Raw genomic sequence first — 51460 nt, forward strand, 5'->3', positions numbered from 1 at the left:
TCCGTCATGGCCTCCGCCGCCGTGGCCGTCGTGGCCTCCGCCGCCGTGACCGTCGTGGCCTCCGCCACCGTGGCCGTCATGGCCTCCGCCGCCGTGGCCGTCATGGCCTCCGCCGCCGTGTCCGTCGTGGCCTCCACCGCCGTGGTGCCCACCGCCGTGGTGTCCGCCACCGTGGTGCCCACCGCCGTGGTGTCCGCCACCGTGGTGCCCGCCGCCGTGGTGTCCGCCACAACCGTCGTCATCATCATCGTCGTCATCATCGTCATCATCATCATCATCGTCGTCGTCATCATCATCATCGTCGTCATCGTCGTCGCCTGGGAAAACTTCTTCTTCATCGTCGTCGTCATCGTCGCCTTCAAGTACAGCTAAACCACAAACTCCTAGCCTCATTAAAAAGTCGAGATTTTTTTCTGCTTCTTCTGGCGTCACTAAATCCCAGTCGCATTGTATTAACTGCCCCTGTTCATCATAGATCTGCGGCACTTCAAGAACTTCTGAAGCTGTGGTAGGAGCATTCACCGGCTTCACTTCCCTAAATGCATATGCCAAATAGCTAGGCGTCACAAGCCTGGTGACAGCTACGTAAAACAACACAGCAAATATCGCTATCCTCTTTAACTTACCTCCGGATATACTAACTCGCCTTGGTCTCATCTCTCTCGCCTCTCTCTCACTGCAATCGCGATAAGGAAGGTATACGGCAAATAGGTACCTTTTTACCACTTTTGCTTAGCCTCTATCTGTCGCACCCTTGCGACAAATATGACCTTCTTCTGTTACCTATTTACTATAACACAAAGGTCCTTTGTTAGCAACTAAAAACCTAGAACGTGATTACCTCAATATTTCTTGCAGAGCCAAAAGAGCAGAAAGGCTGTGTTGGACATAATCTATCCTAACGTCAAAATCAGTAAGGCTTTTTCTCACCCCTCCAATCGCTATATAAGGTTTCTTTAAATGCATTGCCCATGAAGGTCCTATCTGAATCCGCAGCAAAAAACCTCCCCCCAGTTTCAACGTGTTCAATATATTTTCAGCTTCCGTTTCCATTCCTGCCCTTTTAGCCATCCTATAGGCTGCCCCAAGCCCCTCCATGCGAGTAGCTGCCGGAGCAGACCTGGGATTCTCTCCGAATCCCCCTATCCAATCGGGGAAATATGAATTCTTATGTTGGACATAATCTATCGCCTTTGCTAGCCTAATGGAATGCTTTAACAAGAGGCCATCTTTGTCATAGCCTCCGCTCCTGCAGATTTCATCTAATCCGTACAGTAGCCAATGATCATGAGGAAGCTCGAAATCCGTTTTCTTACCGTCCCTTACTTTAATAATGTATCTTGCCGCTCTATAAGCAGCTTCAAACCATTTCTCTGGTTCTTGTTTATCCAACTGCCCTATAGCAGCCAACGCAAAAATTGCCTCCCCAGGATAATAAACAGAGCGAAAATCAGTTACTTCTCCATCTGGAAAGATCTGTTTGTGCACAACAAAACGCCCGGATTTATCCTGTACGGAAAATATCCACTCTCCCATTTTATAAAGTAGGGGAAGATATTCTTTTTCTCCAGTAATTTCCACATATTTTGCCAGGCTTAAAATAGCCAAACCATTTCCCCCAAGTTTTACGTAATCACCCTCCACTAAGCAGGCCATATCTTTGCCGTCTCTTTTGAAAGTTTTTACTTTACTTAGCATGTATTTGATCGCCCTTTTAGCTGCATCAAGCACATCCTTGTCTTTTGTATTTTCGTAATATTGAAGCATGGCAAATACAGTACCTGCATGTCTTAGCATGTTATACCCACCAAGGGATCTATTCTTTATTGGATCATAAATATATATAAACTTTCCATCTGGCCTTGTAACTCTAACAAGATAATGTGCTGCAAGCCTAGCGGCGTTTTCTATCTCTATCTTGCCATAATTTACGTACAAAGGGCTTCCCCTATACAATTCTTGAACTTTCGAGCCGTCCCAGAAAGCCGTTCTTGTCTGAAAGGCAACGTAATCTGCCATTCTAGTGGTCAACATTGTTTTGACCATGTCTTCTGCAGAAACATCACCCCACAACACTAAAGAGGGCGGCTGCAAGAAGCCTCTGTCATTTATAATTTTCTTGGCAAGTACGTCTTCAGGCGCAAAAATACAATTATCACTCCCTGGAAAAGCTAATCCATCCAGCCCTTTCTCTATAGGCAAAGGCTTTTTTATACTAGCCATTCTCCTTAGTTCTATATTTTTTGCTATATTCACCTTGAGCCAACGCACATTCGGCAATTTATGACCCTTTTCTTTCAACCTCTTGGCTGCATCTTTTAAGGCCCCTAATACTCCCGCCCCACTCCCGTAAGATGTAATACAACTTTTGCCATCGCTTACACTCAAAAGAACCAACCTTTCGACATCATCTTTTGGGAAGTTAACCTGGCTTAAAGGTTTTTTACGACCTTCCAAAAACGAAAAAGCCTTTTCAATTACAATCTTCTCATCAAAAGATAAAGGCACCATATCAGAGGACAGTAATCTATTCCACGAAATTGCCTCATCAGCAAGAACGGGATTTTTCATGCACCCCATAAGGGCCCCAACCAAGGCAAAAATCAACACTACAAGTAATAATAGAATTTTTAATCTTATACTTTTCACCACAACCACCCCAATACTCGCCTAAGCACTCAAACTGCCTTTCATGCAATAAGTATAGCCTTATTTTTTCTCTGTGTCACATTAAAGCTTCTGCCAAACAGAACGCATCTCCTTGACAAAACGCGAATAAGTGCTATAACAAAACTAGGGTTAGTGTTTGTAGTAAATAATGCTGAATCCGAAAGGGCAAAACCGCCGAAAGGCGGTGGCGCAAAACCAAGGGTCTAAAGCCTAAAAGGCCAAGACAGCCGGTTGCCGAAGATTCGGGAAACGAAGATGGGCGCCTTTCGGATTCAAGCCGAAAGGCGCTTTTTTCTGGGCTTATTGTAAAAGCAGCCCCAAAAAAGCAAAGTTTCAAGGAAACCCGAAAGGGCAAAACCGCCGAAAGACGGTGGCGCAAAGCCAAGGGTCTAAAGCCTAAAAGGCCAAGACAGCCAGGCTGCCGAAGGTTGCAGTAAGCAAATAGGTAAAGTGCATGAAATATGCTTGTCCCTTCAGGCTGCCTGGTGAAAAAGTCAAAAGGCCTTTTCATCAAGGAGGCGATGAAGGGATGAAATATCTCTTCTGGAACAAATGGGGCAAAATATCAAAAATCTACATCTCTACAGTTTTAATTCTCCTGCTTGTCATCGCTGGGGCAGCCGAAGCATGCACCCTCTGGGGGGCAACAGGCTCAGCAACTGCAGGAAACATGACAATAATCGCAAAGAACAGAGACTGGAAACCAGTTCAGAAACATTACTTAAGAAAAGTCATACCGGAAAGTGGTTACTCATACGTGGGGCTTTTTGCGGTGGGGAAAAGTGGCTCTGGCTTAAAGGCCGGGGTCAACGAAAAAGGTCTTGCTGTGGTAACAGCCACAGTATCCGTTATACCTAAAAGCAAGAGAGCCACAAAAGATAAAAGCGCTCTTTCCTCTCATAAAATTCTTACGTCCTTTGCATCAGTAGATGAGGTTTTGGCACATGTAAGCCAATTCAAGAAAGTTTCTTTCTACATGATTGCGGATAGCGAAAAGATAGCTGTCGTAGAGGTTGCTCCAGGAGGACGGAACACTGTTAGAGTAATAGACGATGGTATTATTGCGCAAACAAATCACTACATATCCCCAGAAATGCAAAAGTACAATCGTAAAATTCCAACAAGCAGCAAGAATCGTTACAAACGAATAACCCAACTTCTACAGGCCAAAGCTGGAAGTTTAACTATGAAAGACTTCGAGGCTTTCAGCAACGATCATAATGCTGGCCCTGACAACAGCATCTTCCGCACTGGAAGCACACCCAAGAAATCCCAAACTGTAGCAAAATGGATCATCGCCATCCCCAAAAACGACAACCCTAGGCTCTATGTAACAATGAAAAATCCTGGAAAACCATTCAGAGCCTTTTCTGGCACTTTAGGTCCATCTTTTTGGAGAACCGATGTAGCTAAAGCCGCAAAAGTAGATGGATAACGGTACACAAACACAAATTCACGATTAAAGCCAGCTTACTTTCAAGGGAGATAGGAAGATGATTCTATCTCCCTTATTTTGTCCTCAAAGCCGTAAATTGTTCCATCCAACTCTTCTACAGTCCTGTCTAAATACTCCATTCCCACAAACTCATACCCTTTTGGCAAGTGATTGGCAAACCTTTTGACTTTGAGCAAAGCTTTCAAATAATTTTTCTCGAAAAGGTTTATCACCTCTGCCGCAGTCAAAGCGTCAGCCCTGCCGTCCCACATGAAAAGCTGTGCCATTTCCAGGTTTTCACCTATCTCCATTTCGCTATACCAGATATCGGCAAGCACCTTTCTGAATCTCTCCCTTTCCTCAGGAGACACCAACTCCTTGATGGACCTCTCAATGGTCTTTAGGTCTCTTCTGAGCTCATCCATTACATAACGCTCGTCAACTACCGGCAACGAGTATCTCGCAATGAAGTTAGCCTCGTCCTCTAATGTTCGCTGCTTTCTCAAAAGCTTTCCATAATCTGGCATCAGGACAACCGATGCTTTTTCTAAAGGAGCCTTCATTAGGGCCCTGAATATATTTTTGGTGTTGGCGCTGCGCTGTTCAAAAGGTGAATCCTTAAGCCAAGTGACGAATCCTTTGTCAAAAAGCCCCTTCCTCCCAGCACGGCCAGCCATTTGAAGAAACTCGTTTTTGCTGATAGGCTCCCTATCATGATACCGAACAAGCTGAGCAAATATGGCGTACTTTGCAGGTAGATTAACCCCTAAAGAGAGGGCGTTGGTCCCCACCACTACATCAAGAAGCCTCTCCCTGAAAGCGGCCTCCACCAAAAGCTTCTCTTTTGGCAGCATCCCGCCATGGTACATACCCACCCCTCTCAAAAGAGGCATGTGGACTTTTTCCACGCCCAAAATCTCTGCTATTTCATATATTCGCCTCTTTTCTGCTTTGCTCTTGTGTTTCCTGCGCTTTGCTATCCTGTAAGCCAATTCCACCGTCCCTTTTTGAGAAAAAACAAAGACAAGGGCATCCTTTACTTTATCTATGGTCATAGGCTTCTTAGACAAAAAAATAAGTTCTGTTACCCTCTTTTTGCCTTCGTAAAGCTCAAAAGAGCGCCCCGTTACCCTATTTAAATACTTCTTCACTTCAGCGCTTCCCCCAAATGTGGCGGACATCACCAAGATCCTTGAATCTGGGTGGCTGTTGCTGACTCCATCTATATAGGCCCTTGCTCTTTCCGGGTCCCCGAAAATGTAGTGAAACTCATCTATTACAATCCTAAGGTTTGGTTTGCCAGCGTACTTGAGCGTGTATATTTCCTGGGTACAGCAAAGGACAGGCGCCCCCTCGTTTTTTTTGAAGTCTCCTGTCTCTATCCCCACATCAAAGCCCATTTTGCGTAAGTCAAGATATCGCTCATTGCTCAACGCCTTTATAGGTGCAGTAAAAATAACTTTCTCTACTTCTGGAGTAGTCGTTTGCCCTTGCAGGTTCAGCAATCCAGCCCACAAATAGGCCACCCATGTTTTCCCTGAACCTGTTGGCGCAGCAACTATGGCATCCTTTTCTTTAATTTTTTCAAATGCTTCCCTTTGCCATGGATAAAAATCAAACTTTTCCATTGTTCCTCCTCATATAAGCGTAATCCTTAAGCCACTTTATTTTACACATCTTTCAGCCAATAGTCTTTTATCTTGCACCAACCCGTCATTAGGTTTAACATTAAAAAATCAAAATATCTATAATCCGTATGAAAATTGATTATAAGGCAAAGAAGAGGAAGCATTCCAACACATAATCGTTTTAGGAGGGGAAAAAATGAAAAGAATACTAGTTTCAGGTGGGGCGGGACAAATAGGCTCCGAGCTGATACCTGCCCTGAGAGAAAGGTATGGGGCCGATAACGTAGTGTGCGCTGACATCAAAATACCTAAAGGGCCGCTAGCAAATGAAGGGCCATTTGTCCAGTTGAACTGCCTTGATGAAACAGGCGTGAGAGAGACCATAAAAAAATTCAACATAGGGACCATATATCACCTACCTGCCCTTCTTTCCGCAACAGCAGAAAAATCTCCCCAAAAAGCCTGGGATATAAACATGAACGGCCTCATAATAGCGCTGGAAGCTGCCCGAGAGTCCAAATGCTCCATCTTCGTCCCCAGCTCCATAGCTGCCTTTGGCCCAACCACACCCAGGGTTAAAACGCCTCAAGACACCATCCAAAGGCCCCAGACCATATACGGTATAACTAAGGTTGCTGGAGAGCTATTATGCGATTACTACTTCATGAAATGGGGGGTTGATGCCAGGGGAGTTAGGTATCCGGGAATAATTTCATATAAAACCCTACCTGGAGGAGGCACAACAGATTACGCAGTGGATATTTTCTACGGAGCCATAAAGGAAAAACGCTATGAATGCTTCCTGAGAGAAGATACGAGACTCGACATGATGTACATGCCTGATGCTGTAAAGGCCGCTATCTCCTTGATGGAGGCAGACCCAAGCAAGCTCATCCACAGAAACGCCTTCAATATAACGGCCATGTCCTTTACTCCTAAGGAACTGGCAAATGAAATAAGAAAACACATACCGGACTTCGTAATAACCTACTCTGTGGACCCTCTAAGGCAAAGCATAGCAGATACCTGGCCCGAATCCTTAGATGACACCTGCGCGAGGGAAGAATGGGGCTGGTGTCCTGATTACGATATATCCCAAATGACCCAAGATATGATAAAAAACCTAAGGGAGAAACTACTATAAAAATATAAGAGAAAGCTGGAGGATTTTCCTCCAGCTTTCTAAATTATTTTATATAGTTTATATAGGTTTAAAGCTTTGATCTAAACCTTCTTTTTCTCGTAAGGCCAGCCTATGACTCCTCCTTCAAGGACCGCAAGCTTTTCAAAGCCCAATCTTTTTAGGATAGCGTAAGCATCCCAACCTCTCACAGATATCTTACAGAAAGAAACTATCTCCTTATCTTTAGGAAGTTCTGAAGCTCTTTCCCAAAGAGCTCCCAGAGGAATATTTATTACAGTATCATACGGAAGTGTCCCTTGTTCCTCAACCTCCTGAGGTGCCCTGACATCCAACAGGACTGGCCTTTCGCCTTTTTCAAATTTTGCTTTTAGCTCACTTGGGCTATAGGAACGCATCAGTTTATCTATCTTGTTCTTCAGGGTATTTGCAGCGTGGGTCACAGGATCAAGGGCTGTAGAATATGGTGGAGCATAAGCCACATCGAGGTTGCCTAGCATATCAATGGTAAGTCCACCTGTCACCGCTGCAGCTAATATATCCAGTCTCTTATCCGCCCTTCCTTTTCCAAATACTTGAGCTCCCAGCACCTTTCTGGTCTTTTTATCAGCCACTATTCTAATTACAATAGGCGCAGAACCGGGCATGAAGTGGGGGGTGTCCGCATCAACTATAGTAACGGCTTCCGCATCAAAACCCTCTTCAATGGCCTGTTCCCTCGTAAGGCCTGTTTTCCCTATAGTATACTCAAAGGCCTTCATAATAGCGGTCCCCGCTACACCATGGAAAATTGAATTCAAGCCCGCTATGTTATCTGCTATTACTCTTCCCTGTCGGTTCGCTACCGATCCCATGGGCTGCCATACCTTCTTGCCTGTAAGTATATGGCTCACCTCTACACAGTCGCCACCAGCATATATGTCTGGATCGGAAGTCCTCATGTGTTCATCCACGATGATTCCGCCCCTGCTACCCACGTCAAGGCCTGCTTCCTTGGCCAATAGCGTATTGGGACGAACCCCTATAGCCATAAGTACCATATCCGCTGGGATCTCTCTCTTGTCAGTCCTTACAGCGGTAAGCTCTGAATTACATCCGACCAGTTCCACGACTTTCTCTCCGCCGTAGAATTTGACTCCCTTTTCCTCCAGGACTTTCTGAAGTAACAACCCAAATTCAGACTGCATCATAGCGGGAAGAGGTGTTTCAAGAAGGTCTACCACTGAAACATCTATGCCCTGATTCACCAAAGCCTCGACAACTTCCATGCCTATGAGGCCCCCGCCTATGATGACAGCTTTTTTCACGTTACCGCTATCTATAGCGGAGCGCATAGCCAAAGCATCAGGCATGTTCCAGAGGGTAAAAACCCTTGGCAAGTCTGAACCAGGAATAGGTGGTTTTATAGGAGAAGCACCAGTAGCAATTACAAGCTTGTCATAGTCAAAGGTCTTCTGTTCACCAGAAGCCAGATCCAAAGCTACTACTTGCTTGTTTGCTCTGTCTATCTTCATCGCTTGATGTTTAGTGTGAACTGCTACATGTTTTACCTTTCTGAAGAAGTTGGCATCCCTTACTACGCCAATTGGTGTTGACATAAGGTCTTTATACTCTTTAACGACTCCTCCCACATAGTAAGGCAAGCCGCAACCTGCATAACTTAAGTATTCTCCCCTCTCCAATACTGTGACCTCAGCGTCAGGAGCCACTCTCATCAAGCGTGCTGCAGTTTTGCCTCCACAAGCTACCCCACCTATTATCAAAATCTTCATCTTGTTCCCCTCCTTAAGTCTAATATCTTCCACGCTTTATTAAGTTTACACAAATATACGAAATGTACCCTACCCTGCAGTATATATCACTTTTAAAAGTATTACCTTAATAGGTATTTTAAGATTATATTGAGTCATTTTTTTGTTTTTGTCCATACCAGTAGGGGTATTTATATTAATTTTTAAGGTGTTTATAAACCAAAAGCAAACTTACGGCAGGTAAGTCTGGCGTAACTATTGTCGCTTTTTATTTTTTGATATATAAAAAGTTGTTCAAAATAGCATTTACAGTAGTAAAATGAGAGATATGCACCAAAACTTGACTCGACTATAAAAAAGAATCACTATGACAGGAGGACATAGATATGCATTTAGACTATATTAAAGGGCATATGGGCGGCAACCTTATAATACTGTTAGATGGAAGACAGCTTCCAGAGAATGAACAAAGACAGCTCGAAATTGCCCTTGAAATCCTTAGCCCTCTCAGGCTGCACGGACACCAAGCAGGAATATTGTTCCCTTCCAGTAACCCCAATAGTCTGCAAGTTAAAATAGTGGACATAACCAACAGAGGCTTCATTCCTGCATGCGGCGGCTTAACCCAAGTCACCGGAAAGGTCCTTGCTACAACGGACTGGGCAGAAAGGTTTAGCATAAAAAAAACATGGAATAAATTTTATGTAATCCTTGAAACCGCATCAGGGAAAACCAGGCTGGACATAACAAGAAAGGGCGAAAATACAACTACTTATACAAACATGAGTGCCTTTGCAGAACTTCTACGCTCTATAGGCATTTACGCCATCCAACTTGGAGAAGTCCAAGCCTTCCGTTCTGGCTATTATCTAGTGGCAGATGCTGAAAAGATACGCAAGGCCTTCCCCAAAGCTGATTTTGAGCAGATGGACCAATATTCTGTAGACGTTCTTGCCAACCTACAAAAGGAATACCACAAAGCCACAGGAACGACTAACCTGCATTTTTGTCTCTACGACACAAAAACAGACAAAGGAGGCCACCTGAGAGCAGTGTATCCCCACAGCGCACTTACTGGCTATATAGAACCTGCATGCGGAACAGGCAGCATTGCCCTTGCGATGGCCCTGCTCATGACTGAAGAAGGGCAAACGCTCGGCTTAAGCAATGGCAAAACAATAAAGGTCACTCTGGAAACAGGAGGAGACCCTGTCTTGGGAGGCCCTGACGAAACCACAGTGGAAATTATAATTGAAGGAAACAAGTTAAAAGCCATCTTCAGCCATAGTTTTGTAGAAATAACCTCGACTGGAATAGTTTTTGTATAATGCTCTCAGCTTATGTGGAGGTGAGCCCAGTGAAATTTGCAAAAATGCAGGGCAACGGCAACGATTTCATAATCTTAGATAACAGAGAAGAAAAACTATCCCAAGGCAAAATACAAACAATTGCCATTAAATTATGTAGACGGCGCCTTTCAATAGGGGCTGATGGCCTTATTGTCTTGGATGCTCCGACGAACAGCCACTCTTCTTTCAGCATGCAGCTTTTAAACAGGGATGGCTCAGAAAGCCCCTTTTCCGGCAACGCTGCTAGGTGTGCAGCAAGGTTTGCATATGAAAAGAAATTCGCAGGAAAACAGATGACATTTGACACCAAAGGAGGCGTTATAAAAGCCCAGGTTGAACCTCCTCTCGTCACCCTGGAACTGGGAAAACTGGACACATCAAAGATAGTGCTAGATAAAACATTTAACTACATGGATGAATCTCTGCCGATAAACTACATGCACCTGGGATGGCCTCAAAGCTCCCCCCATTGTGTGGTTTTTCTGGAAAAAAATGACTGGCGGCCAATGGAAAGCTTAGCTCCATTTGCCAGGGCTATACAGAAAAACAAAGAGCTATTCCCTGATGGAGTTAATGTAAACTTTCTCAAAATACTCGATCACTATGCTATAGAAGTTTACACATACGAACGAGGTGTAGACGAGTTTACCCTTTCATGCGGAAGCGGCTCAGTAGCTGCAGCAATCGCCGCATGGATAAATGGTTGGTGCGATTCCCCTGTAGAGGTGTATAACCCCGGCGGGACAAACACTATAATTGTAGAACCTACATGCAACGAAAACCTATTGGCCGTGAAACTAAGGGGGAAAACTGCCCTTGTAGCTGAGGGAACTGTTTTCCCCGAAGCCCTTTAAAAGGAGAATTTATAAATGCGCCTTTCGTTCTCAAAAATGAACGGCAACGGCAATGATTTCATAGTAATAAATAATATGGACAGGCTCATAGCCATAGAGACCCTACAAGATCTGGCAAGAAAGTTATGCCAAAGAAGGCTTTCTATAGGAGCAGATGGCCTCATATCTATAGAACCTGCACAGGATGCTCACTTTACCATGAGGCTTGTAAACAGCGACGGATCTTTAGCCGAGATGTGCGGCAATGGCGCAAGATGCGCAGCTCTTTACGCATTTGAAAAGAAAATTGCTCCTAAAAACATGACCTTCGCGACCCCTGCAGGAAATATTGAAGCCATAGTCACTCCAGGGGGCGTATCCATTTCCATGGGGAACGTCTCCCTTAAAGATGTCGTACAGAACGAGCCTTTGAACATTAATCAAGAAGGTATAGCTTACTGGCATGTAACTGTAGGCGTCCCCCATACTGTAATTTTTTTGGAGCCCTCTGACCAGCGAAGCAAAGAAGACTTACGTTCCTTATCCGTTGCTATACAACAAGACCTCGTAAGGTTCCCCAATAGCACAAATGTAAATTACGTGAAAATTATGAAAGACCATCTATATACTTTGACTTTTGAGAGGGGCGTAGGTGATTTCACCCTCTCCTGCGGTACAGGCTCCATTGCATCAGCGATAGCAGCATGGCTTAAAGGAAAGGTAAAGCCGCCTGTTAAGGTGCAAAACCCAGGCGGCGTAAATATTGTACATTTTAAAGAAACAAAAGATCATCTCCTCAATGTGTCCCTGGAAGGCCCAGCTGCGTTTTCTTTTGAGGGAGTCGTTACGATCAACTAACCCTTCCTACTCCCTCTTTCTCCAACTTTCTTAAATATGAAGAAAGACCTTCAAGGCCTTTTCGAAGGGTCTCTTTGCCGTAGGCATAGCCAATCCTCAACCAGTTTTCCCGGTCGAAACACTTCCCAGGCACAAGAAATGTTCCATTTGTTCTAAAAAGTTCTATGCAGAACTCTTCCGAAGGCTTAGCATAATCGTAATGTAAAAATCCTGTAGTTCCCGCTTTAGGCTTGACCCAACTTATCCTTTCTTCGCTTTTGACCCAATTGTCCACTATTTCCACGCTTTCTCTAACTATAGAAAGATTCCTTGCCAAAATTTTATCCTTATTCTCCAAAGCCACTAAAGCCAGAGCCTCATCTATTTGCCCGCAGCTTATAGTCGTATAATCTCTACGTAGCGCACATTCCCGTATGAACTCGCTGGGGCCCGTTAACCAACCTAACCTCAGTCCTGCCAAGGAAAACACTTTGGACATGCTTCCTGTCGCAACTGCTTTTTCATACACATCCACCATTGATGGAGTCTTATCCTCTTCTTTATGTTCCAACCCCCTGTATGCTTCATCGCACAATACCCATGCCCCTTTTTGCCTGGCTATCTCTGCTATCTTTTCCAAAAAGCCTTTATCCATTAGAGCACCAGTAGGATTGTTGGGATTGTTCAGTATTATTAGATCTACACCATCCTTAGAAAGCTCTTTCAGCTCTTCTAAGTTCGGCAAAAAATTGTTCTCAGGCCTAAGTTGTAACAGGCTGACCTCTGCCCCTAAAGCTTCTGGCAAGCTGTAAAGCTGCTGGTAAGTAGGAGCCACGCTGATCACCTTATCCCCAGGCTCCACAATGGTGAAAAGGGCAAGGAAATTTGCAGAAATTCCTCCAGTAGTCGTTAAAACGTTTTCCGGTTTTACTGAACTGTACAAAGTAGCTATTAATTCCCTAAGATGTGGATGACCGTGAATGTTGCCATAAGTTACGCGCATCTTCGTTATCTCTTCAAGTACTTCTTCTTTCTTTCCTGACAACTCAAGGAGTTCATTTACCGTTAGGGAATCTACACACGTCTCCGCAATATTGTAAACTGCTTCCATTTCATACTTGTTCATCCACTCTTCAACACCGAAAGGTTTGATTTTCATAGTCAACACCGCCTTTTTCCTGTAATATTTATAAAAAAGTATGCATTGTCTTTAGTCTGTGGTCAAGACAATATGCTTAATTTAATTTAATAGATACATGGCATTATAAGGAGGCATTCAAATGACAGTAAAATGGGAAAAACATTTCAACGAAAAAACAAAAAAACGACTTATCCTATCGACCATAGGAGAGATGATGCTCCTGGCATCCCAACAAAATGCTCTATCGCTGACCGCTGGCGAGCCTTACGACCTCCTCTACCCTTCAGAAGCGCTGAAAAGGGCCTTTGAAAAAGCACTAAACGGAAACTTAGTATCTCACTTTTCTTACAGTAACGAGAGAACGGGTATGTACAGCCTACGGAAGTGGATAAAGGAATGGATGGCACAGGAAGGCCTTCTCCCTTCGTGGGTTACAGAAGACCACATCTTCATTACTAGCGGCTCTCAGGAAGGATTAAGCTTTTTAACGGAACTCTTCCTGACCGAAGGACAAACCATCCTGGTTGAATCCCCAACATACCCAGAAGCTTTATTGACCTTCACCAAGGAAGGAGCACAATTCCTTGAAGTTCCCCTGGAAGAGGACGGCCCTAATATAGAGGCTTTTAGAAATTTACTTGCCAGAGAAAAGATATCCTTTTTTTACACCATCGTTAACTATCAAAACCCCACAGGATACTCCACATGTACATCAAAGAAAAAAGCCATCCTAGAATTGGCCAAAGAACACGACTTTTTGATAATAGAAGACGACCCTTATCACCATCTTTATTATGACGCTCCCCCTGAAAAGTCATATCTTGCCCTTGCAGGAGACGACGACAGAGTGATCTACCTTGGGAGCTTCTCCAAGATAGTTGCGCCTGGACTCCGAACAGGGTGGATAATAGCTCCCGAAGAAGTAATGGGGCAACTCCTCAAATTGCGAGTGCTCTCCACTCTTTGCCTCCAAACATTGCATCAAGAGGCCCTATTCAACTTCCTAACCGAAACAGACATGCCTTCATATCTGAATAGCCTAAGGCACACTTATAAGCAGCATAGAGACGCTATGGTGGAAGGGCTCGATGCCTATGTAAAACCTTTAGGCCTAACTTTTCAAATACCTAAAGGAGGTTTTTTCATATGGGGCCGCATACCTCAGATAAAGGACATGCACCACTTTGCTAAATACTGCATCGTCGAAGAAAAGGTGGCGTTTATCCCAGGAGATATTTTCTTTGCGGATCCTTCCAAAGGAAGGGACACCATACGGTTTTCTTTTGCTAAGACGCCGCCAGAGTTGGCCATTGAAGGCTGCAAGCGATTGGGTTCGGCTCTTAAGAAATATCTGAATGGACAGAAGTAACTTACAAGGGAGGCTCATCATGAGAGTTAGCACTGACAAGAAAAAGCTTTATCAGTTTTTGCTGGATTTGGTCCGTATCCCCAGCGTCTCTCCGTCCAAAGCAGAGGAAAACAAAATAGCCAACCTCCTGAGAGAAACGCTGCAAGAGACGCCTTATTTCAAAGAAAACCCGCAGGATCTACTATTGGTCCCGATGGAAAAGGATCCCTTTGGCAGGCACATCCTTTTTGCCATCGTAAGGGCCAAACCCGAAGTAGAAGAAACCCTCATCCTGATGGGACACATGGATGTAGTTGATACTAGTGCCTGCGGCCCTCTGAAAGATTTAGCGTTTGAAGCAGAAGAATATACTAGACAAATAGCAAAAACAAACCTGCCGCCAGATGCAAGAGAGGACCTGGAGTCTGGCAACTGGCTTTTTGGCAGAGGCGTTGCCGACATGAAAGGAGGCATTGCTGCAGGTGCAGCTATATTATGCGAGGCAGCAAGCGGTCATTTTAATCCAAAAGTCAATCTGGCGGGCCTATTTGTCTGTGACGAGGAAAATAACTCAGGCGGAATGCTAAGAGCTGTCTCTCTTCTTGCAGATCTTCAGGATAAAGGATTAAAGTTCGTAGGTTGCATAGATCTTGAGCCAACTTTCGCAGAAGGAATCGAAGGTGGGCCTTCTGTTTATCTAGGAAGCATAGGCAAAATAAATCCATTCTTTTATTTTGTGGGAAAAGAAACCCACGTAGGGGAATACTATGAAGGGCTTACAGCTGCATCCATGGTGTCTCAGCTAAATATACTCCTTGATGGAAATCCAGAATTTGCTGACGAACTAGAAGGTACGGCATATCCTCCATACGGGTGCATGCGCCAGCTAGATTTAAGACGGGAGTATTCGGCAACAATTATGACGAAAGCCATAACTTTCTACAGCTACCTTACAGCATCCAAAATGCCAAGACAAATTATAGAAGAGATAAAAAACCTTTCTCTGGAAGCCCAATACAGGGCCATAAGCCAATATGAGAAATTTGCCAAAGAGTATCTGGAAAGAAATGGCTCCGGCGGAACAATAAAGAAATGGGAACCCAAGGCCTTCACGTATGGAGAAATTGTATCCATGGCAAAAGTCAAGTTTGGCTCCCAGGAGATGACGCGCCTCATCAAAAATGCCCTTAACTCCTGCCCTCCCAACTTTGATGAACGAGAGAAAGCCTTTGCAATAGTAGAGGCCTTAACCGGTGCGTGTGAAATACAGCCTCCCTACTCCGTTGTGGGTATACTGCCTCCATGGTACCCCCACAGGACAAACCTGTGTCGCAATGATGGAGAAAAGCTTATGCAGAAAACTGCTCAAACCATAGCTAGACAAGCCAAGGACCATTTTGGCGTTAATTTGCATATAAGAAAGATGTTTGAAGGAGTTTCAGACCTCAGCTATTGTGGTTTCGAAGGACGTGCCGAAGATATAGAAGCCGTAAAGGTCAACTTACCTGGCTGGGAAGAACTTTATAACTTTCCTGGTGAAGACTTATTGAAACTGGATATTCCCATTTTGAGCTTTGGGCCTTACGGGAAAGACGCTCACAAAAACACAGAAAGAATCAATATTCCCTATTTTTTAGAGACCTACCCAGATCTACTAAAAGGTGCCATACGCACGATTGCAGAATTAGCATCTACTAACTAGGAAATTCTTTTTATGACTAAATTATAATAAACATGGGGGAGAGATGCCTTTGAGCTTAAAACTCTTGTTGGTTTTACTCCATAACGCCCTTTCCTTCGGCATAAGGATAGCCATGCTGATAAGTGTGCCTAAATGGCATCCCCCTGTTACGGCTATGGCATGGCTTCTTGTTATTTTCATCTGGCCGATACCAGGGTTCCTTTTTTACTTGATGTTTAGCAGCCGAAAACTGCCTCAAAAACGAACGCAAAGACACGAAAAATCCATTGCCAAACTGTTAGAAGAAGACAAAACCATAGACATGATCCGTGAATACACCATGCCTCAAATCCCCGAAAAGCTGGAAAAGTTCGCAAGGCTAGGACAAAGCCTTGCGGATATGCCAGTAATGGGTGGAAATAAAATAGAGGCTATTACTGACACATATGAATTATTTCGAAATTTAGCATCTGACATAGACAGAGCCAAAGACCACGTGCACCTTTTATATTTCATCATAAACGAGGACAAAGCGACATCCTGCGTGCTGCAGGCTCTTGAGAGGGCAGCCAAAAGGGGAGTTGCCTGCCGGGTACTTGCCGATGCGATAGGCTCGAAACGATTCCTAAAAAAGGCAGCTCCACAATTAAGAAAAGCAGGGGTAACAGTGGTTGAAGCTCTACCCCCTTCTTTATTCAGAAGGTTTAAAACCAATGCTAGGTTCGACTTAAGGAATCACCGCAAAATTGCAGTAATTGATGGTGTAAAAGCCTATACAGGGTCACATAACTTGATTGAACCTACCTACCAGCGTAAGGCAAATGGCTTGCCGTGGCGCGACATAACTTTGGCTATAGAGGGACCAGTAATAGCCCAAATCCAAAGGGTTTTCGTGGAGGATTGGTACGTTGAAACAGGAGAGTTTCTCCAGGAAACCATACCACAACTGGAACTGGACTCTAGAGACGTGCTTATACAGACTGTACCAAGTGGACCTTGCTATCCCACTGAAAACTATCAGCGACTTGTAGCGGCGGCCCTACATCAGGCCCAAAACCGAATAATAATAACCACTCCTTATCTTATACCTGACGAAGCTCTCATGGAAGCCATGGAGGTAGCCGTACTGGGAGGAACGAAAGTACAACTCGTAGTTCCCCAAAAGCCCGACCAGATTCTGGCAGGAAACGCCTCAAAAGCTTACTACGAACAAATTCTAAATATGGGCGTCGAAATTTACCTATATAAAGATGGTATCCTTCATGCTAAAACAATGACCATAGACAATGACCTTGCATTCTTTGGGACAAGTAATTTTGACATAAGATCCTTTGAGCTTAACTTTGAGATCAATCTTGTGCTCTATGGAGAAGTGCCTCTACTAGATATAAGACGGATTCAGGAAAGATATATAGCTTCTTCAAGGAAATTATCAATTGACGAATGGGAGAAAAGACCATTACATGAGGAGACCATACAAAACGTGGCAAAACTATTTAGTCCTTTATTGTAATTGTATTCTTTATTGCAATTGTAATATAATGATAGAACAAAGGATATCTTGAAAACCCTAGGAGGCAGTTAAATGTCAAAAGAAAAAGTACTTCTTTTGTTTGACAAAAAGAGACCTTTTTGGACGAAAGAGCTGGTTAAGTTAGCGGGGGAAGACCCTAAAGAATTAGATGCCCTAGAATCCTCAGGCCTAATAGCTGCGAAAGGAAACGGATACGTGTTAACTGAAAAAGGCAAAAAGCAATTCCGTCAATGGGCCGAGGAACTGTGGTTAGAGGAAACACCAGGAGACGAGCCAGAGAACGCTTCCCTGGAAGAAAGGCGCTTAGAGCTTGCCCTGCGATTTGATTTAGGTTTCAAAGGCTTCAAGGGTCACAAACAATCATTCATAAAACCCGAACTGTCTTTTTTCCCAAACCTTCCAATGGATAGGATTTACTCTTGCGTAGCTGGCAATATAAAGTGGCTTTTGATGAACGACCCGTTAATCCTAGAAATGCAGCAGTTGTTCCCCAGGGATAGAAAACCAAAAAGCGAAGACCTTCTGACTCTTGAAAAATGGATTAACGATAGGGGTGTTCTTATAGGTAAATTCGTACCCGATATCCTGTGCTTGAACCAATGCGACTACGAATATTACTGGAGAGATAACATATCTACAGATAGGTGGGGGCTCCTGAACAAGGACAGAATATTTATAAGGTACCTTGAAAACCCAGAAAATGTGACTATAGAAGACTTGGTCGAAGACATGTCTCGGTATGCTTTATTTTTACTGAACAACCGACTTGTATTCCTTCCGGGATGTTTTGACATCGACACTCAGCAGCAGAGCACGTTCACCTGGTGGGTCTGGTGTGTAGACACAGTTGCTCAGGCAAAGGAACTTTCGCGAAGGCTAAAGCCTCTAGCAAACATATTGGCCGCGCCATCAGCACCCACTGACCTGTGGCTGTTGACTATAGAAACCCTCCGCTCTTACGACAAAAAAGCTGAATCTTTTTACGAATTTGTGGATGAAGTGGCAAGGTGTATCACCCGTTAAGGAGTGCAAATCATGGCACTTCATGAAAGCCCCTCAAAGATTACTATATTATCTGTTCTATTCATAGGCATCATAGGTATTTCTACTGGTTCCATCTTTGCCAAGTATGCTGAGGCTCCATCGCTTATCATATCAACATACAGAACAGGTATAGCCGCTGCCTTCATGGCGCCCATTGCACTGATCTATTACCGCCAAGAGCTGTTGTCCATAAAACAGAAGGACCTCATATACGTCTTCCTGGCGGGGCTGTTTTTAGCCTTGCACTTTGCCACATGGATTACATCCTTGTTTTACACATCAGTGGCAAGTAGCGTAGTCATAGTGGAAACTATCCCTATTTGGACTGCCCTTTTGTCTCCCTTGGTGACAAAAGACAGGACCTCTTTGCTCTCTTGGTTGGGCATAGGTCTAAGTTTCATAGGAATGATTATAATTACAACAGGAGACTTCAGCATTGGGAAAAAGGCTCTTATTGGAGATTTGCTTGCTCTCGCTGGTGCGTGGTTTGGAACCTTTTATTTCCTAGCAGGCCGGGTGGTCCGCCCGAGGATGGGCTTGCCAAGCTACACCTTCATATGTTATGGAACGGCTTTCGCCATACTGCTATCAACCAGCTTGATATTGGGCCTCCCTCTTAGAGGATTCTCTACACGCACCTGGTGGGCATTTGCTGGAATGGGCTTGGTCTCCCAAATTATAGGACACAGCAGTTACAATTGGGCATTAAAGCACGTGAGTGCTGGGCTTGTAGCAGTAGCACTTCTGGGTGAGCCACTTGGCGCTACCTTTCTGGCTTGGCTTTTATTTCACGAGAGCTTGACCATAGCGAAAATCATAGGAGGTACAGCTATTCTTACTGGAATAATCATAGCCGCCAGAGGAGAAAATTCTTAACTTCCCTACCTACTTGCAGATCAACCAAACTATGAAATCTTAATAAAGGAGGTGAAGGAGAAAAATGAAGTCCAGCGACGTTTTGAAAGTGTCGCTTATGCTGGCTGTCATGGCAATAGGTGCCTTTTGGCAACCAATATGGGCAGCAGAGAAAGGAGGCAATATTATGACCTTTAAAATGATGACAACTGCTTTCGAGCAAGGCAGTGAAATACCTCGAAAATACACCTGTGAGGGCCAAAACATCTCTCCACCCCTTTCGTGGGAAAACCCTCCAGCCGGCACCAAGAGTTTTGCCCTCATAGTTGACGACCCAGACGCACCCTCCGGCACGTTTACCCATTGGCTACTGTGGGACATACCAGGGGATAAAACTTATTTGGAAGAGAGCACAAAAGAGGGAATCCCAGGTAGAAACGATTTTGGGCGGATAGGTTATGGAGGCCCCTGCCCCCCTAGGGGACACGGGCCACACCGATATTTCTTTAAACTGTACGCCCTTGATGTTCAGAGCCTCAACCTCAAAAAAGGCTCCACCCGCTTATCCTTAGAAAAAGCTATGAAGGACCACATCATAGAAAAAACTGAGTATATGGGAATCTACAAAAGATAACAAAACTCTCGTCGGCAGGGCTTTTGCCCTGCCGACTCTTTCGCAGAAACCCTCCGAACTTTCAAGAACACCCTTACTTCAGCAGTCAACCACTTTAGATTATTATAAAATAATGCCCCACTTGAAAAAATATCATCGGTATATTAGAATGCACCCGAACAATATTAGAAAAATATTTTACGAACATCAGAAAAGGGGGTGTAATTAAGCATACATTTATCTTTTTATGCGCCATTTTGTTACGTTAATGAATGCAAAAGGAGGATTATTAAATGGATATGAAGTCTTATATACCTGCAGAGAAATCACTGCCTGAATACACAGTAAAGGCTTTTGTTATCGGTATTCTCTTAGCGGCAATAATGGGTGCAGCTAACGCATATCTTGGAATGTATGCTGGAATGACTGTTTCTGCAAGCATTCCAGCAGCTGTCATATCCATGGCAGTTTTAATGGCTTTCAAGGATAAGAATATCCTTGAAAATAATATGGTTCAAACAGCAGCATCTGCGGGAGAGTCCCTTGCTGCAGGCGTTATATTTACATTCCCAGCGCTGATAGTCATGGGCAAATATACCCAATTCCCTTATTGGCTTGTCACTATTATTTCAGCCCTTGGAGGTTCCTTAGGGGTCCTGTTCACCATTGCTCTAAGAAGGGCATTCATATCAGAGGAAAAACTTCCCTACCCTGAGGGGACAGCATGTGCTGAGGTGCTTATAGCTGGTGACAAAGGCGGAAGTCATGCAAAGCCTATATTCTACGGTGGGATATTTGGTGGCCTTTTCAAATTCTTAGGAAGCTCTGGACTATGGTCCGGCACAATAGAAGTAGCCAAAATGGTTGGAGCCAAGGTCTTCTACATTGGAAGCGATTTGTCTGTAGCTTTAGTAAGTGTAGGATACATAGTAGGCCTCAATATTGGCTTTCTCGTGTTTCTCGGTGGAGCCATAGCCTGGTTCATAGCTATACCTCTTTATGTAGCCAAAACGGGTAATCCCGACGGGCTAAGCGCCTTGGATTTGGCCTGGACAATCTGGAGCACAAAAATACGCTACATGGGCGTTGGAGCTATGGTTGTAGGTGGCCTTTTCAGCCTTCTCAAACTCAGAAACCCCATATCCAGAGGTATAAAAGCAGGGTTAGACGCAGCAAAGCACAGGCAAAAAGGGCATGCTGTTCTTAGGACAGAAGAAGATATGTCTATGAACATCGTTTTAATTCTAATAGCAGCTTTTATCATTCCTCTCTTTTTCCTGTACACACACGTTATAGGTTCCATGGGTGTAGCTGCTGCGCTGGCAGTCATAATGCTTATAGTGGGATTCTTCGGAAGCGCTATTGCAGGCTATTTGGCGGGAGTCGTGGGCTCCTCCAACAACCCGGTTTCAGGTATAACCATCATGAGCCTTCTTTTCACTGCCTTGCTGCTTAAGGCAATTGGCTTTAGCGGAAATGAAGGAATGGAAGCTACGATCCTGGTCGCAGCTGTGATATGCTCAGCTGCTGCGATAGCAGGTGACACCATGCAGGATTTGGCCACAGGATACCTGGTAGGAGCAACACCGAAAAAACAGCAGGTCTTTGAAATCGTAGGTACTTTCTGCGCTGCCCTAGTAATGGCTCCTGTTTTGAATCTTCTGATCCAAGCTTACGGTATAGCTGGAACAGCAACTGCCAAAGAAGGTGCGCTGGCCGCTCCACAGGCCTTCCTTATGGCCAAGGTGACTGAGGGGGTCTTCAAAGGTTCCCTGGAATGGAAGATGGTCTTCTTCGGGGCTGGCATAGCCGTCATCCTCATAATCATTGACGAAATACTCGCAGCTAAAAAGGCAAAACTAAGAACTCCTGTTATGCCTGTGGCCGTTGGCATCTATCTTCCTCTAAGCCTAGGCGTTCCCATTTTTATAGGAGGTTTAGTCAAATACGCCGTCAATAAGGCTAGAGGTAATGGATCGGAGGACAAGCCTACCGACCCAGGTGTCCTGGCAGCAGCAGGCCTCATAGCAGGAGAAGCCCTGATGGGCATCATATTTGCCGCCTTGATCGTCGTCGGCAAGACACCTTCCATAGGCTTCAGCAGCAATATGCTAGGAATGTTGCTCATCTTGGGCATAATAGCTTGGCTATTTAAAACAGGTATTAAGAATGTCAAAGGAAATTAGTCAATTGAACGACTATTTGAATTTGATACCAATACAAAACGAGAACATCGAAATGAAGGAGGAAGAGGGGAGTCTAGCCCTGCTTGTCCCTATGGACTCCCCTCTTGATTTTCTTGCTAAAAGGCTTCACGGAAAACATCGAAGACTTAAGCTAGACGAGCTTGGAGCTTTTGTCTGGGCGCTCTGTGACGGCAAAAAAAACATAAGGGAAATAGGGGAAGCTGTAAAAGAAGTTTATGGAAAGACAGCAGAACCCATATATGAGAGGCTGATTTATTTTATACTTGAACTAAAGAAAAGGCATTTGTTGACATTTAAATAAATGACTTAAGCAGATTGGGTGTGGTGGGCAATAATGAAAAATTATAAAGATGTATGTTCAGAAGTAGAAAGCCTTAAAGAAGCCATGGTCGACACCTTGGCTGAGATGGTAAAAATCCCTGCAATAAGTCCCAGCTATGGCTATGAAGGAGAATACGACAAGGCAGAGAAATTATTGGAGATAATAAAAGACTGGCCCTTTGACAAGGTGGAGCGTTATGATGCTCCTGACGAGAGAGCCAAAAACGGAATTAGGCCGAACATTCTGGCTTATTATTACGGGGAAGATGAAAAAGCCCCCAGGCTTTGGATTTTATCTCACCTGGATGTGGTTCCGCCAGGAGACTTGGCCAAGTGGACTGTAACCGAACCTTTTAAGCCACTAGTTAAAGATGGCAAAATTTACGGCAGAGGGAGCGAAGACAACGGCCAGAGCATTGTCTCATCCCTGTATGCTATGAAGGCCTTAATGAATCTTAGCATAAGGCCCAAAGGGAGCGTAATACTCGCCTTCGTAAGCGATGAGGAGACGGGCAGTGAAAAAGGCCTCAAATGGCTTATGGAAAATCATCCAGAACTTTTTAAGAAGGACGACCTAGTTATAGTTCCTGATGGAGGCAACTCTGACGGATCATTTATAGAGGTTGCAGAAAAGAGCATCTTATGGCTTAAGGTAAAAGTACAAGGCAAACAGGTCCACGCCAGCATGCCTCAAAAGGGGCTAAACGCCCACAGGGTAGCACTGGAATTTGCCTATAACTTCGATAAGCTACTTCACGAAAAATACAACAGGCAAAATGCGCTGTTTGATCCTCCAGTCTCTACTTTTGAACCTACAATGGCATCAAACCCTGCCGACTCTCCCAACATCGTGCCTGGCGAACACGAGCTGGTCTTTGATTGCAGAATTTTACCTGAATATAAAATAGAACAAATCCTTTCCGATGCCCAAAAAACAGCAGAAGAAATAAAGAAAAAATTTCAAAAAGGTGATTTGCCGGAAATACACTTCGAAATCCTTCAAAGGTTGGATGCTCCTCTCCCGACAGATCCCAACTCACAGATAGTCAAATCTCTCCAGAAAGCGCTTTCCGACCTCAGGGAGAATGAACCAAAAGTTGGCGGCATAGGCGGGGGAACTTTTGCTGCCCATTTCAGGGAGCTTGGTATTCCTGCAGTAGTCTGGGCAACTTTGGATGAAATGGCCCACCAACCTAACGAATACGCAAAGATATCAAATATAGTAGAAGACGCGAAGGTGATAGCTACTCTTGCCCTTAATTAAAGAGGTGGGGGTACCCCCCACCTCTTTTTTATCTCTTATATCATTTTGGAGAATATAAATTATACTATGAGACCTTGTCTTTAAGGGCTTTCGCTGCCCTGAAAGCTGGCACTTTCCTCGCAGGGATGGTTATAGTTTTAGTAGGATCCTGTGGATTCCTTCCTTCCCTTGCTGCTCTTTCCCTAACCTCGAAGGTTCCAAAACCTGCTAGCTGAACCTTATCTCCTTTCGCTAAAGCTGCAGCTATTTCTTCGAGCAACGCGCTCACACACTCTGTAGCTTTTTTACTACTTAGTCCTGTTTTCTTTGCTACAAGCTTTACAAGCTCCGTTTTATTCACTGTTTATCCTCCTTTCTTAAGTCAGTGTTATGATTATTACAGCCATAGCTATTTTCTGCAACTGCTAAATATCTTACTTTCACTATTGAAAAAGGAGGGGGCGATTCCCCCTCCTGTCTTGCTTTTACGCAATTCGAATATAATTATTGCAGCTGGGTCGCCACTCTGTCAAAAATATCTTCTCCTATATCCTTCTTGATCACTGGCCATACTTCCTGCCTCACCTTCTTTGCCATAGCATTGAGCTCCTCCTGGCTAAACGTAACAATTTTTATGCCTGCATCAGCCAACCTTTGCATATTTTTCTTTTCTGCTAACGGAGCCTCGTTCCATCTTTTTGTTTCTAGTTCCTTCCCTAGCTTTGTAAGAAGTTCTTGGTCTTCTTTCGACAGGCTTTCCCAGAGATCTTTGTTTATGTACCACCACCACATTTCAAAATGATCATTCACTGCGTGATATTCTTTTAGTAAATCTCTAAAATTAGCGTAATATCCCTCTGCCCCCCCTCCAATAACTCCTTCTACTATTCTGGTTTGCATTGCTGTAAACACTTCAGCCCAAGGTATTGGGGTAGCTTGATAACCTAGCGCTTTTGCAGTTAGCTCAAAGGATTTTATTGGTGGAACTCGTATTTTAGTATTTTTGGGAACGTTCGGATCACCTGGCGAGGGAACCGACTTAAGCAATCCTATTCCTCCAAAATAGACAGGCCATCCAGAAATAAGGTGAATATTTTCATTCTTTGCCAATATTTCTTTAACTGTATCATATACAACTCCACCAGATTTAAACAACTTTGCAGCTTCATCGTAATTAGTGACCAAATAAGGAGCTGCTGGCAAGTTCAAAGATTTAGATACTGTAGTACCTAAGCAAGCCAGCTGCATTTCTACGGCACCCATAGAAACCCTTTCCTGGACTACCGTATAATCTCCCAATTGGCTAGCTGGATAAACTTCTATCGTTATGCGACCCTTCGATTCTTCTTTTATCTTTTCGACCAACCAATTAATATCTCTATCTATTTCCGTTCCTGTGGGGCGTATATGACCTATCTTCCAATGATACACCTTCTCCGCAAAGGCTACTCCCGTCAACATCACAAACAAAACAACTGTTGCTAACACTACTAGAGAAGCTTTTCTCATCTTCATAACCTAACCCTCCTCTTGCTCGAACTCTTGCTTTTTCAAGTTAGTGAAACCAACTAACGTCTTGGGTATATCTTATACACCTCCCCTTTTTGAGTTCTCCACATTCTCACAAAGCAAAAACTTTGCTAGAAAGAAAAAGAAACTCCCTTACCCTTTTCCATAGCCCTTCGATAAATCATGGAAGCTACTGAAACATCCATGGCTCCTGTGCCAATAGTGACACAAAGTATTTTTTCGTCATTTTTCGTTCTGCCATGCTTTTTCCCTGCAACCACTTCTCCTAAAGTGCCATAAATGTTTTCAGCAGTAATAGCACCTGCTCCTACAAGCTCTTTCAAGGCTCCTCTGTGGAGGCATTGTTCTACATGATCAACTACTATTTTGTCAGCAGATAGTATCACATCATCAGCACATTCGGAAAAAGAGCCCAAAGGGCATAAAGTAACGCCCTCTTTAAACATTTCCTTTCTAATAAATTTGTTTTTCGCGTGGGTTACAGAGACAACTGCGTCTGCCCCATCGGTTGCCTCCTGAGGAGAATCAAAAAGCTTAATTGGGGCTTTTGTCATAGGCGACATTTCTTTCAAAAACAACATAGCAGCATCTTTATTTATGTCATAAACCCTGAATTCTTTTATATCAAAAACTGAGGAAATAGCTAAAAGTTGTGTTCTTCCCTGCGTTCCGGCCCCGAATAGAGCTATTACAGGACGCTCTCTACTTACCATCAGATACTTAAGTGCTACAGCTACTTGTGCACCAGTTCTCATCGCCGTTATAAGCCCACCATCCATTACTGACAAAAATTGTCCATCTTCTGGATTCACAAGTATTATCATGCCTCTTATGTAAGGTAAACCTTTACTAGGGTTGTTCTCCCATCCTCCTATAAACTTAATACCAGCCACTTTTTGCCAACCTATATATGCTGGCATTGCGTTCATACCAGCTTTGTACGGCAATCCGCTTGAACCATCTCCAAGATCTAAATGTAATTTCGCCGGGTTGATCACGCCTCCTTCACCCATGTCTTTAAAAGTTTTCTCTACCACCTCCACAACTTCTTCTATGGAAATAAGATCTCTAATGTCCTCGCGACTTAACAACAGAGTGCCCACCACTCACTCACCTGCCTCCTATGTCGCTAAACTTTCTTTAAACAAACTCATAAAATCCACCAATCTCTTTTTCTTCGGCCCTCTGAAGCGCTATAGTAGCCACAGCTACGTCCATGGCTCCCGTACCAATTGGAATACAAAGAATCCTTTCTTCCTCCCTTTCTCTTCCTAATTTTTTTCCTGCAACAATTTCCCCTATTGTGGCATAAATATTCTTTTCCGTTATTTTCCCTGCCTCGCTAAGCCCTTTTAACGCCCCTCTATGTAAACACTGTCCAATATGATCAACGATTATTTTGTCAGCGTTAAGAATAAATTCATCTTCGCATTCTTGATAGGACCCCATTGGGAAAAGTATTGTCCCCGGCTTAAGCCACTTATCTTTGACAAATTTGTCTTTTGACTGGGTAACGCAAACTACCACATCTGCATCCGCTGCTTCCTCTGGCGAGGAGGCTATGACTATATCGCCTTGAACTTTATTTTTCATATCTTCCGCGTATTTCTTTGAAGCATCAGGGTTAATGTCATAAACCCTTACTTCATCAATGTGAAAAATTTCAGAGATGGCCATAGTTTGAGTATGACCTTGCATTCCAGCACCAAAAAGACCTAAGCGAAGATTCTTTTTAGAATATAAATATTTCAGAGCAATAGCAGTTTGTGCTCCTGTTCTCATATTTGTTATATAAGCGCCATCCATTACCGCCCGAAAATTACCTATTTTTGGGTCTATTAAAAGTATTAACGACGTTATGTACGGCAAACCCATTCTACGTCGCTCACCAAGAAATCCGCCCGCCCACTTGATGCCAGCAGAGTCCAACCACCCAACATAGGCAGGCATGGCATTCATAAAACCCTCATATGGAGGATAAGATGCTGTTTCTCCTAGGTCCAATCCAACTTTAGTAGGGTTTATAACCGTCCCTTCTCCCATCCCTTTGAAAGTTTTTTCAACAGCCTCAAGAACATCCTTCATAGTTATAAGGGACTTAACCTCCTCCTGACTCAAAAGTCTGGTTTTAAACATTTTCCTTCCTCCCTCTGTTTTTATATGTAAATCACTCCAGACTGGAGCATTTCTTTAGCCATTCTTCTTTAAGGCGTAACGCAGTTTCTGTTGCCCCTAAACCTCCCAAAGTAGTATCTCTAAGTTCTGGTGGCAAAAGAGCTTGTACGTTCCTTAAGGCATAAATGACCTCATCTGGTGGGATTACACTCTTTATTCCTGCGAGCGCCATATCTGCAGCAGCAAAGGCATTAGCTACACCAATAGCATTTCTCTTTATGCAGGGAACCTCTACAGGTCCCGCCACTGGATCACATACCAGGCCTAAAATATTTTTTAAGGCAATTGCCATAGCTTGAGCCGTCTGCTCTGGCTGACCCCCTACTGTAATTACCAAAGCTGCTGCTGCCATAGCTGAAGCAACACCGACTTCCGACTGACAACCTCCCAGTGCTCCTGAAACAGGAGCCAAAGAAGCAATAATAGCTCCATAGATGCCAGCTACTAGTAGGGCATCTACTATTACTTCTTCGCTTATTTTTCTTTTTTCTTCAACAGCACAGAGAACTCCAGGTAGCACCCCACAAGAACCAGCCGTTGGAGCCGCACAAACCCTACCCATGGAAGCATTAATCTCCATTGCCGCAAGCGCGTAGGCGATAGCAAGAGGCAAAATATTGCCCCCAACTGTTGTGCCTCTCTTACAATTTTCAAAAAGTCTCTTGGCGTCGTCTCCCGGCACAAGCCCTCCAACTACGGGGTTTTTTCCTGTAAGTCCTTTATGGGCCGATTCCTTCATAACTATCCATATCTTCTTAAGCTTTTCTCTTATAGCGCTCTTGGTAAGGACACTCCTATTCATTTCATAGTCTTCTACAAGCCCGACAAGGCCTCCCTGATGCTTTTCAGCCTTCGAGAGCATTTCAGAGATTGACAAGAAAAGCGGAGCTCCTCTAACCGGCCCGTAATCGTAAAGCATTGGGATAAATTTGACTTTCCTTACTCCTCTTATAGATGCCATAGTATTTAAGTCGCTTTTGTTTGGAGATCTCATCATTGGGAAAATTAGGAGATCGCCACTTTCTTTAGCATTCTTTGTATCTACATCAATTCCCAATTTGGCTACATCTATTTGTACGTCCGAAATCTTTCTGCCTTCAACAAACAAAATTAGAAGCGGTTCCTTTCCTCGTATAGCTATCGGATTGTCGTTTATTCTAGAAATAAGTATTTCACCACCACCAATGGTGACCCCTTCAATAAATATTTGCCCTTCTTCACTGATCAAATTTAGCTCTATAGTGTTGGGGTTTTTATCAGATGACTTGTTTAAATGTATAATTAACTCAACACCCTCTTCTCTGGCCTTTGCAAGAGCGTTTTTTATATCAGGGCTATCTACGCTCATGCCTAAAAGCCCTCCAACAAGACCGGCATCCGTCATGTGCCCTTTATACGTTTCTGCTAATGAGCCATAAAATGTAATTTCGACTTTCTTGAGTTCGGCATCTGCTAGATATCTCGCCATCTTACCAATACGTACAGCTCCAGCTGTATGTGAACTTGATGGTCCAGTCATAATAGGGCCCAGTATATCGAAAATACTTCCAGGCTCTGGCAACGCATTCACCTCTTTCTCTCTTTAACATATTCCCTCATCAAGCAATTTGTCCCAATTTTCCAACTTGATCTCGTCCAACCCCAATTTATTAATAGTTCTACCTTCAGAGAAAAAATCCCGCTCATTTATAACCCCTGCTATCAAAATGATGCTTTCTATCAAAGGACAGGGAATCCCAAGATGTCTTCCAAATGAAGCTACAGGCACTAAAAGGTAAGGAACATCCTCAGTCAAATAACGGTGCGAAAGGATTCTTGGAGCATCAGGGCCATGTTCCCCATAAACTGGACTTCCTTGAAGCAGCTCATAAAGAGTGTCACCTTCTAGAGAATAACTTCTTTTAAGCCACTCCTTTTGAGTCTGCAACGTGAGCCCTAATCGATTCCCCACTCTTATTCTCTCTTGATCTACCATTTCACATACCTTACATACCGAAGGAGTCATTCCATCTGTATAGAACCTAAAATTTCCTCTCTCTGATTCTATGCGGCCAGCATTTAAAATCATTGTTGGACAATGTACGACCATATTCAAATTAGAAAAAGATGTCTCTAAAACGTTCTTTGCTTTAACAATATTTACTGGAAATATTTCCTCTAGTTCCATCCGGGCTGTCTCATTATGTTTGGAAGGCAATACCGCAAGCAAAACTTCCGTTTTTATTCCCCAAATGTCAATAACGCCAGGATTCTTTTGGCGGCAAGCGTACGGGAGGGTATTTGTTTCTCCAATCAAAAGCGGCTTTTCACAATTCTCTTTCCTAAAAAAATTCATCAATTCTAAAGAACCAAAGTTACCTGGAATAAGAATGATTTTCATTTCAGCCTTCATAAACGGCATAATCATTTCTATCAAAGGACGTTGTGCAAATGCCGGCGCCACGACAAAAACAAATTCCACTCCTTCCAACGCCTCCTCAGGATTAACAGTCGCTTTTTCTAACCTCCCCTCTCCCTCTATTGCTCCTTCAAGCTGTATATTTGAACCTTTTTCTCTAATGGCCTCAATTTTTTCCTTATAAGTAGGGTGTTCTAATAGGTTGACTTTGTGCCCTAGCAGGGCTAAGTGGCCTGCCAATGCCTGCCCTCCATTTCCTGCCCCGACAACCGCTAATTTCTTATTCATTATCTCCTTCCCCCATTCTTTTATCACAAATTACAATTAACACTAACACTTTTATTAGCAAACGCCCATAATCAATTAATTTATTTTACATAACCCAGAACGGTGGGAAGCCACATAGAAAGAGGCGGCCAATATGTTGTCAAAAAAACTACCGGAACATATCCTAAAAGCAAAAAAGTCATTGTTGGTTTTAAAATCTCTGTAAATTCACAATTACCCACACGCATACCTAAATAGAGGATGCTTGCGTAAGGAGGCGTCACTCCGCCCATCGCCAGATTTGTACCCATAATGGCAGCAAGCTGTATTGGATGCATTCCCATCTCTTTGACCAAAGGCAACAAAAGGGGGGCAAGTAGGATTATTCCTGTTACGTCGTTAACTATCATCCCCACAAAAAACAAAAATATATTAATAAGAAACAATATCAAAAAGTAGTTTTGGCTAAATTTGAATACTAATTGCACCACCATTTGTGGCACTCGTAACATCACAAAAGTTTGACTTAGTATCAGTGTAAAAATAATCATTGTCATTATTGCCCCAACAGACGTGGCAGATTCCCTAACGACAGGAACAAAATTTTTTGTAGTCAAGCCCTTATATATAAAAAATCCCACAGGCAAAGCTATAATGGCTGCCACAGCAGCCGCTTCAGTAGGGGTAAATACCCCTCCATAGATTCCTCCAAGAATAACAACGGGTATCGACAAGGCCGGAAGGGCTTTTACAAAGCGTATAGGAATTTCCTTGCGTTTTCTTGAAAGCTCTTCCGGGCTATCTACTAGGATATTTGGCATTCTACGGGCCAAAAACAAATTTATTACCGAAAAAAGTGCTGTTATTAAAATTCCTGGCCCCACAGTAGCCAAAAAACAAGCGAGAATTGATGTTTCAGTTATCCAACCGTAGATAATCATTATCACACTGGGAGGTATGAGGAGGCCTAAAATGGAAGAAACAGTAACTAGCGCCGTAGCGTAGCCTCTTGGATAACCTTGAGAAACCATTCGCGGAATCATTATTGGGCCCGTTGCAGCAACCCCGGTGAAGCCGCTTCCCGAGATGGCACCAATAATAGCGCAAGTCACAACACATACAACACCTAATCCACCTTTAACTCTGCCCACAAATATATCTACAAAATCCAGCAGCTTGTCAGCTATTCCACTGTTAGCCATAAGAAGGCCAGCAAATATAAAAAGCGGGCTTGCCAAAAGCACCATATTTATCATTTGGTTAAAGCCCCACATCATCATGCTAGCCATAGCCACATTACCAAAAACGCTCATAAACCATAAAGCCCCACCGAAACAAAAAGGTAATGGCACACCAAGGATTAACAATGTCACAAGAAGCATAAAATCAAGCAAGACCGTCACTGGAAGGCTCACGACACTTACCCCCTTTCCCTAAGAAGAGATCTGACCTTTATAAGGTGATCACATAATTCCACTGATGTGTAAATTGACATCAACATTAAACAAATGAAAAGGGAGCTTTCTCCAAAAAAAAGAGGAATATACAAAAGGTTACTTAGTTTCCATACCTTCAATGAATACATAAAGTACTTATATGCCCAGTACGCCAACCAAAGACATACACTCAGAGAAATTGTTGATTTTAAAAGGTTAAGTAAACTCAAAGCTACTGGATTTTTTACATAAACAGTGATGACATTGCATTGTATGTGATTCCGTTCCAAGGAGGCATTTGCTCCCCCTAACATGTAGAGCCAAATTGCTGGAAAAAGCACCAATTCCTCAATCCCCATAAGAGGGGCGTGCAATACATACCGCAAAATCACCTGAATAAAAACAATCACGGTGACACTCAGCATCAAAAAAGTTAGGACAACACCCTGAACCGCATAAGCCAAAGACCACATTGATTTTGCCAACTTCTTTAGAACCATACCCCCTTACCTCCTCTGAATTTGGGATAGCGTTCAAGTTTGACAAGCATCTTAAGCTCATATTATAATATTGTCTGACTTTAGTATAGTGTAGTATTTGTATTTTAGATTGTCAATACTTCTTAGGGGAGGTATCCAAATGCACAACAAGGCATACATGTCTGAGTTCCGTCTCCGAAAGATAGATATCAAAAATGTCATTGAGGGTACAAAAACAGAGATAAAAGAAAAGAACCTTTACATAAATATCGAAGAAATTAAAGCTGCAATATTAGAAGACAAACACATTTCTTCTGTAGAAATTCACATTGCCAGGCCAGGAGAAAGAAAAAGAATAATCCCAGTTAAAGACGTTTTGGCTCCCATTGCAAAACTCCAAGGCGATGGGGCTGTTTTCCCTGGCTGCATTGGAACTCCAGCCGGAGCTATCTCTGGAAGTGGCACAACTGCAATGCTCGAAGGAGTAGGTGTAGTAACTTGCGGCAAATTGGTTAATTTTCAAGAAGGGCTCATAGACATGGCGGGACCAGGTGCGGAATACTCCGTTTTTTCCCGTCTCTGCAACATTGTCCTTGTTATAGAGCCTATTACGGGGATTGACAAACATGAACACGAACGAGTTGTTCGAGAAGCTGGTGTAAAAGCCGCTACAATGATTGGGAAAGCGTCTATAGGCGCTCCTTACTATGAAGAGATTAAATATCCTAATGAAACTATTCCGGAAATTTACAAAAAATATCCAACATTGCCAAAAGTAGTTTACGTGCGGCAAGTTCTTGCACAAGGCTTACTGCATGACAACTACATCTACGGCTTAAATGTTCGCGAAGCATCTTTTCCCTTCTGGCTAAAACCTACGGAGTTGTTTGATGGAGCACTTGTGAGCGGCAATTGTGCTGCACCCTGCCATAAACATACTACATATCATCACCTAAAAGATCCTATCGTAGAAGACCTGCTAGCAGAACACGGAAAAAGATTAGCATTTTTAGGCATTATAGCTCAACCCGTTAGAACATCTTTCAGCGAAAAAGAAAGGAATTCATACCAAGTTCTAAAACTCGCTCTGGCTGTTGGCGCAGAGGGAGCCATTATTGCTGAAGATGGAGGAGGTAATCCAGAAAGCGACCTTATGCTCACCACGCGACTTTTAGAAAGAGCGGGCATTCACACTGTTATAGTAACTGATGAATACGCGGGAAGCGATGGGGCATCGCCCGGATTAGCAGACGTCACCCCAGAAGCCAATGCGGTCGTCACGAATGGGAATGGTAACGAAATAGTTGTTTTACCGCCAATGGACGAGATTATAGGGCATATTGAAGCAGTTGAAACTATAACTGGCGGACATTCTGGTAGTCTTCAACCCGATGGTTCCATTTGCATCGAAATAGCAGGGATTATGGGGTCCACAAATGAATTAGGAATGGAAAACCTTTCTACTAAAGCCGTTTAGAAAAGGGAGGACGTTTGTGATGTATAAGGCTGTTCATTATATAAATCAATTTTTTGCTGGTGTGGGCGGTGAACAAAGCGCAAACATCTCTCCTTATGTAGTGGAGGGAGCCGTAGGGTTTGGGAAAGAAATCGAAAAACTTTCTAAAAACCGTATAAAAATATCTCATACCATCATATGTGGTGATAATTATGCCGCCGAACACCCCGAAGAGCTAAAGAAGCAAACGTTATCATGGTTCCAAGAGATAAAACCCGATATTTTCATTGCAGGCCCAGCCTTCGCTGCTGGAAGGTTTGGTTTAGCATGTGGAACTTTATGCGAAATGGTAGGGAAAAGACTACAAATACCATGCGTTAGTGGAATGCACGAAACCAACCCAGGGATAGAGATAGCAAAGAAAACAACATTTATCATTGAAACAAAGGACTCTGTAAGAGACCTCAAAAGGACACTGGAAAGAATGGTTATGCTTTCTCTTAAAATTCTTGACGGACAATATATTGGAGGACCAACGGAAGAAGGTTACCACCCTCGCGGAATACGCGTAAACGTACGTAGAGAAAAAAGAGGTTCTAAGCGAGCTGTAGAAATGCTTTTGAACAAACTCGGAGGCAAAAACTTTGAAACAGAACTACCCATGCCAATTTTTGACCATGTGCCTCCTGCTCCAGCATTACAAAATATTTCTGAATCCTTGATCGCTGCTGGGACTGAAGGAGGTATTGTCCCCAGAGGCAATCCGGACAAAATAGAAGCGCATAATGCATCAAAATGGTGCATGTATTCAATTGAAGAAATCTCAAAACTTAAAAAAGAAGATTACGAGGTCGCTCATGGTGGCTATGATCCAGTCCCTGCAACACAAGACCCTAACCGGATCCTTCCCATTGATGGGCTTCGAATATTGGAAAAAAAAGGTCTATTTAGAAAACTCCTTGAGAAGTATTTCGTCACAGTTGGGAATGTCACTGCAGTTAAATCTGCAGAGATGTATGGCAAGGAAATCGCATCAATGCTCCAAAACGAAGGCGTAAATGGAGTTGTTATGACCTCTACTTGAGGGACAGGAACTCGTTGCGGAGCAACGATTGCAAGAGAAATCGAAAGGGTCGGGATACCTGTAGCCCTGATTACCGCGATACCTAGTATAGCTTTGACTGTAGGAGCAAACAGAATAGTTCGAGGAGTAGCTATACCTCACCCTGTAGGATCTCCTTCGGAAAGGGATTATAAAGCTGAGTTAGAAATACGATTGAAAATTCTACAAAGCGCTCTTTTGGCCCTTCAAACGAATTTAACAGAACAAAAAGTCTTTTAAAATGCTAAACACTAAAAAAATGAACAAGATAGATAGTACTTTAACAGTGATTACGAATAACCCTTTAGTACGTGATAAATATAGTAATGTTATCTACGTTTATGGAGGGCCTTTGCAAGTAATTGATAAGGTTTTAGAATTCTTAGAGAAAGGGTACTTGCTCCACTCGCATCCAATTTCTGGGAGCATAAGGCTTTCGTGTAACCCATATCGCTCTATTTTAGTCTCAAAAAAGAGAAGCGGCGGACAAATAGATAAGAACGGAATCAAAACTATTCTTGTGGCGATTGATCATATTTATAAATCCATTAATAACAGACCTACTCCAAAGGTATTTTTATACGACTATGCAGAATTGGATCTTGAACTTCTAGAAAAAACAGTAACATTTTAAGAGATAGCCATATGGAATATTTATATTTCATGTAACACTACTATTGGAAAAGTACTGATTGTTTGCGGAGGAAAGGCAATGCTAAAACCTCAAAAAAAATCTACTTTATACGAATTAGTTTTAGGAGAAATTATTTCGGCAATAAAAAAAGGCCATTGGAAACCTGGCGAAAAATTACCCACCGAAACGACATTAGCAGGCAAATTGAATGTGAGTCGTAGCGTTATCAGGGAAGTTATAAAAGCCTTAACTCTTTATGGTGTAGTTGAATCAAAGCCCGGGCATGGTACTTATCTATCTCAACGAGCCTTAATAAATTTGAACAACAGCGAGTTACTCCATACAATATCTCAAGGTTCTTCTTTCGTAGAACTCATGGAAGTACGCATGATAATAGAAACCCAGGCCGCATTTTGGGCGGCTCAAAGGGCAAAGGAGAAGGATATAAAGAAACTAGAAAAAATCCTCGACAAAGAAAAAGAACTACAAAAACCCGATACCGATATTCATGCTAAGTTCCATGATGCAATAGTTGAACTTTCAGGCAACAAACTCCTACTTCAAATTTACAACTCCATTAGAAGCGAAATATCTCTCCAACGGAAGAAATTCGCAAAGTTTTCCGTTGAAGATTTAAAAAGCTTTTCCGCACAACATTATGAAATTCTTAATGCCATAAAGAATAAAAACGCAGAAAAAGCACGCTCTCTTATGGAGAAACACATATTAAAAAGCCTGGACCTAACCAACAAATTTATAGCTGAGGAAGCAAAGGGAACCAGCCACTCTTGACATTGTTGCCTTAAACTTAAACATAAAGATCTGTGCTCAAATATTTAAGGCCTGAATCACAAACCAAAAAAGCTATAGTGTTCCCTTTTTCCTTCCCACGCAGAAGCCGGGCCGCAGCGAAGACATGGGCTCCCGTTGAAAATCCGCCAAATATGCCCTCTATCTCCGCGAGAGCCCTCGCTCCTTCAATAGCCTCCTCGTCGGTTACAGTAATGTACTCCTCAACAAGAGACCTATCCAATAGAGGCAAATCCCTACAGTATCCCCCGCCCTGAATCTTATGATTTGGATTTTTTATGGGCCCTCCCGCAAGATATGGAGCAGAAGCGGGTTCAACAAGATAGCACCTTATGTCCGGGTTGTGTTTTTTAAGAGCCTTAGCGCATCCCACAAAAGTACCCCCGGTTCCAACAAAATCGACGAACGCATCTATTTGCCCATCAAGATCATGCCACAGCTCCTCACCTGTGTGAAGCTCATGAGCTTTTGCATTAGCCTCAAGCATAAATTGATCAGCCCTAAAAGCTCCTAATTCTTTTACCACCTCTTGTGTTTTTGCCTCTACCAAAGCCAGGTCCTCCCCAGACACCTGCCCTGGCACAGAGCCAGGGGCTTGATCCACAAGGACCACCTCTGCCCCAAGGGCTTCCATCATCCTCGCTCTTTCCATGGAGTTGCCTTTGGACATGACAGCAATAAAGGGATAACCTTTAACAGCACAAACTATGGCAAGTCCTGTACCTGTATTGCCACTTGTAAGTTCCACCACCGGCTGCCCTGGAGAAAGTGCCCCAGAAGCCTCCGCTTCCTCAATTATTTTGAGGGCTATCCTGTCTTTCTTGCTGTAACCAGGATTAAGATTTTCCAATTTGGCAAACAGCTGGCCCTCTAATTCCCATTCCCTGCAAAGCCTGGACAACTTCACAACAGGAGTATTACCTATGGCTTCCAAAACACTTTTACAAAACATGCTTATCCCTTCTTTCCTCCCTTTTTTAGCCATTGAACCCTGTAGAGGTCATCTCTACGGCTCTGAAGGCTCCTCACACTGCCTGAAGTCCTAAGTTCCTTTATCAAGTCTATATCTAAATCAGCTATCAAGGCCATCTCAGTATTAGGCGTGGCCTCAGCAGCCACAGCATCAGGAGGAAAAGCAAAATCAGCGGGAGTCAGTATGGCAGACTGAGAATACTGAATGTCCATGTTTTCTACCTTTGGGATGTTACCTACGCTTCCTGTAATGGCAACGTAGCATTCGTTCTCTATGGCTCTTGCTTGGGCACAATGCCTTACTCTGAGATATCCGTTTCTCGTATCAGTCCAATAAGGCACCAACAAAATGGTCATTCCCATATCAGCAAGTATCCTAGGAAGCTCAGGAAATTCTACGTCATAGCAAACTAATATGCCGATTTTCCCTACATCAGTATCAAAAACCTTAAGCTCGTCTCCCCCCTGAAGACCCCACGTCATATATTCATCAGGGGTTATATGAAGTTTGTACTGCTTATCCCATGTACCGTCCCGCCTACAGAGAAAAGACACATTGTACAGAGCCCCATTTTTGTACTCAGGCACGCTACCTGAAACAATATTTATGTTGTAGCTCAAGGCCATCCTCACCAAGGCCTCTCTCATAGGCTCAGTGTATTGGGCTAAAAGCCGCATTGCCTCAGCAGGGTCCTTCTGATCATAGTGAGCTATCAGAGGGACATTGAAGAGCTCTGGGAAAAGGACTAAATCTGCCTTGTAGCCAGAGACAGCATCCACAAAAAACTCAACCTGCTGCATAAAGTCATCAAAAGAATTAAAAAGCCTCATCTGCCACTGTACTACACCTAAGCGAACATAAGTTTTGACCCTCTTTATCAGGCTCTTCTTTTCTTCGTAATATATGTTGTGCCACTCGAGGATTACTCCGTATCCCTTGGATTTCGTGTCCGCCGGCCAATAGCCAGGCACTATTCGCTTGACGTGAAAATCGTTGCTGAGCTGAAAGGTTAAAACCGGGTCTGTGATCTCCTTGTTTTCCACCATTCGAACATATTCACCTGGCTTCATGGAATCTGCGTATTTAGCATATCCAGGAATCCTACCCCCTATAATTATTCCCTTAAGGTTTAAAGTCTCACAGAGTTCCTTTCTGGCATCGTACAGTCTCCTGCCAAGCCGCATATCCCTATAATCTGGGTGCACGAAGACATCTATGCCGTACAAATAATCCCCATCGGGATCATGATTTTTCAACGTACCATCCCCTACTATTTGCTTATAAGTGTGGCGATCCCCATAAACAGTAGAATCTATGATCAATGAAAGGGCGGCGGCAACTATGTGTCCCTCAAACTCCATACCTAATTGCCCCTCCGGGAACCTCCTCACCATGCACTCAAACTGCTTGTAACTCCAGGCTCCTCCCATATCAGGGTATATAAGGTCCATTATCTTCCTTATATCTTCATAATCCTCGATCTTTAGAGTTCTAAGTTTGAGCTTGGAATAATCCTCTCTTTTCTTATCCATTGATAGCACTACCTCCAAATTCTTTCTTTCTCTATTATTATAAACCAAAGATTTCCACCGCAACAATTTAACACGCTAAAACACGCTTACACTAAGGTGTTTTCCTAGTTGACATAATTGACAGATAATGTATCCTTGTATGTAAGGATACCAGAATCCAAAGAGGTGAAAAAAATGGATTCCATACTAAAAGCTATTCCCGAAGAAACTTATGTGCCCGTCAGAGTAATAGTTTATGAAACCCTTAGAGAGGCTATTTTCAGGCGAGAACTGAAAGACGGCGACAAGTTGATCGAAAGTGAGCTTGCCGAAAAGCTTAACGTAAGCCGGACCCCTGTGAGAGAAGCTTTGCGCATGCTGGAGTCAGAGGGCCTGGTGGAGAGGATTCCCCGTAAGGGGCTTTTCGTAAAGGGACTATCTAAAGAGGATATAATTGAGATCTATTCCATAAGACAAGCCCTTGAAGCCCTAGCCATAAGATCTGTCTGCAAGAATATTACTGACGAAGAACTGAAAGAGCTAAAAAGGCTCTACTCCCAAATGGAAGAAGCATATGAACAAGGAGACGACAACAAACTTTTCGCCCTGTCCCAAAAATTCAACGAAGCTATAGTTGCCCCATCCAATATGCCCAGGCTTTTGAGCCTACTTGCCACATACCATGAATATCTAAGAAGGCTACGATCCCGTTCCTTCAGTAAGTCTTCACGAAAAGTACAGGCCCTCAAGGAACATGGCCAGATACTTGAAGCAATATCAGAAAGAAACCCTGATAAGGCTGAACGGCTAGTCAAAGAACACCTGGAAAACGCCATAAAGGCACTCACCATTGAATTTCACCCCAACAACACACCTCAAAAAAAAATGATTTAAAAATACAAAAACAGGAAGGAGGGATACGAGAAGCTAAAAAAGGCAAAAATCAAAAAATTCACTAATAACAAAAAGGAGGTTGGAATTATGAAAGGTTCTTTCAAAAAAATGCTTGCCTTGGTGTTGATCTCAGCTTTTGTCCTTTCTGTTGCTGGACTGGCAAGTGCTGCATGGAAACCCACCAGGCCTATTGAAATAGTAGCTCCTGCTGGGCCTGGCGGTGGATGGGATACCCTTGCCAGAGTAGTCAAAAAAGCCCTTGAAGAGGAAAAGCTTGTAGATCAGCCAATCATCGTCACCAACATGCCCGGCGGTGGCGGTGCAACGGGATGGACATATCTGAAAGGCAAAAAGGGTAAAGGAGAGTATTTGGCAGTAAACTCTAGCTTGATCCTCTTAAATAATTTACTTGGCAAGAGCAAATTAACTTTCAAGGACTTCACAGTCTTGGCTAACCTGCAGGCAGAATGGGAAACCATTGCCGTAAAGAGCGATGCCCCTTATTCTGACTTAAAGAGCTTCTTTGAGGCATTAAAGGCGAATCCTGGCGATATGCCCATTGGCGTTGGCCCAACCCTCGGTAACGACGATCACATACAGTTTTTGATGCTAGCCAAAAAGTACGGCGTAGATCCTGCCACCGTCAAATTCGTAGTTTACCCTGAAACAGCAGCCGGTCAAATCCCTGCGCTCCTAGGAGGCCATATAAAGGCCATAACCATAAGCCTTGGAGAGACACTTGAACAAGTAAAGGCAGGAAACCTCAAACTTCTCGGTATTTCATCTCCTGAGCGTCTCAATATCCTTCCTGACGTACCTACATACAAGGAGCAAGGCGTAGATTTGGTATTCCCCCACTGGCGAGGAATAATGGCTGCTCCAGGACTCTCTGAAGAACAGATAGCTTTCTGGAATGAAACCCTCAAGAAAATGGTCGAAAGCAAAACATGGAAGGAATCTCTCAAAAACCTGGGATGGGATCAGTTCTACCAGAACGCAGACGAGTACAAAGCCTACCTTGAAGATCAGGAAAAAGAGATAAAGGACCTTCTGTCCAAGGTTGGATTGATAAAGTAACAAGCACACAGACCTTAAGTACAGCCAAGTGGAGGTAGACACCGCCTTCACTTGGCTTCAAAAAGGAGGAAGAAACTGGTGACTAAGAATGAGATTTCGGGATTGTTGGCGATAACAATAAGCAGCATTTATATATTCGCAACCTTGAGACTCCCCGAAACTGCCATGGGAGACAATGTAGGGCCAAAACTCTTCCCCCTTCTGGCAGGATGCTTGGCTTTCCTGTGCGGCCTTATACTTCTGATTAAAGACAAGAAATTGGACAAATCTAAAAAAGAAATCTTCCACCTGGGATTAAGAGAGCAAAAAGATTTATACGTAAAAATTGCCTTAACAATATGCCTAGGTATAGCATATGGGTTCGTATTGGTTCCTCTAGGATACGTTATATCAACGGCGATATTCATGTTGTGCATCACCAGGCTTATCAATGGCAAAAGATGGCTGGAAAACTTGCTTATCTCCCTTACATTCCCCGTGATAACCTACATAGTCTTCGCCATTTTGCTAGGCTTGAGCTTGCCTAGAGGGTTACTATCATTTCTCCCCTTTTAATGTGTAGAGGAGGTATTTGGTTATGGAAACTATCTTTCACAATCTATCCATAGGATTAGACGCTGCTTTAACCTTGACTAACATTACCTGGGTCTTCATCGGTGGGCTCATGGGAACGATAATAGGCATGCTACCTGGCCTAGGCCCCGCCACCGGTGTAGCTATTTTGATACCCATAAGCTACGGGATGAACCCTACAACCGCCCTTATAACAATGGCTGCCATATACTACGGCGCTATGTTCGGTGGTTCCCGTGCATCTATAATGATAAACACCCCTGGAGATGCATCGGCAATAGTCTCTTGCTTCGATGGATACCCAATGACTAAAAATGGCGAGGCCGGAAAAGCTCTTGCCATATCGGCTATAGCATCCTTTATAGGCGGAATCATTGGCATGATATTCTTGATCTTCTTGACCATGCCGGTCGCAAACGCAGCATTGAAGTTTGGCCCCGCAGAGATGTTTTCTCTCATGATATTTGCTTTGACTGCGACAGTTACTTTATCCCAGGGCAACATGTTGAAAGGGTTCATAGCTATGGCCTTCGGCTTCATGCTGAGCACAATAGGGATAGACCCACCCACTGGAATACTGCGCTTTACTTTTGTTCCAGAACTACAGGACAGTATAGATTTTCTGGTGGCCATGATAGGATTATACGCTGTAGCTGAAGTTTTCAAAAACTACGGAAACCTAGAAACTCACTACAGCATAGACTCCAAGACCATTGGCAGAGTGTGGGTCCCTTGGGAGGACTTCAAAAAGACCATAAAGCCCATACTCAGAAGCTCGCCCCTTGGATTTTTGATCGGTGTGCTTCCCGGCATGGGCGGTACAGTTGCTACCTTTGTGTCTTATGCTCTTGAAAAGACATTGAGCAAAAACCCTGAAAAATTTGGTAAGGGCGCCATTGAGGGGCTCGCAGCCCCTGAAGCGGCAAACAATGCCTCCAGCTGTGGAGCCTTCGTTCCTCTACTGACTCTGGGTATTCCTGGGAGCGGCACTACCGCAGTAATGCTGGGCGCTCTCATGATGCTGGGCGTAAGGCCAGGCCCTATTTTGTTCCAGATGCACCCGGAAATTGCTTGGGGAGTCATCGCCTCTATGATCATCGGGAACATCATGCTGGTGCTTATCAACCTACCTCTTGCAGTTCCCTTAGTGCAACTCCTCAAGATTCCCCAGAGAATAATGCTTCCCTTAATCTTGGGAATGGCTTTCATGGGAACATACTTCCTCAACTACAGCTCTTTCGATTTCATATTGGTATCGGTCTTCGCTCTTGCTGGCTACCTATTTTGGAAACTTGAGATACCCATACCACCCCTGGTTCTAGCGTTGATCCTAGGAGGCACAACGGAACAATCCTTCAGAAACGCAATGACAATCTCCGGCAACGACGTGATGTTCTTCCTGGAAAAGCCCATTTCTCTCACGCTCCTTTTGCTTGCTGCCCTCTCGGTGGCCTTTTCCTTATACAAGCAAAAAAGGGCCGCTGCAAAATCATGACTTCAATACAACAAGCCAAACAAAAACAACGATAACGCGCGTATATTGCATAATATTAACTGGAATATAGATATATTTTCTTATCTATGCTATAAAATGACACAATTTATATGCAAAATTTACACAATTCGGAGGTGGTTGTTTTGGGGCATACTGTTTTCGAGAAAATCCTCAAGTCGCATATCGTGTCAGGTAGTTTGCTTCCTGGTAAAAGGGTAAAAATCAAAATTGACCAAACTCTAACTCAGGACGCAACCGGCACTATGGCTTACCTTCAATTCGAAGCCATGGGGCTTACAAGGGTAAAGACAGAGCTTTCCGTTAGTTACGTCGACCACAACATGATACAGGGTGATTTCAAAAACCCAGACGACCACCGCTACTTGCAGGACATAGCAGCAAGGTACGGCATATTGTTTTCGAGACCAGGCAACGGCATATGCCATCAGGTTCATTTAGAGCGATTCGCCGCTCCCGGGAAATCGCTCCTAGGAAGCGATTCTCACACTCCGACGGCCGGGGGGATAGGGATGATTGCCATAGGCGCGGGAGGGCTAGACGTAGCACTTGCCATGGCCGGAGAACCTTTCACTATAACTATGCCTGAAATTGTACGGATCCACCTGACAGGCAAACTACAACCCTTCGTGTCGGCTAAAGACATTATCCTTGAGGTGTTAAGGCGCCTTTCAGTCAAAGGCGGAGTTGGGAAAGTGCTGGAATACACAGGACCTGGGGTAAAAACCCTTAGCGTTCCTGAAAGGGCAACCATAACGAACATGGGAGCAGAAACAGGGGCTACAACTTCAATTTTCCCAAGCGATGAAATCACCCGATTGTGGCTTAGGGCTCAGGCACGAGAACATCAGTGGGTTCCTATAGAAGCAGATGAAGACGCAACTTGGTCTGAAACTGTGGAAATAAACCTCTCAGAATTGGAACCGCTGGTAGCCCAACCATTTCAACCGGACAACGTAGTTCCTGTAGAAGCCATAGAAGGAATGAAAGTGGATCAGGTAATGTTCGGCTCATGCACCAACTCATCCTTAAGGGACATACTGTCTGTTGCCCATATGCTTTCAGGGGAAAAGGTCCATCCATCTGTGGACGCAGGCATCTCTCCGGGCAGCAGGCAAGTGATGCTCGAAAGTGCAGCATGTGGGGCAATGGATGAACTCATATCTGCAGGAGTAAGAATACTTGAATCAAGCTGTGGAGCCTGTATAGGTATGGGATTTGCTCCACCCACAGATGGGGTTTCCTTGCGAACCATAAACCGCAATTTCTTGGGCCGGTGCGGCCATCCCTCCGGTAAGGTTTATCTCGTTAGCCCAGAGGTTGCCGCAGCTTCAGCTATAACCGGCAGAATAACAGATCCTAGGAAGTTGGGGATAGAACCTTTCGTATTTGAACAGCCGGAGCAATTTATCATCGATGATAGCATGATCCTGGCTCCATCCCCAGAGCCTGAGCGTATAGAAATACGTAGAGGCCCTAACATAGCACCTCTACCGGAAATGGCTCCCCTCTCCGAAGAAATTGAAGGAGAGATACTCCTCAAAGTGGAGGATAACATAACCACAGACCACATAATGCCAGCTGGTGCAGAGATCCTCCCTTTAAGGTCCAATATACCGGAGATCTCTAAGCATACCTTCAAAGTTGTTGACCCTGCATTTTATGACCGAGCAAAAGAGAAAAATGGCGGATTCATAGTAGGCGGCGAGAACTATGGCCAAGGCTCCAGCCGGGAGCACGCTGCGCTTGCCCCTCGATATCTGGGGATTAAAGCCGTAATAGCTAAAAGTTTCGCCAGGATACATTTGGCAAACCTAGTCAACTTCGGCATACTTCCCCTGTTGTTTGAAAACCCAGAAGACTATGACAGGCTAAATACGAAAGACAAACTTTACATAAAAAAAGGCGTTATCACCACAAAAGAGCCTTTCGAGGTTTCTAACAAGTCCACAGGAAGCACTTTCTTCGTTCGCTGCCCTCTGTCGGATGAAGACCTAGAAATAGTAAAAATGGGTGGCAAACTCAACTACATAAAAGAGAAAAATAAATCTGCCATTTAAGGGGAGGGACTAATCATGACCAATAAATTTGAGGGACTTAAACTGCAAAAAACAAACTATCCTTCTGAAGGGGAAAGAATAATTAGAAACGACAAGGGGCAAATAGAAACTAACTATCCTGTCATACCTTACATTGAAGGAGATGGCATAGGCCCTGACATCACAAAGGCTATGAAGCTTGTCATAGACACCGCAGTAACTAAAGCTTACGGCACGTCAAGGAAAATCTACTGGTGGGAAATCTATGCTGGGGAGAAAAGCTACAACTTTTTTGGAGAATGGATTCCTGAGGATACCATGGAAGCCATCAAATACTTTAAAATAGCCATAAAGGGGCCTCTTACAACTCCAGTGGGCGGAGGCATAAGGAGCTTGAACGTGGCCTTCAGGCAAAAGCTCGATCTTTACGCCTGTATAAGGCCAGTAAGGCATTTTTCAGGTGTCCCTTCTCCCCTTAAAGCCCCCGACAAGGTGAACATGATAGTCTTCAGGGAGAACACGGAAGACGTATATGCTGGCATAGAGTGGGAAGCAAAATCTCCTGAGGCGCTGAAGGTCATAGATTTTCTGAAAAAGGAAATGGGCAAAAGTATAAGGCTTGATTCGGGCGTAGGCATAAAACCCATCTCTATTACTGGAACCAAGAGGCTCATGCGGATGGCTCTAAAATACGCCATCAATAAGGGTAAAAAGAGTGTCACCATAGTGCATAAAGGAAATATAATGAAGTTCACCGAAGGCGCCTTCAGAAAGTGGTGCTATGAAACGGCATTGGAAGAGTTCAGGGACTTCATAATAACGGAAGAGGAGCTATTCGACCAATACGGTGGCAAAGCTCCAGAAGAAAAGATAATTGTAAAGGACCGAATAGCCGATGCCATGTTCCAGCAAATACTACTTAGGCCTGAGGAGTACGACGTTCTGGTAACCCCAAACCTGAACGGGGACTACCTTTCCGATGCCTTGGCCGCCGCGGTAGGAGGCCTTGGACTGGCTCCCGGAGCTAACATGAACGACGAGATAGCCTTTTTCGAAGCCACGCATGGAACTGCCCCTAAATACGCCGGTTTAGATAAGGTTAATCCCGGTTCCATGATCCTTTCCGCCGTTATGATGCTAGAACATTTAGGCTGGACCGAAGCAGCGGAACTCACGATAAAGGCCATGGAGGAAACCATAAAGTCTGGCACCGTCACGTACGACCTTGCGCGCCAAATGGAAGCCTCGAAAGAGGTTTCCTGTTCTGGCTTTGCAAAGGCCATCTGTGAAAAAATGTAAAATTTTATCGCCTTAAATTTAGATATTCTACTGACAGGAAGTGATCAAATGAAATCAAAAGATGGCTTTAAGAGGATTACTGCACAGGCAGGCACACTTGAGTCATCAGATTGCTTGGTTACGTGTTCCTTGCAAGACAACCTAGAAATAGAGTACAGAGGCCCTGACACCATTGAGATATTGAGGGAAAGAACGGAAAAGCTAGTTAAAGAGACCACCTCCAGATATGGTCTCAAGGGAGCATACATATCCATACAGGATAATGGAGCCCTAGAGGTAACCATGAAGGCCCGTCTCGAGACAGCCATAGAAAGATGTCTGGAGGTGGCCAACCATGAATGATGTTACGGTTTGCCGCAGCGCACTATACATACCTGGCAACAACCCAGGCATGATACAACACTGCCCCTATTTTGGAGCTGATTCAGTCATCCTCGACCTAGAAGACGCTGTAGCGATTAGCGAAAAAGACGCAGCAAGAAAACTGGTCTCATCTTTTCTGGAAGCTTTAGACTTCGGCAAGTCCGTAGTAGTAGTCAGGATAAACGGTGCAGATACGCCATATTTCGAAAAGGATTTGTTGGCTGTAGTCCCTCAGGCGCCAGAAGCTATAAGGCTTCCCAAATGCGAAAGCCCAAAAGACATACTATTTGCAGATGAACTAATAACAAAGATAGAGACAGCGCATGCCATCCCTGAAGGAACTGTAAAAATTCATGCCATGATAGAATCAGCTCTTGGCGTTGAAAGGGCCTTTGATATAGCATCTTGCAGTTCACGGGTAGAGGCATTAACCCTGGGCGGGCAAGACCTTCTAGCTGATTATGGAATACAAAAAACACAAGCGGGACATGAGCTTTTCTACCCTAGAGCAAGGGTGGTCTCTGCAGCAAAAGCCAATGGGCTTTTAGCTTTCGATACCGTTTGGACAGATACCACCGACCTCGATGGGCTAAAAAAAGAAAGCAAGCTGGCATGTGAACTTGGATTTACAGGGAAAGCTGCCATACACCCATCGCAAATTGACGTTATACACGAGGCTTTCAAACCTGACCCTAAAGAAGTTCACAAGGCAAAAAGGATTATGGCGTCAGCGGAACGAGCATTATCTGAAGGTAAAGGAGCATTTGCTGTCGATGGCCGTATGGTAGATGCTCCTGTGATAAAAAGGGCGCAACACCTACTAGAGCTAGCCAAGTTCTATCCCGAATTTAACCTAGGAGATCAAGGGGGGGTAAAAGATCATGTCTAACGTCACCAACGCCATAGGAAGAAAGGTACCCACACAACTAAAAGGCTGGAATAAAGTCTGTACCCCTTATAAAGGACCTTTTGAGATCGTAAAGGAATGTCCTTACCATGATAGGGTTATCCCCCCTATGAGAGGTTACACGCCTGGCAGGAAGAAAATAGCCGCAAACCTGAAAGAGGCAATAGAGAGGTCTGGATTATCAGATGGCATGACCATCTCGTTCCACCATCATCTCAGAAATGGCGATGCCGTGCTTCCAATGGTTCTCGATGTCATAGCCTCCATGGGCATAAAGGACCTCACTCTTGCCCCCAGCTCCTTAACTGATGCTCATCAGTGCGTGGTCGACTATATCCGTTCAGGCGTCATTTCAAGAATCACCACCTCTGGACTTAGAGGCAAACTTGGAGAAACCATATCCTCTGGAGAACTAGCATCTCCAGTAATAATTCGCAGCCACGGCGGCAGAGCCAGAGCAATCGAAGAGGGCTCAATACAGATTGATGTGGCCTTCATCGCTGCTCCATCTGCCGACGGGGAAGGAAACGTAACTGGAGCTATGGGGCCAGAAGCTTGCGGCTCCTTAGGTTACGCAATGGTAGATGCCAAATACGCAAAACATGTAATAGCCATAACAGACAATCTGGTTCCTTTCCCACTTGCGCCTAAAATTTCCATCCCGCAAAACCTAGTAGATCAGGTTGTAGTTGTGGATAGTATTGGAGACTCCACTAAGATAGCTACAGGGGCAGCCAGAATTACCAAAAACCCCGTAGATTTAAGAATTGCAAAAAATGCCTTTGACCTTATATGCGCCTCAGGGCTGTTGGAAAACGGATTTTCCTTCCAGGTGGGCGTAGGCGGGGCAAGCCTAGCTGTAGCATCTTTTTTAAGAAGTTACATGAGGGAAAAGAAGATAAAAGGGAGCTTTGGTCTAGGAGGCATTGGTGGTTACATGGTAGAGCTTTTGGAGGAGGGCCTTTTCAGTGCGCTATTCGACGTGCAAAGCTTCGATGCCAGTGTAACTGCCTCAATTTTAAACAACCCTCTTCACATGGAGATAGATCAATCTCAATACGCAAACCCCTTCACGGATTGCATTGTCAATCAGTTAGATGTTGTTGCCCTTGCTGCTTTGGATGTTGACGTGGATTTCAACGTAAATGTCATAACAGGTAACAACGGCGTCATAAGAGGGGCTTCGGGAGGCCATTGCGACACTGCTGCTGGAGCAAAGCTCGCTGTAGTTTTAGCACCATCTTTCAGAGGGGGCGTACCAACAATAAAGGACAGCGTTCAAACCATCGTAACTCCTGGTGAGACAGTAGACGCCATCGTGACCGAACGAGGTATATGCATAAACCCAAGAAGAGAAGATCTTCTGGAAAGAGCACTGAAGGCAGGTCTCCCCGTAAAAGACATAGAAAAGCTGAAATCAGAAGTGGAAAAGTTAACAGGGAAACCCCGTCCACCTAAATTGGACGAGGATAGGGTTGTCGCGGTCGTGGAATATAGGGATGGAACCACAATTGATTCAATATATGCCCGTAAACAAAACTAACGTCCCTAAATTAAAGGGGGCGGCATCTGCCGCCCCCTGCTTTGGTCTGCACTACTGAACGAAAACCGGATTTATGTTAAACCCTCTGAACGTTCGCCGCCTGCGGACCCTTTTCTCCCTGGACTACATCAAACTGAACCCTCTGACCTTCGCTAAGGGTCTTGAACCCATCCATCTGGATCGCGCTGAAATGAACAAATACGTCGTTTCCTTCATCACTTGTGATGAACCCATAACCCTTAGCCTCGTTGAACCATTTCACTGTTCCTTGCATTTCTAATACTGCCTCCTAACATGAAAATGCGCCGATACACTATCGACACTAGAACATTAATATAAAACTGGTACCTTTGTCAATGGACTAGAAAGAACTTTGCATGCTATTATTGCTAAAATTACTTAGGGTAACAGCATAATCAATAAGGAGGGGAAACCATGAAGAAGTACCTCAGATTCTGCCTGAACGGGGAAACTCAGGAAGCTTTGACGCTGGACGAAGAAAATATATATGCCCTGGAAGGAAGCATATTTGGAATACACGATAAAGGCAAATTCCTCTGCCGGGTAGATGAAATCCAATCATGGCTGCCTCCAACTGACCCTACAAAGATAGTAGCAGTTGGGCTTAATTATACAGATCATGCCGAAGAGACAGGCTATCCTATCCCCAAAGAGCCTTTATTATTTTTAAAGCCTTCTACGTGTGTAGTGGCACATAAGGATAAGGTACTTCTTCCTGAGGCCTCAAAAAGGGTAGATTATGAAGCGGAGTTGGCCATCGTTATAGCCAAAAAGGCCAAAGACATATCCCCCAAGGACGCCGAAGAATATATCTTAGGGTACAGCTGCTTCAACGACGTTACGGCAAGGGACCTGCAAAGCTCTGATGTGCAGTGGACTAGGTCAAAATCTTTTGACACTTTTGGCCCTTACGGTCCCTGGATTGAAATGGAGATAGACCCCTCAAACCTCAAGGTACAAATGATAAAAAATGGCCAAGTAGTCCAGGAATCTAATACAAGGCATTTTATTTTTCCAGTGCCCGAACTGGTAAGCTACATATCAAAAGTCATGACTTTACTCCCAGGCGACGTCATCATCACAGGAACCCCCTCAGGCATAGGGCCTGTACAGCCAAACGACACCATGGAGGTACATATTGAGAAAATAGGCAGCTTAGTAAATTTTGTTGATAAAAAAGTTTAATTAATCAGAATTTTATGATAAAATGTCAAAGGTATTAAAATCAGCAAGTATAAAAACATCCATGCTGGAGGAATTTGATTGAAAAAATTCCAAGAATACCTTACCGCCCATCATAATACTTATAGCAATAGCAAACCCAGATTGTACTGGGAATACCACAAAACTGCTTCTTCCCTTGTAAAAAACATAATAGCAGGGAAACCCTTTGATTGGGCTGTTTTAAACGTTATAAAAAAGCTAGGGGAACAAGTGGAAGCAGATAGAACCTATGTATTTTCATATGACGAAAGAACTAACACTATATCGTGCACACATGAGTGGCACTCTTCAAACACATCTTCACTAAAAGATACATTACAAAACATTGATCTTTCTCAATTCCAATGGGGTAAGAAAAAAATAAATACTGAAGGATATATTTTTATACACGATACAAGCAACTTATCTCATCTGGCCCCAGAAGCCCAATTGGAACTAAAAAAATTGCTTGCTCCAGACACAAAATCCGTTGCCATACTAAAAATAGGAAGTGAAAATCTTTTAGGTTTTATAGGTATCTCCTGTTGTAAAACCAGGCATGACTGGACTGAAGAAGAAATAGATTTTTTGGCATACATAGCAAGTGCGATAGAATATGCAATTATTTTCAAGAAAACGCAAGAAAAAGCTTCTATCGCAAAGAAACGCATCGAATCAGTCTTGAGCCAGAGCGACTTTTTAGTTTGTTGCTTTGATAAAGATGGAGTTCTTACTTACGCCAATGATGCCTACTGTAACTTCTTCGGTTTTAAAAAAGAAGAGCTTTTAGGAAAGGATTTCTTTTTTCTAATTCCGAATGAGTATCGGCAAAAAGTTAGGAATGAATTCCTTTCCCTGTCTCCACAAAAGCCCTTTACTACATACGAACACCAAGTATTAACTAAGGATGGTTCTCTCAGGTGGCAGCGGTGGACCGACATGGCCTTATTTGATGAAGATAATTCCATATTGGAATACCAATCCATAGGTATTGACATAACAGAACAAAAAGAAACTCACATGAAACTCGAAAAGGCATTAAAGCAACTTCGTGAAGCCTTTAATAATAGCATCGAAGCCATGGGGAGAATACTCGAAATTAAAGACCCTTATACAGCTAACCACCAAAAGAGGGTCGCTATCCTGTCTAGAAGAATTGCGCAAGAAATGAACCTGAACAAAAAAGAAGTAGAACTTATATATTTAGGGGCTCTGGTGCACGACATCGGGAAAATATACGTGCCAAGCGAACTGCTAAGCAAGCCTGCTAAATTAAGCAAATTAGAATTCGAGCTCCTGAAAAACCATACGCTCAAAGGAGAAGAAATTTTGCGGCCCCTATCCAAGAGGTGGCCCATATGGGAGGCAGCAGCTTACCACCATGAAAGGATAGACGGAAGTGGATATCCAAGAGGCTTAAAGGGCGAAGACATTCCCCTTGGCGCTAAAATCATAGCCGTCGCTGACGTAGTAGAAGCCATGACCTCCCACAGGCCCTACCGTCCAGCAAGAAGCCTGGAAGAAGCCTTAAATGAGCTGCGAAAAGGAATGGGAACCAAATACGACCCAGAAGCAGCAAAAATATGCATCAAGCTTTTCGAAAAAGGGCTCTTTTCGTTCGAGGGG

Annotated in this window: 45 protein-coding genes and 2 riboswitches; of the genes, 30 read left to right on the plus strand and 15 right to left on the minus strand. The window is 43.8% G+C overall.

Annotated elements, in window-relative coordinates; genetic code table 11:
• Window positions 1-372, plus strand: a 372-nt coding sequence (locus tag H0Z23_RS04895; RefSeq protein ID WP_296867857.1) for a hypothetical protein, incomplete at its 5' end; no start/stop codon positions are given.
• Between the two features lie 465 nt (window positions 373-837).
• On the opposite strand, the gene H0Z23_RS04900 is transcribed toward H0Z23_RS04895, so the two are convergent.
• Window positions 838-2649, minus strand: coding sequence for a hypothetical protein (locus H0Z23_RS04900; RefSeq protein ID WP_296867858.1), 1812 nt, complete (start codon window positions 2647-2649; stop codon window positions 838-840).
• Window positions 2650-2824: 175 nt separating this feature from the next.
• Window positions 2825-2909, plus strand: a riboswitch (cyclic di-GMP riboswitch).
• A 101-nt stretch (window positions 2910-3010) separates the two neighbouring features.
• Window positions 3011-3096, plus strand: a riboswitch (cyclic di-GMP riboswitch).
• 103 nt (window positions 3097-3199) lie between these two features.
• Between H0Z23_RS04900 and H0Z23_RS04905 the strand changes: the two genes are divergently transcribed.
• Window positions 3200-4105: a C45 family autoproteolytic acyltransferase/hydolase gene (locus H0Z23_RS04905; RefSeq protein ID WP_296867859.1), complete on the plus strand. Its 906-nt coding sequence runs from the start codon at window positions 3200-3202 to the stop codon at window positions 4103-4105.
• Between the two features lie 41 nt (window positions 4106-4146).
• Here H0Z23_RS04905 and H0Z23_RS04910 read toward each other — a convergent pair whose 3' ends face one another.
• Window positions 4147-5733 carry a DEAD/DEAH box helicase gene (locus H0Z23_RS04910; protein WP_296867860.1) on the minus strand — a complete coding sequence of 529 codons (1587 nt, stop codon included), beginning with the start codon at window positions 5731-5733 and terminating at the stop codon, window positions 4147-4149.
• A 196-nt stretch (window positions 5734-5929) separates the two neighbouring features.
• On the opposite strand from H0Z23_RS04910, the gene H0Z23_RS04915 reads away from it, so the two are divergent.
• Entirely contained in the window at window positions 5930-6877 is a 948-nt protein-coding gene (locus tag H0Z23_RS04915) for an L-threonine 3-dehydrogenase (RefSeq protein WP_296867861.1), read from the plus strand.
• Between the two features lie 80 nt (window positions 6878-6957).
• Here the strand turns inward: H0Z23_RS04915 and H0Z23_RS04920 are convergent, their stop codons facing one another.
• Window positions 6958-8646, minus strand: coding sequence for an FAD-dependent oxidoreductase (locus H0Z23_RS04920; RefSeq protein ID WP_296867862.1), 1689 nt, complete (start codon window positions 8644-8646; stop codon window positions 6958-6960).
• Between the two features lie 365 nt (window positions 8647-9011).
• Here H0Z23_RS04920 and H0Z23_RS04925 point away from each other — a divergent pair, with 365 nt between their 5' ends.
• From H0Z23_RS04925 to dapF (H0Z23_RS04935), 3 genes are read left to right on the plus strand one after another with little or no spacing between them, the layout of a single operon-like run.
• The gene (locus tag H0Z23_RS04925) at window positions 9012-9953 is read left to right on the plus strand and encodes a hypothetical protein (RefSeq protein WP_296867863.1); all 942 of its coding nucleotides are present in this window, start codon (window positions 9012-9014) and stop codon (window positions 9951-9953) included.
• A gap of 29 nt (window positions 9954-9982) precedes the next feature.
• On the plus strand, window positions 9983-10828 hold the full coding sequence (gene dapF / locus H0Z23_RS04930) for a diaminopimelate epimerase (RefSeq protein WP_296867864.1): 846 nt from the start codon (window positions 9983-9985) through the stop codon (window positions 10826-10828).
• Between the two features lie 15 nt (window positions 10829-10843).
• Window positions 10844-11665, plus strand: a complete 822-nt coding sequence (gene dapF / locus H0Z23_RS04935; RefSeq protein ID WP_296867865.1) for a diaminopimelate epimerase — start codon at window positions 10844-10846, stop codon at window positions 11663-11665.
• Here the strand turns inward: dapF (H0Z23_RS04935) and H0Z23_RS04940 are convergent.
• Window positions 11658-12803 (minus strand): aminotransferase, encoded by a 1146-nt coding sequence (locus tag H0Z23_RS04940; protein WP_296867866.1) that lies wholly within the window; start codon window positions 12801-12803, stop codon window positions 11658-11660. The genes dapF (H0Z23_RS04935) and H0Z23_RS04940 overlap by 8 nt on opposite strands.
• 121 nt (window positions 12804-12924) lie before the next feature.
• Between H0Z23_RS04940 and H0Z23_RS04945 the strand changes: the two genes are divergently transcribed.
• The 9 genes from H0Z23_RS04945 (at window position 12925) to H0Z23_RS04985 (ending at window position 23652) form a co-directional block, all read left to right on the plus strand.
• Window positions 12925-14154, plus strand: a complete 1230-nt coding sequence (locus tag H0Z23_RS04945; protein WP_296867867.1) for a PLP-dependent aminotransferase family protein — start codon at window positions 12925-12927, stop codon at window positions 14152-14154.
• Window positions 14155-14173: 19 nt separating this feature from the next.
• A complete protein-coding gene (locus H0Z23_RS04950) occupies window positions 14174-15835 on the plus strand; it encodes a M20/M25/M40 family metallo-hydrolase (RefSeq protein WP_296867868.1) in 1662 nt (553 codons plus the stop codon).
• 49 nt (window positions 15836-15884) lie between these two features.
• Window positions 15885-17327, plus strand: coding sequence for a cardiolipin synthase (gene cls, locus H0Z23_RS04955; RefSeq protein WP_296867869.1), 1443 nt, complete (start codon window positions 15885-15887; stop codon window positions 17325-17327).
• A gap of 72 nt (window positions 17328-17399) precedes the next feature.
• The gene (locus H0Z23_RS04960) at window positions 17400-18371 is read left to right on the plus strand and encodes a hypothetical protein (RefSeq protein ID WP_296867870.1); all 972 of its coding nucleotides are present in this window, start codon (window positions 17400-17402) and stop codon (window positions 18369-18371) included.
• A gap of 12 nt (window positions 18372-18383) precedes the next feature.
• Window positions 18384-19268: a DMT family transporter gene (locus tag H0Z23_RS04965; protein ID WP_296867871.1), complete on the plus strand. Its 885-nt coding sequence runs from the start codon at window positions 18384-18386 to the stop codon at window positions 19266-19268.
• Between the two features lie 64 nt (window positions 19269-19332).
• The gene (locus tag H0Z23_RS04970; protein WP_296867872.1) at window positions 19333-19881 is read left to right on the plus strand and encodes a YbhB/YbcL family Raf kinase inhibitor-like protein; all 549 of its coding nucleotides are present in this window, start codon (window positions 19333-19335) and stop codon (window positions 19879-19881) included.
• 272 nt (window positions 19882-20153) lie between these two features.
• A complete protein-coding gene (locus H0Z23_RS04975; RefSeq protein ID WP_296867873.1) occupies window positions 20154-22046 on the plus strand; it encodes an OPT family oligopeptide transporter in 1893 nt (630 codons plus the stop codon).
• A gap of 91 nt (window positions 22047-22137) precedes the next feature.
• Window positions 22138-22368: a PqqD family protein gene (locus tag H0Z23_RS04980; protein WP_296867874.1), complete on the plus strand. Its 231-nt coding sequence runs from the start codon at window positions 22138-22140 to the stop codon at window positions 22366-22368.
• Between the two features lie 33 nt (window positions 22369-22401).
• Complete coding sequence (locus tag H0Z23_RS04985) at window positions 22402-23652, plus strand: M20 family metallo-hydrolase (RefSeq protein WP_296867875.1); 1251 nt, start codon at window positions 22402-22404, stop codon at window positions 23650-23652.
• A 64-nt stretch (window positions 23653-23716) separates the two neighbouring features.
• Here the strand turns inward: H0Z23_RS04985 and H0Z23_RS04990 are convergent, their stop codons facing one another.
• The 8 genes from H0Z23_RS04990 to H0Z23_RS09015 all read right to left on the minus strand — a co-directional run bounded on the left by H0Z23_RS04990 (window position 23717) and on the right by H0Z23_RS09015 (window position 31937).
• Window positions 23717-23992 (minus strand): HU family DNA-binding protein, encoded by a 276-nt coding sequence (locus tag H0Z23_RS04990; protein ID WP_296867876.1) that lies wholly within the window; start codon window positions 23990-23992, stop codon window positions 23717-23719.
• Between the two features lie 143 nt (window positions 23993-24135).
• Window positions 24136-25146, minus strand: coding sequence for a TRAP transporter substrate-binding protein DctP (dctP, locus tag H0Z23_RS04995; RefSeq protein ID WP_296867877.1), 1011 nt, complete (start codon window positions 25144-25146; stop codon window positions 24136-24138).
• A 125-nt stretch (window positions 25147-25271) separates the two neighbouring features.
• Complete coding sequence (locus H0Z23_RS05000) at window positions 25272-26267, minus strand: ornithine cyclodeaminase family protein (protein WP_296867878.1); 996 nt, start codon at window positions 26265-26267, stop codon at window positions 25272-25274.
• A 34-nt stretch (window positions 26268-26301) separates the two neighbouring features.
• A complete protein-coding gene (locus H0Z23_RS05005) occupies window positions 26302-27297 on the minus strand; it encodes an ornithine cyclodeaminase family protein (protein WP_296867879.1) in 996 nt (331 codons plus the stop codon).
• Between the two features lie 31 nt (window positions 27298-27328).
• Window positions 27329-28906, minus strand: coding sequence for an L-serine ammonia-lyase, iron-sulfur-dependent, subunit alpha (sdaAA, locus tag H0Z23_RS05010; RefSeq protein WP_296867880.1), 1578 nt, complete (start codon window positions 28904-28906; stop codon window positions 27329-27331).
• A 12-nt stretch (window positions 28907-28918) separates the two neighbouring features.
• Window positions 28919-30022 carry an NAD/NADP-dependent octopine/nopaline dehydrogenase family protein gene (locus H0Z23_RS05015; RefSeq protein WP_296867881.1) on the minus strand — a complete coding sequence of 368 codons (1104 nt, stop codon included), beginning with the start codon at window positions 30020-30022 and terminating at the stop codon, window positions 28919-28921.
• 80 nt (window positions 30023-30102) lie between these two features.
• Complete coding sequence (locus H0Z23_RS05020) at window positions 30103-31416, minus strand: TRAP transporter large permease (protein ID WP_296867882.1); 1314 nt, start codon at window positions 31414-31416, stop codon at window positions 30103-30105.
• A gap of 5 nt (window positions 31417-31421) precedes the next feature.
• On the minus strand, window positions 31422-31937 hold the full coding sequence (locus tag H0Z23_RS09015; protein ID WP_366928873.1) for a TRAP transporter small permease subunit: 516 nt from the start codon (window positions 31935-31937) through the stop codon (window positions 31422-31424).
• A gap of 139 nt (window positions 31938-32076) precedes the next feature.
• On the opposite strand from H0Z23_RS09015, the gene H0Z23_RS05025 reads away from it, so the two are divergent.
• From H0Z23_RS05025 to H0Z23_RS05040, 4 genes are all read left to right on the plus strand, one after another.
• Window positions 32077-33393, plus strand: a complete 1317-nt coding sequence (locus H0Z23_RS05025; RefSeq protein ID WP_296867883.1) for a glycine/sarcosine/betaine reductase component B subunit — start codon at window positions 32077-32079, stop codon at window positions 33391-33393.
• A 19-nt stretch (window positions 33394-33412) separates the two neighbouring features.
• The gene (locus H0Z23_RS05030; protein WP_296867884.1) at window positions 33413-34714 is read left to right on the plus strand and encodes a glycine/betaine/sarcosine/D-proline family reductase selenoprotein B; all 1302 of its coding nucleotides are present in this window, start codon (window positions 33413-33415) and stop codon (window positions 34712-34714) included.
• A gap of 46 nt (window positions 34715-34760) precedes the next feature.
• Complete coding sequence (locus H0Z23_RS05035) at window positions 34761-35108, plus strand: GrdX family protein (protein WP_296867885.1); 348 nt, start codon at window positions 34761-34763, stop codon at window positions 35106-35108.
• Window positions 35109-35186: 78 nt separating this feature from the next.
• Complete coding sequence (locus H0Z23_RS05040) at window positions 35187-35900, plus strand: FadR/GntR family transcriptional regulator (RefSeq protein ID WP_296867886.1); 714 nt, start codon at window positions 35187-35189, stop codon at window positions 35898-35900.
• A gap of 16 nt (window positions 35901-35916) precedes the next feature.
• Here the strand turns inward: H0Z23_RS05040 and H0Z23_RS05045 are convergent, their stop codons facing one another.
• Entirely contained in the window at window positions 35917-36903 is a 987-nt protein-coding gene (locus tag H0Z23_RS05045; RefSeq protein WP_296867887.1) for a PLP-dependent cysteine synthase family protein, read from the minus strand.
• A complete protein-coding gene (locus tag H0Z23_RS05050; protein ID WP_296867888.1) occupies window positions 36873-38423 on the minus strand; it encodes a bifunctional GNAT family N-acetyltransferase/carbon-nitrogen hydrolase family protein in 1551 nt (516 codons plus the stop codon). Before H0Z23_RS05050 ends, H0Z23_RS05045 begins: the two co-directional genes overlap by 31 nt.
• Before the next feature lie 174 nt (window positions 38424-38597).
• On the opposite strand from H0Z23_RS05050, the gene H0Z23_RS05055 reads away from it, so the two are divergent.
• From H0Z23_RS05055 to citF, 9 genes are all read left to right on the plus strand, one after another.
• Complete coding sequence (locus H0Z23_RS05055) at window positions 38598-39296, plus strand: GntR family transcriptional regulator (RefSeq protein WP_296867889.1); 699 nt, start codon at window positions 38598-38600, stop codon at window positions 39294-39296.
• A gap of 87 nt (window positions 39297-39383) precedes the next feature.
• Complete coding sequence (locus H0Z23_RS05060; RefSeq protein WP_296867890.1) at window positions 39384-40373, plus strand: tripartite tricarboxylate transporter substrate binding protein; 990 nt, start codon at window positions 39384-39386, stop codon at window positions 40371-40373.
• A 78-nt stretch (window positions 40374-40451) separates the two neighbouring features.
• Entirely contained in the window at window positions 40452-40928 is a 477-nt protein-coding gene (locus H0Z23_RS05065) for a tripartite tricarboxylate transporter TctB family protein (protein WP_296867891.1), read from the plus strand.
• Window positions 40929-40950: 22 nt separating this feature from the next.
• Window positions 40951-42441, plus strand: coding sequence for a tripartite tricarboxylate transporter permease (locus H0Z23_RS05070; protein ID WP_296867892.1), 1491 nt, complete (start codon window positions 40951-40953; stop codon window positions 42439-42441).
• A gap of 143 nt (window positions 42442-42584) precedes the next feature.
• A complete protein-coding gene (locus H0Z23_RS05075) occupies window positions 42585-44519 on the plus strand; it encodes an aconitate hydratase (RefSeq protein WP_296867893.1) in 1935 nt (644 codons plus the stop codon).
• Between the two features lie 15 nt (window positions 44520-44534).
• Window positions 44535-45797 (plus strand): isocitrate dehydrogenase (NADP(+)), encoded by a 1263-nt coding sequence (gene icd, locus H0Z23_RS05080; RefSeq protein WP_296867894.1) that lies wholly within the window; start codon window positions 44535-44537, stop codon window positions 45795-45797.
• Window positions 45798-45845: 48 nt separating this feature from the next.
• The gene (locus tag H0Z23_RS05085) at window positions 45846-46139 is read left to right on the plus strand and encodes a citrate lyase ACP (RefSeq protein WP_296867895.1); all 294 of its coding nucleotides are present in this window, start codon (window positions 45846-45848) and stop codon (window positions 46137-46139) included.
• Window positions 46132-47049, plus strand: coding sequence for a CoA ester lyase (locus H0Z23_RS05090; protein WP_296867896.1), 918 nt, complete (start codon window positions 46132-46134; stop codon window positions 47047-47049). Before H0Z23_RS05085 ends, H0Z23_RS05090 begins: the two co-directional genes overlap by 8 nt.
• A complete protein-coding gene (gene citF, locus H0Z23_RS05095) occupies window positions 47042-48610 on the plus strand; it encodes a citrate lyase subunit alpha (RefSeq protein WP_296867897.1) in 1569 nt (522 codons plus the stop codon). The genes H0Z23_RS05090 and citF overlap by 8 nt, the downstream gene beginning before the upstream one ends.
• Before the next feature lie 76 nt (window positions 48611-48686).
• Here citF and H0Z23_RS05100 read toward each other — a convergent pair whose 3' ends face one another.
• On the minus strand, window positions 48687-48884 hold the full coding sequence (locus H0Z23_RS05100; RefSeq protein ID WP_296867898.1) for a cold-shock protein: 198 nt from the start codon (window positions 48882-48884) through the stop codon (window positions 48687-48689).
• 161 nt (window positions 48885-49045) lie between these two features.
• On the opposite strand from H0Z23_RS05100, the gene H0Z23_RS05105 reads away from it, so the two are divergent.
• Window positions 49046-49816 (plus strand): fumarylacetoacetate hydrolase family protein, encoded by a 771-nt coding sequence (locus tag H0Z23_RS05105; protein ID WP_296867899.1) that lies wholly within the window; start codon window positions 49046-49048, stop codon window positions 49814-49816.
• 78 nt (window positions 49817-49894) lie between these two features.
• Window positions 49895-51460, plus strand: a 1566-nt coding sequence (locus H0Z23_RS05110) for an HD domain-containing phosphohydrolase (protein WP_296867900.1), incomplete at its 3' end; no start/stop codon positions are given.

The organism is Thermovirga sp., assembly GCF_017656375.1.
Taxonomy (GTDB): Bacteria; Synergistota; Synergistia; order Synergistales; family Thermovirgaceae; genus Thermovirga.

Excerpts from the sequence above, each read along its gene's own strand:
- H0Z23_RS04970 (WP_296867872.1), top strand. The coding sequence starts at position 19,333 with ATGAAGTCCAGCGACGTTTTGAAAGTGTCGCTTATGCTGGCTGTCATG.
- H0Z23_RS05015 (WP_296867881.1), bottom strand. The coding sequence starts at position 30,022 with ATGAATAAGAAATTAGCGGTTGTCGGGGCAGGAAATGGAGGGCAGGCA.
- dapF (WP_296867865.1), top strand. The coding sequence starts at position 10,844 with ATGCGCCTTTCGTTCTCAAAAATGAACGGCAACGGCAATGATTTCATA.
- icd (WP_296867894.1), top strand. The coding sequence starts at position 44,535 with ATGACCAATAAATTTGAGGGACTTAAACTGCAAAAAACAAACTATCCT.
- H0Z23_RS05050 (WP_296867888.1), bottom strand. The coding sequence starts at position 38,423 with ATGGATAAGAAAAGAGAGGATTATTCCAAGCTCAAACTTAGAACTCTA.
- H0Z23_RS04965 (WP_296867871.1), top strand. The coding sequence starts at position 18,384 with ATGGCACTTCATGAAAGCCCCTCAAAGATTACTATATTATCTGTTCTA.
- H0Z23_RS04925 (WP_296867863.1), top strand. The coding sequence starts at position 9,012 with ATGCATTTAGACTATATTAAAGGGCATATGGGCGGCAACCTTATAATA.
- H0Z23_RS04940 (WP_296867866.1), bottom strand. The coding sequence starts at position 12,803 with ATGAAAATCAAACCTTTCGGTGTTGAAGAGTGGATGAACAAGTATGAA.
- H0Z23_RS05040 (WP_296867886.1), top strand. The coding sequence starts at position 35,187 with ATGCTAAAACCTCAAAAAAAATCTACTTTATACGAATTAGTTTTAGGA.
- H0Z23_RS04975 (WP_296867873.1), top strand. The coding sequence starts at position 20,154 with ATGGATATGAAGTCTTATATACCTGCAGAGAAATCACTGCCTGAATAC.
- H0Z23_RS04910 (WP_296867860.1), bottom strand. The coding sequence starts at position 5,733 with ATGGAAAAGTTTGATTTTTATCCATGGCAAAGGGAAGCATTTGAAAAA.
- H0Z23_RS05055 (WP_296867889.1), top strand. The coding sequence starts at position 38,598 with ATGGATTCCATACTAAAAGCTATTCCCGAAGAAACTTATGTGCCCGTC.
- H0Z23_RS05045 (WP_296867887.1), bottom strand. The coding sequence starts at position 36,903 with ATGGCTAAAAAAGGGAGGAAAGAAGGGATAAGCATGTTTTGTAAAAGT.
- H0Z23_RS04915 (WP_296867861.1), top strand. The coding sequence starts at position 5,930 with ATGAAAAGAATACTAGTTTCAGGTGGGGCGGGACAAATAGGCTCCGAG.
- H0Z23_RS05085 (WP_296867895.1), top strand. The coding sequence starts at position 45,846 with ATGAAATCAAAAGATGGCTTTAAGAGGATTACTGCACAGGCAGGCACA.
- citF (WP_296867897.1), top strand. The coding sequence starts at position 47,042 with ATGTCTAACGTCACCAACGCCATAGGAAGAAAGGTACCCACACAACTA.
- H0Z23_RS05100 (WP_296867898.1), bottom strand. The coding sequence starts at position 48,884 with ATGCAAGGAACAGTGAAATGGTTCAACGAGGCTAAGGGTTATGGGTTC.
- H0Z23_RS05005 (WP_296867879.1), bottom strand. The coding sequence starts at position 27,297 with ATGTTTAAAACCAGACTTTTGAGTCAGGAGGAGGTTAAGTCCCTTATA.
- H0Z23_RS05090 (WP_296867896.1), top strand. The coding sequence starts at position 46,132 with ATGAATGATGTTACGGTTTGCCGCAGCGCACTATACATACCTGGCAAC.
- H0Z23_RS04950 (WP_296867868.1), top strand. The coding sequence starts at position 14,174 with ATGAGAGTTAGCACTGACAAGAAAAAGCTTTATCAGTTTTTGCTGGAT.
- dctP (WP_296867877.1), bottom strand. The coding sequence starts at position 25,146 with ATGAAGATGAGAAAAGCTTCTCTAGTAGTGTTAGCAACAGTTGTTTTG.
- H0Z23_RS05025 (WP_296867883.1), top strand. The coding sequence starts at position 32,077 with ATGCACAACAAGGCATACATGTCTGAGTTCCGTCTCCGAAAGATAGAT.
- H0Z23_RS04945 (WP_296867867.1), top strand. The coding sequence starts at position 12,925 with ATGACAGTAAAATGGGAAAAACATTTCAACGAAAAAACAAAAAAACGA.
- H0Z23_RS05070 (WP_296867892.1), top strand. The coding sequence starts at position 40,951 with ATGGAAACTATCTTTCACAATCTATCCATAGGATTAGACGCTGCTTTA.
- H0Z23_RS04905 (WP_296867859.1), top strand. The coding sequence starts at position 3,200 with ATGAAATATCTCTTCTGGAACAAATGGGGCAAAATATCAAAAATCTAC.
- H0Z23_RS05105 (WP_296867899.1), top strand. The coding sequence starts at position 49,046 with ATGAAGAAGTACCTCAGATTCTGCCTGAACGGGGAAACTCAGGAAGCT.
- H0Z23_RS04980 (WP_296867874.1), top strand. The coding sequence starts at position 22,138 with ATGGACTCCCCTCTTGATTTTCTTGCTAAAAGGCTTCACGGAAAACAT.
- H0Z23_RS09015 (WP_366928873.1), bottom strand. The coding sequence starts at position 31,937 with ATGGTTCTAAAGAAGTTGGCAAAATCAATGTGGTCTTTGGCTTATGCG.
- H0Z23_RS04985 (WP_296867875.1), top strand. The coding sequence starts at position 22,402 with ATGAAAAATTATAAAGATGTATGTTCAGAAGTAGAAAGCCTTAAAGAA.
- H0Z23_RS04920 (WP_296867862.1), bottom strand. The coding sequence starts at position 8,646 with ATGAAGATTTTGATAATAGGTGGGGTAGCTTGTGGAGGCAAAACTGCA.
- H0Z23_RS05060 (WP_296867890.1), top strand. The coding sequence starts at position 39,384 with ATGAAAGGTTCTTTCAAAAAAATGCTTGCCTTGGTGTTGATCTCAGCT.
- H0Z23_RS04960 (WP_296867870.1), top strand. The coding sequence starts at position 17,400 with ATGTCAAAAGAAAAAGTACTTCTTTTGTTTGACAAAAAGAGACCTTTT.